Origin of the sequence: Streptomyces sp. HD (assembly GCF_028369295.1) — a bacterium.
Classification (GTDB): domain Bacteria; phylum Actinomycetota; class Actinomycetes; order Streptomycetales; family Streptomycetaceae; genus Streptomyces.
On record NZ_JAQMYP010000050.1, the window covers coordinates 1 to 57,671 of the forward strand.

The window sequence follows — 57,671 nt, forward strand, 5'->3', positions numbered from 1 at the left end:
GGGGGGGGGGGGGGGGGGGGCCCCCCCCCCCCCCCCCCCCACAGCACTACCTCTCCAGGAAGCCGAACAGCGCTTCCCAGCGCCCCGCGATCTCGTCCGCCCCGTACCTGCGGATGCTCTCCCGCGCCGCGTCACCCATGCGGTCGCGCAGCCCCGCGTCGGACATCAACAGGTCCAGCTTGCGGGCGAGTTCGCCGGTGTTGCCGGGCCTGGCGAGCAGGCCGTCCTCGCCGTCCCGGATGATCTCGTGGACGCCGGGGGCGCAGTCGAAGGCGGTGCAGGGGACGCCCATGGCCATGGCCTCCATGAGCGCGAGCGGGAAGCCCTCGCCCCTGGAGGACAGCGCGAACACCGAGCCGCCCCGCAAGGCGCCCTGCACATCGCTGGTACGGCCCATCCACTGCACGGAGTCGTCGAGCCCCAGGGCGGTGCACTGCTTCCTGAGGAGCTCCTCGTCCTCCCCGGAGCCGTAGACCTTCAGCACCCAGCCGGGGTGGCGCGGAGCCACCTCCGCCCAGGTGTCGAGGAGCATGTCCACGCCCTTCTCGTCGCTGAGCCGGCCGATGCTGATGACGGCCTTCTCAGTGCGCGGCGAGGTCTCCTCCGGCAGCCAGGGCACGGCGTTCGGCATGAACGAGGCGTTGTTGAGGCCCGCGCCTATCCACAGGTCGGCGTCCTCGCGGGTGAGGACGAGCATCCGGTCGACGTCCGCGTAGTGCTTGAGGACACGCCTGAAGCGCGAGGACCGCTTCGAGGTCTCGAAGGACTCGTGGCTCATCCCGATGACGGTCAGCCCGCCGGTGTCGGCGAGGTTCACCCACTCCATCGCCCACACCTGGGTCACGATCACGACCCCGCCCGGGCGCGCGGCGCGGAACAGGTTCGTCAGTACGCCGGCCTTCTCCCGCATGCTCGCGTCCCGCGCCCGGCCGGGGGCCGGGGGCTGCCCGGCGTACAACCGGGTCGTCGGGTAGGGGAGTTCACCGAGGTCGTGCGGGTCCTCGGGGGTGGTGATGCCGATGACGTGGACGCGGTGGCCGCGCTCGGTGAAGAGCCGGGCCATCTGGTGGGACCAGCTGGTCACACCGCCCAGTTCGTCCACGCTGTTGGAGACGAGGAAGACGTCCCGTCCCGTCGTGCCTTCGGCCACTATGCCTTCCTCCAGTCGGTGAAGAACTCATCGACGATGCGCTGCGCGGCCGTGCCCTCGTCGTACTCGCCGAAGTCGGCCACGAACCGCTCCCGCGCCGACGCGTACTTGACGGTCTGCTCCTCCAGCGACTGCTCCCGCAGCACGGAGTGCAGTTCGTCCTCGGTGCGCACGACCGGGCCCGGTGCGCGTTCCAGCAGGTCGAAGTAGGTGCCGCGGCCCTCGTGCACGTACTCCTCGTAGTCGTACGGGAAGAACAGCATCGGCCGGTCCAGCAGGGCGTAGTCGAACATCACCGACGAGTAGTCCGTGACCAGCGCGTCGGCGAGCGCGAGGAGCGGCGTCACGTCGTGGTGGTCGGACACGTCGATGACACGGCCCCGTACGGACGGCGGCAGCACCACGTGGTTGAGGTAGTGCGCGCGGACGAGGAGGACGTACTCGTCGCCGAACTCCTCCGCGAAGCGGTCCACGTCGAAGGGCAGCGCGAAACGGCGCCCGCCCTGCTGCCGGAAGGTGGGCGCATACAGCAGCACCTTCTTGTCGGCCGGGATGCCCAGCTCGGTGGCGAGCGGCGGGCGTTCGGCTGCTTCCCGGGCCGCCACCAGCTCGTCGTTGCGCGGGTAGCCCACCCGCAGCAGCGTCTTCTCGCGCAGCCGGAAGGCCTTGGCGAGGGTGTGGACGTCGTGCTCCGAGCGGATCAGGAAGTGGTCGAAACGGTCCAGGGTGCGCTGTTGTTCCGCCTGCTCGGGGCGGGACTTGAGCTTCCAGCCGGCCTCGTCGAAGCCCATCCGCTTGAGCGCGGAGCCGTGCCAGGTCTGGATGTAGGTCGTCCCGGGGCGCTTGGTCAGCTTCAGCGGGTAGCTCTGGTTGTCGATCCAGAACTCGGCGCGGGCCAGCGCCTTCAGGTAGGGCAGCGACCAGCGGCGCACCAGCTTGGCGTCGGCGGGGAAGCCCTGCGGACGGCCCGTGTACGACCACACCGCCTCGAAGTCGAGACCCTGGCGGCGCATCTCCTCGTAGATCGCCCGGGGGCTGTCGCTGTACTGCCGGCCCAGATGGCTCTCGAAGACCACCAGCCGCTTCTGCACCGGCATCCGCAGATAGACGTCGTGGTAGACGCGCAGCTTGGTCTCGCCGGAGGTGGCCCGCTTGCGCAGTGCCTTCGCCTTGCGGTAGCCGGCCTTGGCGAGCCGGCCGGGAGTGCCCTGCAGTCCGCGCAGGACGAGGTCGTTCGCCTTCTTGCCGGGGACGAGCCGGAACGCCAGATGGCCGCGGGCGGAGATCTCCGGCTCGACCCGGTCGGCGACCAGCCGGGTCAGGCGCGGGCGCACCGGCACCTCGCCGGTCGCGAGGCCGGGCCGGGTGGCGGTGAGGCGCGTCGTCGTGCGCTCCCCGTCGACGTCCAGGTGGAGCCGTACGTCCCAGACGGCGTCCACGATGCCGAGCGGGCGCAGCCCCTTCGACAGATTCGCCGAGGCCGCCCAGGACACATACGGGCCCTCGTGCCGCACCGTCGCCACCGGGAAGCGGAACGTCTGCAGGCGCAGCCCCTTGCGGCGGGCGGAGAACTCCAGCTCGGCGGTGAGCCGGGCGCCGGGCGCGATCACACCGAGCGGGTTGGTGATCCGGCCCGCGAGCCGGACGACACCGCCCTGTCCCTCCTGCCGGTACTCCGTGAGCTCGTTGCGCGGGAACAGCTTCCCGACCGGCCGGGTGTGGTAGCCGAGCTCGGTGACGTCCAGGATCCGGCGCGCGAAGGGGTCCTCGTCGATGTGCTCGGCACACCAGTAGACCCGCCCGTCACGCTCGGTGAGCGGGGCGGAGACCTTGTCACGGTTGGTGAGCGTGTCCACGGCCGGCAGCAGGTTGTCCCAGTCGCTCTCGCGCAGCAGATACGCGCAGACCGCGTGGATCGGCTCGACCTCGTCGTACGCGGCCGGGTCGACCGACGCCAGATAGGTGCGGGCGAGGGCGGCGAACTCCTGGCGGTAGGCGGCGTCCCGGAAGGGCAGGTCGCGCAGGTGCAGCACCAGGTCGTGCTTGAGAAACTTGACGTCCTTGCGGAACTTCAGCTCCGCCATGTCCTTCTCGGCGAGCAGCGCGTCGACCCGGCGGTGTATCTCCATCCGGTGCGCGAAGTTCGCGATCTCGGCCCGGCGGTTGCTGATCGACTTGGCACCGGCCTTCTCGACCACGTTCCAGTCGTAGACCCGGTTCGGTATCAGCGTGATGCGGCGGGCCGCCGTGTACGCCTGCGCGGAGAAGAGCAGGTCCTCGTAGTGGATGCCGACCGGGAACTCCAAGCCGCCGTCGACCAGCAACTCCCGCCGGTAGCACTTGTTGGTCGACAGGGTGTCGAAGACCAGCAGGTCAGGCAGCTCGGCTATCGACTCCAGGGTGCGGGTACGGGCGTACAGCCACGGGTACCACTTGACCTCCTTGCGGTGCCGCGAGTCCACGTGGACGCGCACGGTGAGGCCGGAGACCAGGTCGGCGCCGGTGGTCTCGGCCGCCTCCAGGAAGTTGCGGCAGGCGTCGCGCTGCAGGACGTCGTCGCTGTCGAGGAAGAGGACGTACTCGCCGCGGGTCTGCTGGATGCCGTGGTTGCGGGGCGCGCCGCAGCCGCCGCTGTTCTCGGCCAGCTGGTACGCCCGCACCCGGCCCGGGTGCTCGGCGGCGAGCCGGCGGGCCACCTCGTACGAGCCGTCCGTGCTGTGGTCGTCGACGATCACGACCTCGACGCTGCGCAGTGACTGCTCCAGCACCGATTGCACGGCCGTGGGCAGCCTGGCCTCGTCGTTGTAGACGATCACGACGACGGACATGGCGGGTCGCTGATCCCCGTCCACATTCACCCCATTCATCACTACTTACACCCCCTGAAGACGATCACGCCGCCGAGGGTCCACTGAGGTAGATGCCCGGGAGGGCGGCGGGGTTGCTTCCGTGGACCTGGTGGCACCGGATGTGTACGGAGGGCGAGGGGCCCGTCACTGTCCCACCTCTTGTCTGACGGTGTGTCAGGCAAGACCATGTAGTCCACGTCACTCGACACGCCGGACCGCCAGTGAAGGGGGCGCCATGCCCGCCCTGCCGCCGGAAGGGCGACGACTCGCCTACGGCATCCAGCTTCCCGTCCAGTCCCAGAGCACGATCTACGCCGAACCCTGGGAGGCCACCGCCGGCCCCGACGACCTGCTGGCCGTCGCCCGCGCCGCCGACCGGGCCGGCTTCGCCTACGTCGCCTGCTGCGACCACGTCGCCATCCCGCGCCGCCTGGCCTCCGCGATGAGCACGATCTGGTACGACCCCGTGGCCACGCTCGCCTTCCTCGCGGCGGCCACCGAGCGGGTACGCCTGCTCAGCCATGTCGCGGTGGTCGGACTACGGCATCCCCTGCTGACCGCCAAGCAGTACGCCACCCTCGATCACCTCAGTGGCGGCCGGCTGATCCTCGGGGTCGGGGCCGGGCACGTGCGGGAGGAGTTCGAGGCGCTGGGGGTCGACTTCGAGCGGCGCGGGCCCGTGCTGGACGAGTCGATCGACGCGCTGCGGGCCGCCCTCGGCCCCGAGGAGTTCCCCGAGCACCACGGCAAGCTCTACGACTTCGAGGGCCTCGGCCAGCTCCCGCGGCCCGCCCAGCAGCACGTCCCGCTCTGGGTCGGCGGCTCGTCCCCGGCCGCCGTGCGCAGGGCCGCACTCAGGGGCGACGGCTGGCTGCCGCAGGGCGATCCACGCGACCGGCTGCCCGAGCAGATCGCGCGGATACGGCGGCTGAGGGAGGACGCGGCGGTCGAGGGGGCGTTCACGGTCGGTGCCATCACCGAGCCCCTCTACATCGGGACACCCGCCTGGGAAGTCGGCCGCCGCACCCTCACCGGCCGGCCGGAGGAGCTGGCGGAGTCGCTACGGGCGTACCGCGCGATGGGGGTGGACCAGATCCAGGTGCGGTTCAGGAACCGGGGGAGGGCCGAGCTGGTCGATCAGATCGAGGTGTTCGGGGCGGAGGTGGGGCCGCTGCTGTAGGGGCGGCCCCACCCGGGGCGGCTCAGTAGGAGCCGTTGGCCTGCCAGAACGCCCAGGCTTCGCAGGGGCTGCCATAGCGGTCGTTCATGTAGTTCAGGCCCCACTTGATCTGCGTGGCCGGATTGGTCTGCCAGTCGGCTCCGGCGGACGCCATCTTGGAGCCGGGGTATGCCTGTACGAGACCGTAGGCACCGGAACTCGGGTTGACCGCCTTGTAGTTCCAGCCGGACTCGTGGTCCACGATGTTGCTGAAGCACTGGAACTGATCGCTGGACATCATCTGCCGCGCGATGGCCTTGGCGTCGGCGGCGGTGTACGAGGACTGCGGCGCGAGGCTGATCGGGGCCGAGCCCGTCGACGAGCGGGCCGCCTTCTGCTGTGCCTCCTGGCGCTCCTTGGCCTCCTGCAGGGCCTTCTGCTGGTCCGCTTTCTGCTGAGCCGCCTTCTGCTTCGCGATCGCGTCCTGTGCGGCCTGCTTGCGGGCCGTCTGCTCCGCGGTTCTTCGCGCGCTGTTGTCCGCGGCGATGGCCTGGGTGTCGGCCTGCTGGGTCAGGGAGGCCGTCTGTATCTGGGCCTGCTGTCCCATGGGCAGGTCCGCGAGGAGGGTCGAGTCGCTCGCCGTCGTCTCGGTGTCGTCCGCCGACTGGTGGGTGCTGCTCTGGGCGACTCCCGTGACGGCGCCGACCGTGGTGACTGCGGTGGCCGAGGCCACCGCGAATCCCCGCACTAAGTTCCCGCTCACACGTTTTCCTTTCACCTTCGCCGGATCAAGAGGGTTGAGCGTCGCAAGATTAGAACGGTTGAGCGGCCTCATTGGCTGCATCGGCTTCGGCTCTTTTATCTGACGGAGCGTCAGGTATGGCGCTACGATGCGGAGTCCACCGTGTCCACCGTGTAAGGGGGCCGTAATGGGCAAGCTCGACGGACGGGTCGTCATCGTCACCGGGGCGGCGCGCGGGCAAGGGGAGCAGGAGGCGCGCCTCTTCGCCGCGGAGGGGGCGCGCGTGATGGTCGCCGACGTGCTCGACGAACAGGGTGAGGCCCTCGCCGAGGAGATCGGCGCGCGATACGTCCATCTCGATGTCGGCCGGGAGGGCGACTGGCAGGCCGCCGTCGCCGCCGCGCGGGAGGCGTACGGCCAGGTCGACGGGCTCGTCAACAACGCCGGCATCCTGCGCTTCAACTCCCTCGTCGACACGCCCCTCGCCGAGTTCATGCAGGTCGTGCAGGTCAACCAGGTCGGCTGCTTCCTCGGCATCAAGACGGTGGCGCCGGAGATGGCCGACGGCGGCACGATCGTCAACACGGCCTCGTACACCGCGGTGACCGGCATGGCGGCCGTGGGAACGTACGCCGCCACCAAGCACGCCATCCTCGGCCTCACCCGGGTCGCGGCCCTGGAGCTGGCGCCCCGTGGGATACGGGTCAACGCCATGTGTCCCGGCGCCATCGACACCGCGATGTCCAACCCCTCGCTGCTGGATCCCGATGCGGATGCCGAGGAGACCTCGCGGGCGCTGGACGGGCTCTACCGCAAGCTCGTGCCGCTCGGGCGGATCGGGCGGCCGGAGGAGGTGGCGCGGCTCGCGCTGTTCCTGTCCTCGGACGACTCCTCGTACATCACCGGGCAGCCGTTCGTGATCGACGGGGGCTGGCTGGCGGGAGTCAGCGTCATCTGACTGACCATCAGGTATTGACCCTCCATGCCGGTGGTGCCACAGTCATCGAAACTGACGGTGTGTCAGAAATCTTCGGGACCGGGGACGGTGAACCTCCTTGGAATTCGGGCTCTTTGTACAGGGATACGTGGGCAAGCGCGCCGAGACCGACCCGCTCGCCGAACACAAGGCGCTGATGGAGGAGACCGAGTACGTCATCCAGGCAGACGCCTCGGGCTTCAAGTACGCGTGGGCGTCCGAGCATCACTTCCTGGAGGAGTACTCGCACCTCTCCGCCAACGACGTCTTCCTGGGCTACCTGGCCCACGCGACCGAGCGGATCCATCTGGGCTCCGGGATCTTCAACCCCCTCGCCCAGGTCAACCACCCGGTCAAGGTCGCCGAGAAGGTGGCCATGCTCGACCATCTCTCCGAGGGGCGCTTCGAGTTCGGCAGCGGACGCGGCGCCGGGTCGCACGAGATCCTCGGGTTCCTCCCGGGGATCACCGACATGAACTACACCAAGGAGATCTGGGAAGAGACGATCGCCGAGTTCCCGAAGATGTGGCTCCAGGACGAGTACGTCGGGTTCCAGGGCAAGCACTGGCAGCTGCCCCCGCGGAAGGTCCTGCCGAAGCCGTACGGGAGGTCGCATCCGGCGATGTGGTACGCGGCCGGGTCGCCGGCGTCGTACGCCATGGCGGCGAAGAAGGGGCTCGGGGTGCTGGGCTTCAGTGTGCAGAAGGTCGCCGACATGGAGTGGGTGCTGGAGCAGTACAAGACGGCGGTCGTGGACGCGGAGCCGGTGGGGGACTTCGTCAACGACAACGTGATGGTGACGACGACGGCGATCTGTGCGCCGACGCACGCGGAGGCGATAGAGATCGCCGTCAGCGGTGGTCTGCACTACCTGCCCTCGCTGGTCTTCCGCTACCACGACACCTTCCCCCGCCCCGAGGGCTTCCCCGTCTGGCCCGAGACGCTGCCCGAGTACACCCCTGAGTTCGTCGAACTCCTCATCGAGGAAGAGCTGTTGATCTGCGGGGATCCGGACGAGGTGTTCCGGCAGTGCAAGCGGTGGGAGCAGGCCGGGGCGGATCAGTTGAGTTTCGGGCTGCCGGTGGGGGTGCCGAAGGAGGAGACGCTGCAGACGATTCGGCTGATCGGGGAGCACGTGATTCCGAAGATCGATACGGATCCTGTGCATCGGACCACGCGGTTCCGGAGGGGTGCCTGATCGTCGTTGGCGGCTGCGGGTTCGTGGGGGCCGGTCGCGCACACGCGGCGGAGCCGCAAATCGACACAGCCCCGCGCCCCTGAGGGCATCCAGCTCACCGGCATTCAAGGAGGCAAGGCCCATGCTCGATCACGTCATCACGGGTGCGACCGTCGTCGACGGAACGGGTGCCCCCGCGTACACCGCGGATGTGGGAATACGAGACGGTCGTATCACAGCCATCGGGAACGTCACCGAATCGGCCAGGACCACCGAGGACGCCACCGGACTCGTCCTCGCCCCGGGGTTCGTGGATCCCCATACCCACTACGACGCCCAGCTGTTCTGGGATCCGTACGCGACCCCCTCCCTCAACCATGGTGTCACCACCGTCGCGGCCGGCAACTGTGGGTTCACGCTCGCGCCACTCAACCCTTCCCGGCCCGAGGACGCCGACTACACGCGGCGGATGATGTCCAAGGTCGAGGGGATGTCGTTGGTGTCGCTCGAAGAGGGGGCGCCGTGGAGCTGGAGTTCCTTCGGGGAGTATCTCGATGCCCTTGAGGGGCGGGTCGCCGTCAACGCCGGGTTCATGGTGGGGCACTGTGCGCTGCGGCGGTACGTGATGGGGGCGGAGGCCGTCGGGGGGCAGCCCAGCGAGGCTCAGCTCGCCGAGATGGTGCGGCTGTTGCATGACGCCATGGCGGCCGGGGCCTGGGGGTTCTCCACCACCCAGTCGTCCACGCACTCCGACGGGGACGGGAAGCCGGTGGCGTCCCGGCATGCGCAGGCGCCGGAGCTGCTCGCGCTGTCCAAGGCGGTCGGGGAGCACGAGGGAACGCAGATCGAGGCGATCGTCGCGGGGTGTCTGGATCAGTTCAGTGACGCCGAGATCGAGTTGCTGGCGGAGATGAGCGCCGCCGCCGGGCGGCCCCTGAACTGGAACGTGCTGACCATCGACTCGGCGGTTCCCGAGCGGGTGCCCAGGCAGCTGCTGGCCAGTGAGCGGGCGCGCAAGGCGGGCGGCCGGGTCGTGGCGCTGACCATGCCGATCCTCACGCCGATGAACATGTCGCTGGGTACCTTCTGCGCGCTCAACCTCATCCCCGGATGGGGGCCGGTCCTCTCGCTGCCCGTGCCGGAGCGGATCGCGAAGCTGCGGGAACCCGACGTACGGGCCGAGATGCTGCGGCAGGCCGCGTCCAAGGAGGCCGGTGTCTTCCGGCGGCTGACGAACTTCGGGCGGTACGTCATCGGGGACACCTACAGCGAGGCGAACCGTGGGCTGAGCGGGCGGGTGGTCGAGGACATCGCGGCGGAACGGGGCCTGGAACCCTTCCAGTGCCTGGTCGAGATCTGTGCCAACGACGATCTCCGTACGGTCCTGTGGCCCATGCCCACCGACAACGACCCGGCCTCCTGGAGCATGCGCGCCGAGGCATGGCAGCACGAGGACGTCATGCTGGGCGGCTCGGACGCGGGGGCCCATCTGGACCGGATGTGCGGGGCGCCGTACACCACCCGGTTCCTCGGGGACTGTCTGCGCGGGCGGAGGCTGGCCTCGCTGGAGCAGGCCGTCAAGATGCTGACGGACGACCCGGCCCGGCTCTTCGGGCTGCGTGAGCGCGGCCGGATCCAGGAGGGCTTCCATGCCGACCTGGTGCTCTTCGACCCGGAGCGGATCGACGCCGGTACGGCCACCCTGGTGCACGACCTGCCGGGCGACAGCCCTCGGCTGGACTCCAGGGCGATCGGGGTACGGGCGGTCTGGGTCAACGGAGTCGAGGCGATCCGGGACGACGTGGTGACCGGGGCCGTACCGGGGCGGGTGCTGCGGTCGGGGCGGGACACCAGGACGGTGGCCACGAGGTGAGCGTGCGAGGCCCTGAGGGGCCTGATCGGCAGCGGTTGTTCGTCGGGGGCTCGTGGGTGGAGCCGGACGGCGGGTACTACGCCGTCGTCGACCCGGCGAACGAGGAGACCGTCGGGTGGGCTCCGGAGGCCTCGCGGGATCAGGTGCACGCGGCCTGCGCCGCGGCCCGCGAGGCCTTCGGGCCGTGGTCGCGCACGGCGCCGGAGGAGCGGGCGGCGCTGCTGGCGCGTACGGCGGAGATCATCGGCGAGCGTTTCGTGCCGTACGCCGAACTGGCCCAGGCCGAGACCGGGGCGACCACGGGGACGGCCCGGGGCATGCAGGTGGGCGTCGGGGCGGCTCGTTTCCGGCGGTACGCGCGCGTGGAGCCCGCCGAGTGGGCGATCCCGCCGCAGATCAACGAGGCCGGGCCGATGGGGAAGGCGGGTGTGATGGGCGCGCTGGCCGTCCGCCAGCCGGTCGGGGTCGTCACCTGCATCACTTCGTACAACAACCCGTGGGCCAACCCGGCGGGCAAGATCGCCCCCGCGCTGGCCATGGGCAACACCGTGGTCGTGAAACCGGCGCCGCAGGACCCGCTGTCCGTCTACCGGATGGCGGAGGCGCTGGAGGCGGCGGGCGTGCCGGCCGGGGTGGTCAACGTCGTCTCGGGCCGGGCGGCGGAGGTCGGCGAGACGGCAGTCTCCTCCCCCGACGTCGACATGGTGAGCTTCACCGGCTCCACGGCCGTCGGGCAGCGCATCGCCGAGGTGTGCGGGCGGGACATGAAGCGCCAGCTGATGGAGCTCGGCGGGAAGGGCGCGGCGGTCGTCCTCGACGACGCGGACATCGGGTCGGCGGTGGCCGGGATCGGGACGACGTTCTCCTTCTACAGCGGGCAGATCTGCACGGCGCCGACGCGGGTGCTGGCCCAGCGGGGCGTGTACGGGCGGCTGGTCGAGCAACTGGCGGCGTACGCGGGCCGGTTGCGGGTCGGAGATCCGCGCGAGGCGTCCACCGTCGTCGGGCCGGTCATCTCGGCGGAGCACCGGGACCGGGTGGAGTCGTACGTGGAGACGGGCCGCAAGGAAGGCGCGGTGGTGGTGGCGGGCGGTGAACGGCCGCCGTACGAGAAGGGCTTCTACGTCGTCCCCACCCTCCTCGCGGACTGCACCAACGACATGCGGGTCGCCCGGGAGGAGATCTTCGGACCGGTCGTCTCCGTCATCCCCTTCGACGAGGAGGAAGAGGGCATCGCCCTCGCCAACGACACCGACTACGGCCTGATCGACTACGTCTGGTCCGGCGACGTCGCCCGCGCCTTCCGGATCGCGCGGCGGCTGCGGGCGGGCGGAGTCGGGGTCAACACCGTCGGGCGCAACATGGAGGCGCCGTTCGGGGGGTTCAAGAAGAGCGGGGTGGGGCGGGACGTGGGGTCGTACGCCCTGCATGCGTACAGCGAGGTGCAGGCGATCGTGTGGCCGGGGTGAGGGCGTTCGGGAACATCCCGGGCGTCGTTGTACCTCCGTGAAGTCCTCCCGGACCCGGGAGGGCGGCACGACGTGAGAGGGACGGCTGGACGATGAGCACGAAGGGCCCCGGTCCGCAGGAGATCCGTGGCAGGTCGGTCGTGGTGGACGGCGCCAGGATGGCCTACTGGGAATCGGGGCCGTCCGACGGTGAGCCGGTACTGCTCCTGCACGGCTATCCCGCGAGTCACCGCTGCTGGCGTCACCAGTTCCCGGCGCTGGCGCGAGAGCACCGGGTGATCGCACCGGACCTCCTGGGCTGGGGTCGCTCCGAGCGGCCCGTGCACCTGCGCTTCGACTACGACACCGAGACGGCGCGCATCGGCCGGCTCCTGGACGCGCTGGCCATCGACTCCGTCAACCTCTTCGGCCACGACTACGGCGGCTTTCTCTCGCTGGGTTTCGCCCAGACCCACCCCGACCGCGTCCGCCGACTGGCGATCCTCAACAGCCGCGCCCAGTCCTCCTTCGTGCCCCGCTGGTACCTCGCCTTCGGCCTGTGCACCCTGGCCGCGCGGACCCCCGTGCTCCGGGCGCTGATGGCACGGCTGCCCCTCGTCGCCCTGCACCGCCGGTCGTTCGCCCCGCTGGTTCGCCACGGCCATGTCGACGCCGAACTCCTGGACACCTACATCGGCTGGATGGACACGGGGGAGGGGCGCCACTGGCTGGTCCGCTTCTTCAGCGACTACCGCGTCACCGCCCGCCCCGAACTGCGTCGGCGGCTCGGCGAGATCTCCTGCCCGACCGCGGTCGTCTGGGGCCGGGCGGACGCCTATCTGCGCCCCGCGATCGCCGCCGAACTCGCCGAACGGATCCCGCCCGCCGAACTGACGATGCTCGACGACGCCGGGCACTGGGTGATGGACGAGCGCCCGACGGAAGTCACCGCCGCGCTTGAGCGGCTGCTTGCTCGGGAGCCATGAGGTCGGGTCGCCACCGGGAGGCGTGAGGTCGGGTCGCCGACCGTCCATGCCCCCGCTTCCCGGCGCTCAGCTGACAGCCGTGGGCCGTGGGCCGTGGGTCGTGGCCGTGGCCGTGAGCCGTGAGCCGTGAGCCGTAGGCCGAGCTGTGAGCCGTGAGCTCAGCTGTCCAGGTCCACCCGCACCGTGAGCAGATTCGTCCCGAGCGCTTTGACGCCGGCGCTGTTGAGGCGGGGCAGACCGCGCAACCGTGCCACCGGGTCGTCGTCGGGCAGCAGGTGGGCCGTGCCGGTGTGCCACCGCCCCTTGATCCGTACCCGCACCCGCGGATCGGCCTTGATGTTGCGGACGTACTGCGACTTGTCGCCGAACTCCGAGACCAGCCAGAAGGCGTCACCGACCCGGCGGCCGCCCACGGGTGTCTGGCGGGGCTGTCCGGAGACGCGGCCCGTGGTCTCCAGGACCGTCTGGAGGGGAAGGCGGCGCAGCACCGGATTGCCGATGTGGCGCTGGAAGCCGGTGGTGGCTCGGAACCTGAGCTCGGCGAGGCGGGACATGCCGGTGGATCTCCTGTCTCCTGCGGAGTGTCGGGGCGCGACGGTCGAACTGTTGCTTCAATGGTCCCCGACGCGGCAGGACGAGAGCGGGTGGCTGCGGATGCGGGTCGTGACCTGGAACCTCTGGTGGCGGTTCGGGCCCTGGGAGGCCCGGCAGAAGGCCATCCTGGCCGAGCTGCGCGACCTGCGCCCCGATGTGGTGGGCCTGCAGGAAGTGTGGGCGGCCGGCGGTGAGAACCAGGCCGAGTGGCTGGCCGCCGAGCTCGGCATGCACTGGACCTGGGCCCCCTCGCCCGCCCCCGAGCGCTGGCGCCGGCGCATCGGCGACTCCTCGGCCGACATCGGGAACGCCGTACTGAGCCGCTGGCCGGTTGTCGCCCAGCGCACCTTGCGCCTCCCCGCACCCCCCGACGTGGACGACGGCCGCCTCGCCCTCTTCGCCCGCCTGGCCACCCCCTCCTACGACATCGCCTTCTTCACCACCCACCTCACCTCCGCCCTGCACGCCTCGGCCGTACGCTGCCGCCAGGTCACCGCACTCGCCGAGTTCATCGCCGAGAACCGGGGCGACACCCCCTTCCCGACGGTCGTCACCGGCGACTTCAACGCCTGGCCCGACTCCGACGAGATCCGTCTCTTCGGCGGCTACCGCACCGCCCCGGTCGTGCCCGGCCAGGTCTTCTTCGACGCCTGGCAGTACGCCGACCCGTCCGCCCCCTCGGTCACCTGGGACCGCGAGAACCCGTACGTCGCGGCCGGGCTGGAGCCGAGCGTCCGCATCGACTACATCCACGTGGGACCGCCCGGCACGGGCGGCCTGGGCCACGTACGCGCCGTACACCGCGCGGGCGACGGCCCGGTCGACGGCACCTGGCCGTCGGATCATGCGGCGGTGGTGGCCGAGCTGGGGGACGGGGCGGTGCGGTGACGGCCGGGCCGGGCGGGGATGCGCCTCGCCCCCACCTCTTCACCGTGGCCGCCCACCAGGGAACCACCACGCTCGGCTCCCGTGAGGCCGTGACGGCCGTAGCCGGTCTGGAGACGTTCGTGGACTCGGCGATGTAGGTGTCGCCCGCGCGGGCCGGGCTCACAAGAACTGCGCGTACTCGTCCAACGCCCCCAGAACCTCCGCCTCTCCCGCCGGCGGCAACTGCACCACGACCTCCTCGATCCCCAACTCCGCGTAGTGCGCGAGCTTGCCGGGGTTGGGGTACACGGCGTACGGCACGACCTGGAGGGACTGTGGGTCGCGCCCGGCGTCGGCCCAGACGGCCCGCAGCCGGGGAAGGCTTTCGGACAGCCCGCGTCCACCGATCGGCAGCCACCCGTCGGCGTACTCACTGATGTGCGCGAACAGCTTCGGCCCGGCGGCCCCGCCGATGAGCGTACGAGGGCCGTTGACCCTCGGCCCACGTGGCTTCTGTACGGGCTTGGGGTAGGCGAAACTGGGCCGGACCGACCCGAACTCCCCTTTGTACGCGGTCGGTTCCTCCGCCCACAGGGCCCGCATCAGGGCCATCCGGTCCCGGACGAGCTCGCGCCGTGTGCGCCACTCGACGCCGTGATCGGCGGCCTCCTCCACGTTCCAGCCGAAGCCGAGCCCGAGGGTGAAGCGCCCGCCGGACAGGTGGTCCAGGGTCGCGATCTGCTTGGCCAGGTCGATCGGGTCGTGCTGGGCGACCAGGGTGATGCCGGTGCCGAGCCCCAGCCGTTCGGTGACGGCGGCGGCCTGGCCGAGGGCGATGAAGGGATCGAGGGTACGGCCGTACTCGGGTGGCAGCTCGCCACCGGCCGGGTACGGCGTGGTCCGCTCGACGGGGATGTGGGTGTGCTCGGGCAGATACAGCCCGGCGAACCCGCGCTGCTCCAGCTCACGGGCGAGCCGGATCGGGGTGATGGTCTCGTCAGTGAGGAAGATCGTGACGGAGATGCGCATGTCTGCATCTGTACCGCCTGGACGTCACGATGTCGATACCGACCGGTCGGCACAGATTGCTCGCGGAGGGTCGCCGGGACGTACGACAGCTGCCGATTGGCTGCCGATTCCCTTCCCTTGCCCGGAAGTTCACGGCTCAATACCAGAGTTGCACGCACCACCACTGCACCACCCACGCCATGTCACTCACGACGCCCCGGGGAGCAGCAGCATGTGCGAGGACAATCACGCGAGCCACGCGGACGACGCCGCCCACGCGGACGACGCCGCCCACGCGGACCATGCCGGCCACGCGGGCCTGGGCAGACGCGCACTGTTCGTGACGGGAGCCGCCGCCGCGCTTACGTTGGGAAGCGTGACCTTCGCTCAAGGCGCCGACGACACCCAGGACGCGGAGACCCGCACGGTGCGGGGCACGCTGCCGCCCGGGTCCCCCGACTTCGTGTATCTGCCGGTCGAAGTACCGTCCGGCGTACGGGAGATCAAGGTCTCCTACTCCTACGAGAAGCCGTCCGTCCCGGCCGGCACCCCGGGCAACGCCCTCGACATCGGCATCTTCGACCAGCACGGCACCGAGCTCGGCGGCCGTGGCTTCAGGGGCTGGTCGGGCGGGGCGCGCACGGAGTTCTTCATCCGGGCGGACGAGGCGACGCCGGGGTACCTCCCGGGCCCGGTCCGGGAGGGCACCTGGCACATCGCGCTCGGCCCCTACACGGTGGCGCCGCAGGGACTGCCGTACGAGATCACGATCACGCTGACGTACGGCGAGCCCTGCGAGGCCGTGGAGCCGACGTACCCGCCGGAGCGGGCGAAGGGGCGGGGCCGCGCCTGGTACCGCGGCGACTGCCACCTCCATTCCTGGTTCTCCGACGGCCGCCGCACCCCCGCCGAGATCGCGGCCCTCGCCCGCGAGGCCGGCCTGGACTTCATCAACAGCTCCGAGCACAACACGCACTCGGCGCACGCGCACTGGGCCGACGTGGCCGGCGACGACCTGCTGGTGATGCTGGGTGAGGAGATCACGACCCGCAACGGCCACGTCGTGGCCCTCGGTATCGAGCCGGGGACGTTCATCGACTGGCGCTACCGCGCCCGCGACAACCGCTTCGGCAGGTTCGCCCGCCAGATCCGCCGCGCCGGCGGCCTCGTCGTGCCCGCCCACCCGCACGCCACCTGCGTCGGCTGCAACTGGAAGTTCGGCTTCAACGAGGCGGACGCGGTCGAGGTCTGGAACGGCCCGTGGACGCCGGACGACGAGATGGCCCTCGCCGACTGGGACAGCATGCTGGTCGCGTCGGTGCGCGAGAACGGCCGCGACTGGATCCCGGCGATGGGCAACAGCGACGCCCACCGCAGCCCCGACCCGGTCGGCTCCCCCCAGACGGTGGTCCTCGCCGACGCCCTCACCCGCGAGGCCATCCAGGAGGGCATCCGGGCGGGCCGCTCCTACATCGCCGAGTCCAAGAACGTCTCCCTCACCTTCACGGCATCGGGCGCCCGCGGCGAACAGGCGGGCATCGGCGAACGCCTGAAGGTCGACCGCGACACCCCGGTGACGGTCCGCCTGGAGGCATCGGGTGCCCCCCGCTGCACGGTCCGCTTCGTGACGGACCAGGGCGTCCTACTGACGAGCGCACCCCTGCCGGTGTCCGGTTCCGGCGTCGTGGAGTGGCACACGACGCCCGCGTACGCGGCTTACGTACGGGCGGAGTTGCGGCACGAGACGGCGGTGGGGCCGCTGCCGGGGGCGTTGGCGGCGTTCACGAACCCGATCTTCCTGGGGCGTTCGTAGCACGGGCGTACCGGATGACGCCCCCTCTGGGTTCGCTGAACGACTCCTGCCGGCCGGACCTCAAAACCGTGACCCGGCCGGCTCGGCCAATTCGCCCCGGCCCCGGTGGCGCCCGTCCGTCGGTGAGCGGCGTGCCGGCGCGTCAGTCGGGCAGCGCGGCGAGCCAGTCGGTCAGGAGCCGGTTGACCTCGGCCGGGCGTTCCTGCTGGATCCAGTGGCCGCAGCCGTCGAGAAGGTGGGAGGAGACCAGGCCCGGCAGTGTGACCGGGTACGCCTTGATCGCGTCGGCCAGCCACGTCGTGGACGCGTCCAGGGTGCCGCCGATGAACAGGGACGGCTGGGCGATGGGTGCGGCGTCGAAGGGGGCGAGGTCCTCCCAGTCGCGGTCCATGTTCCGGTAGCGGTTGAGCGCTCCGGTCAGACCGGTCCGTTCGAACTCCCCGGCGTAGACGTCGAGGTCCCGCTCGCCGAGCCAGCCGGGCAGCCGGCCGACGGGGAACCGGTCACGCAAGGTGCCGGCCCGGCCGACGAAGTGCGGGTCGGGAGCGCCGGGTTCGGGCATGGTGTCGGCGGACAGGGCCGCGTAGAAGCCCGCGAGCCAGCCACGTACATCGGGTTCGATCTCGGCCTCGGCACGGCCCGGCTCCTGGAAGTAGGAGACGTAGAACTCCTCGCCTCCGCCGGACTCCCTCTCTCCGCTGCCGGACCCTTCCCCGCCCATCCGAGCGAGGACGTCGCCGGGGCGCGGTCCGCCCCGCGGCGTGTAGGGCACGCTCAGCAGGCCCACGGCCCGGAAGATCTCCGGCCTGAGCAGGGCGGAGTTCGCGGCGATGGCGGCGCCCCAGTCGTGGCCGACGACCACCGCGGTCTCCTCGCCGAGTGCGTGCACCACCGCGACGTTGTCCTCCACCAGGTCGAGCATCCGGTACGCGTCCGTCGCGGCCGGCCTGGAGGAGCGTCCGTAGCCGCGGACGTCGATGGCGACCGCGCGGTATCCGGCCGCCGCGAGTACCGGCAGCTGGTGGCGCCAGGAGTACCAGGATTCCGGGAAGCCGTGTACGAGCAGCACCAGCGGCCCGGTTCCCTGCTCGACGAGATGGATCCGGCCCCCGGGCGAGGGGACCAGCCGATGTGTGATCTCCGCGACGTGCTGCACCATGCACCCTCCTCCAGGAACCCTGCTCCACTGCTTCCGTGGGCTCAACACCGATCATGCGGAACCCCCTGCCGAGAACACGACTTCGTTTGCCGATCCGGCAAGCCCTCGGAACGGGCAGGCGTCAACCACAGCGCTCCAGCACAGTTCGCCTGAATCGGGCGGTGCCCAATTGCACTGATCAGCTCGCTCGTATGCTCGAAGGATGACGACTTCCGCGACCTCCGGAACCGGCTCGACACCTGGCCCCACCGAGCGCCCCACCCAGCGCCCCGGCGCCACCGGCCCGACCGAGAACTCCCTGCGTCGCGCCCTCAAACGCGCCCGGGACGGCGTCGCGCTCGACGTCTCCGAGGCGGCCGTACTGCTCCAGGCCCGCGGCGAGGCACTCGACGACCTCGCCGCGTCCGCCGGCCGGGTGCGGGACGCCGGCCTCGAAGCCGCCGGCCGGCCCGGCGTCATCACGTACTCGAAGAGCGTGTTCATCCCCCTCACCCGGCTGTGCCGGGACAAGTGCCACTACTGCACCTTCGTCACCGTGCCCGGCAAGCTGCGCCGCGCCGGGCACGGGATGTTCATGTCCCCGGACGAGGTCCTCGACATCGCCCGCAAGGGCGCGGCCCTCGGCTGCAAGGAAGCCCTCATCACCCTCGGCGACAAGCCGGAGGACCGGTGGCCCGAGGCGCGGGAGTGGCTCGACGCGCACGGCTACGACGACACCATCGCCTACGTCCGCGCCATCTCCATCCGCATCCTGGAGGAGACCGGCCTGCTGCCCCACCTCAACCCGGGCGTCATGACCTGGACCGACTTCCAGCGCCTCAAGCCCGTGGCCCCGTCGATGGGCATGATGCTGGAGACGACCGCGACCCGCCTGTGGTCCGAGCCCGGCGGCCCGCACCACGGCTCCCCGGACAAGGAACCCGCCGTCCGCCTGCGCGTTCTGGAGGACGCGGGCCGGTCCTCCGTCCCCTTCACGTCCGGGATCCTGATCGGGATCGGTGAGACGTACGAGGAGCGGGCCGAGTCCCTCTTCGCGCTCCGCCGCGTCTCACGGTCGTACCACAGCATCCAGGAACTGATCATCCAGAACTTCCGCGCCAAGCCGGACACCGCGATGCGCGGCATGCCGGACGCGGAACTCGACGAACTCGTCGCCACGGTCGCCGTCGCCCGGCACATCCTCGGGCCCGCCGCCAACATCCAGGCCCCGCCGAATCTGGTCGACAGCGAGTACGAGCGGCTGATCACGGCCGGCATCGACGACTGGGGCGGTGTCTCCCCGCTGACCATCGACCACGTGAACCCCGAGCGCCCCTGGCCGCAGATCGAGGAGCTCACCGAGCGTTCGGCGGCGGCCGGGTTCGAGCTGCGTGAACGCCTCTGTGTCTACCCGGAGTTCGTCCAGCGCGGCGAGCCCTGGCTGGACCCGCGGCTGCGCCCGCACGTGGGGGCGCTCGCCAACCCGGAGACGGGGCTGGCGCGCCCAGGAGCCCTTCCGGAAGGGCTTCCCTGGCAGGAGCCGGAAGAGGCGTTCGTCTCCTCCGGCCGCACCGACCTGCACACCACCATCGACACCGAGGGCCGTACGTCCGACCGCCGCGACGACTTCGACGAGGTGTACGGCGACTGGGGCGCCCTGCGCGAGGCCGCCGTCCCCGGCATGGCGCCGGAGCGCATCGACACGGACGTCCGCCAGGCCCTGCGGGTCGCCGCCGACGACCCGACCCGGCTGACCGACGACGAGGCGCTGGCGCTGCTGCACGCGGACGGCCCGGCGCTGGACGCGCTCACCCGCGTCGCCGACGATGTCCGTAAATCGGCGGTCGGCGACGACGTGACGTACATCGTCACCCGCAACATCAACTTCACCAACGTCTGCTACACGGGCTGCCGCTTCTGCGCCTTCGCGCAGCGCCGCACGGACGCCGACGCCTACACCCTCTCCCTGGACCAGGTCGCCGACCGCGCCCAGCAGGCCTGGGACGTGGGCGCGGTGGAGGTCTGCATGCAGGGCGGCATCCACCCGGATCTGCCGGGAACGGCGTACTTCGACATCGCGCGGGCGGTGAAGGCCCGCGTCCCCGGCATGCACGTCCACGCCTTCTCACCCATGGAGGTGGTGAACGGCGCCACCCGCACCGGCCTGTCCATCCGCGAATGGCTCACGGCGGCGAAGGAGGCGGGCCTGGACTCCATCCCCGGCACCGCCGCCGAGATCCTCGACGACGAGGTCCGCTGGGTCCTGACCAAGGGCAAGCTGCCGGCGGCGACGTGGATCGAGGTGATCACGACGGCCCACGAACTCGGCATCCGCTCCTCGTCGACGATGATGTACGGCCACGTCGACCAGCCCCGCCACTGGCTCGGCCACCTGCGCACCCTGGCCGGCATCCAGCAGCGCACCGGCGGCTTCACGGAGTTCGTCACCCTTCCGTTCATCCACACCAACGCGCCCGTGTACCTGGCGGGCATCGCCCGCCCCGGCCCGACGACCCGCGACAACAGGGCGGTGACGGCGATGGCCCGGCTGCTCCTCCACCCGCACATCCCCAACATCCAGACCAGCTGGGTGAAGCTGGGCGCGGAGGGCGCGGCGGAGATGCTCCGCTCGGGGGCGAACGACCTGGGCGGCACCCTGATGGAGGAGACGATCTCGCGGATGGCGGGTTCGTCGTACGGCTCCTACAAGTCGGTGCGCGACCTGGTGGCCGTCGCCGAGGCGGCCGGACGCCCGGCGAAGCCCCGCACGACCCTGTACGGGGAGGTGTCGGAGGAACGGCAGCGGGCGGCGACGGCGTCGGACGGGCATCTGCCGGAGCTGTTGCCGGTGCTGGACCGAGTGCCGGACCGAGTGCCGGACTGAGCAGGACCGCTCCACGGGGGTCGGTACGATGATCCGACCCCCGATGGAGGGGTTCCATGGCGTTCCGTAGCCATCCATGGCGTTCCATGGCTGTCCATGGCGTTCCGTAGATCTCGTAGCCGAGGAGATGCGTGCCCGTGCCTGCTCCCAAGGTCTGGGTGACCGGTCTGACGGTGGGAGCGATAGCCGCCGTCACCGTTCTCGCCGTGCAGGCCGACAAGGGGCCGCACCCGACGGCCGCGGCGGCCCGGCCGAGCGCGTCGGCGTCACCGGGCGCGAGCCCCGCCCCGTCGAAGTCCGCGTCGCCCGCCACCGTGCCGGACGGCTCGGGCACGGGACGCCGGATCGTGTACTCCCTCGGGCAGAAGCGGGTGTGGCTGGTCGACGCGAGCGACGCGGCGCGCCGTACCTTCGCCGTCTGGCCGGGCACCGTGGCCCCGGACCTCGGCAGCTACACGGTGTCCTCGCGCAACGAATCGACCACCGGCTCGGACGGCGTCGAGATCGAGAACATCGTCTACTTCGCCGCGAAGTCCGGCATCTCCATCGCCTTCTCCAACGCCGTCGACGGCTCCTCGCCCCCGCCCGCCGCGGGCAAGCAGACCGGCGGGGTCCGGATGCGCGCGGCCGACGGGGCGGCGCTGTGGACGTTCGGGGAGAGCGGCACGAAGGTCGTCGTCGTCAAGTAGCCGTCCCTCTCAGGGCGGACGGGCTGCCGCCGTCGGCTGCATCCTTTTGTGTACGGCAGGTTCGGCACTGCTCACGACGATCCGGGCCGTCGCCGCCGGGACGATGAACGCATGACGCACACGGACGCGCGAGCCCCGCAGACACTGGAGTCCACCTCGCCCACGGGACGCCGGCTCCCCCTCCTCGACGTACTGCGCGGGGCGGCCATCCTGGGCACGCTCATGACCAACGTATGGCTCTTCACCGGCCCGGGCGCCGAGTGGGGAGCCCTGCAGTCCACTTCGAGCGAGCTGTCGTCCGGGTCGCTCGGGGACGTCGTCCAGGGCGCGTTCAGCGTGCTGGCGAACGGCAAGTTCCTGTCGCTGCTGACGATCCTGTTCGGGGTCGGGCTGGCCATCCAGTACGCCTCGGCGGCGCGCCGCGGGCAGCCGTGGCCGGGACGCTACCGGTGGCGGGCGCTGTTCCTGTTCGGCGAGGGCACCGTCCACTTCGTCCTGGTCTTCGCCTGGGACGTACTGATGGGGTACGCGGTCACCGCACTCCTCGTCGCCTGGCTGCTGACCCGCTCGGAACGGGCACAGCGGCGGGTGATGTGGTGGGCGGCCGGCCTGCATCTGACCTTCATCGGCCTGCTGACCGTCGCGACAGCCGGCACCGGTGACGGCAGCGACGGCGGCGGCACCGTCTCCCGCGAGGTCGTGGACCTGTACGCGCACGGCAGCTACCTGGACCAGATCACGTTCCGCCTGGAGAACGCGATCGCGCTGCGCATGGAGCCCGTGCTCACCTTCTTCCTCCTGGTCTTTCTCTTCCTGCTGGGCGTCCGGCTGTTCCGGGCGGGCACGTTCGGTACGGACGAGAAGGCCCGCCGGATCCGGTCCCGTCTGCTGGCGTGGGGCCTGGGCCTCGGCCTGCCGCTCAACGTCGCGGCGGCACTGGGCGGCCCGGACCTCTTCCTCCTGGCCCGCTACGGCACCGCCCCGCTGCTGGCCCTCGGGTACATCGGGCTGATCGGTGCCGTGGTGGACCGGGTGCGGAGGCCGGGCCCGCTGCTGACCGGCCTGACCTCCGTGGGCCGGACCGCCCTGTCCGGCTACGTCCTCCAGAACGTGCTGTGCGTGCTGGTGTCGTACGGCATAGGACTGGGCCTCGCCGAGCGGCTCGGCGACACCGGCCCCTGGTGGGTCGTGGGTCTCTGGGTCACGGTCTGCGCGGTGCTGATGGTGGGCTCCACGCTGTGGCTGCGGCGGTTCTCGGCAGGGCCCCTGGAATCGGTCCAGAAGTGGGCCCTGCGTCACTGAGACACGTCAGACGGCGTCGGTCTGCTGCCGCCCCTGCCCGAACGGCAGATGGTTGACGACCAGCACGAGCCCGCTGAACAGGAACACCCGCGTCGCCGCGTCCAGCCCGTTCCAGTCCCCGGACTGCCACATGGAGAACCACTCACCGCCGATCGCGATGAACCCGGCGCCGAACAGCAGCATGAGCATCAGCAGACCGTACGTCGAGAAGCGACGGGCACGGGCGTCGTCGCGGCGGAACCAGAGCCAGGTGCCGTATATGAGGACGAGGGCCGCGACCGTCTCCCAGGCGATGATCGCGACGTACGCCGCGTCCTGAAGTCCCTTGCTGGTGACGGCTCTCCACATCAGGTCGTCGTCCTTGAACGTCGTGTCCATCGCCAGGACATGCCGCACGAACTGCTGGTTCGTACCGAAGTCGGTGATGTTCCCGAAGGCGACGAGAGCGATGTAGAGGGCGGCGGTCGCGGTGAGGAGAGTGGCGGCGAGATGGAGTGCGCTGCGTGGGGGTGTGGTTGGCATGGTGGTCATCTTCCCTGGCGGAGGGGGCCGTTCCATAGCCATTGAGCCAGAATGAACGGCATAGGAGAGCCGATCGAGAGGACCCTCGGTGGCGGAGCCGAAGCTGTCGGTGCAGGAACTGCTCGCGCGGCGCAAGCGTGCCCGCTTCGTCGGCCGTGGCGACGAGCGCGCCGCCTTCCGGGCGAACCTCGACGTTCCACCCGAGGACGAGCGGCATCGGTTCCTGTTCCACGTGCACGGGAACGCGGGTGTCGGGAAGTCCTACCTCGTCCGGGAACTGGAGCACATCGCCCGGGAGAGCGGGGCGTTGACGGCGTACGTCGACGAGAACGCGGGGAGCGTGCCGGAGGCGATGGAAGTGATCTGTCGCCAATTCGCCGCCCGGGGACAGCGGTTCAAGAGGCTGGAGCGGCTGCTCGTCAGATTCCGGGAGTGCCGGCACGAGGCCGAGGCGACCTTGATGGCAGCGCTGGAGCCGGAGCCGGAGGGCCCGTCCGCGGGCAGCACGGCGGTGGCGCGGGCCGGCCTGGTCGGGCTGGGCATGGTGCCGGGCGTCGGGGCCTTCGCCGCAGCGCTGGATGCCGGTCAACTCGCCCGGGGAGCCGACCGGTTACGGGCCGGGCTCAGCGCGCGCTTCGGCAGTCACGAGGACGTGCAGCTGGTACTCGCCCCTGAGAGCGTGCTCACTCCGGTGCTGCTGGACGAGTTGTCGGAGGCCGCGTCCGCCAAGCCCTGGACGGTCCTCTTCTTCGACGGGTACGAACGGACCGGCGCGGTTCTCGACGACTGGCTGTACGACGTGATGACCACCGACCGGTACGGCCCGCTGCCGGCCACCGTCGTCGTGGTGACGGCCGGGCAGCTCCCCCTCGACGCCGCCCGCTGGAGCGCCCTCGCCGACTTCATGAGGGATGTGCACCTGGGCCCGTTCACGGAGGCGGAGACGCGGGGCCTGCTGGCGGAGAAGGGGGTGCTGACCGAGCCGGTCGTCGAAGAGGTGCTGCGGCTCACCGGCGGCCTCCCGGTGCTGGTGTCGCTGCTCGCGGAGAACGCACCCGCCGACCCGGCGGAACTGGGGGATCCGAGCGCGACGGCCGTGGAGTGGTTCCTGAAGCGGGTGCCGGACCGGGCGCGGCAGGCGATCGCGCTGGCCTGCGCACTGCCCCGGCGGCTGAACGCGGACGTGTTCCGGGCGGTCGTGGACTGCGCCGAGGAGGAGTCGGACGCGCTGTACGGGTGGCTGCGCGGCATGCCGTTCGTCGGAGAGCGAGGCGGCCGGATCCAGTACCACGACGTCGTACGGGCACCGATGCTGCGTCTGCAGCGGAGCGAGTCGCCGCAGACCTGGGCGGAACGGCAGCTGCGGCTGGCGTCGGCGTACCGGGACTGGCGGACCGGGGCCGAGGCGGGACGGGACGCCGAGGAGCTGTGGGCCGACGAGACATGGCGGGAGCTGCGGCTGTCGGAGTCCTATCACCTGCTGTGCGCGGGAGAGCGGCGGGCACTGTCCGCCGTGCTGGCAGAGTTCGCCGACGCCTGCGACCAGGGCGAGTCCGTCGCCGGGCGCTGGGCGAGAGTCCTGGTGGACGCGGGGCAGGACGCCGATGCCGAGCCCGTGGCCCAGTGGGGGCGGAAATTGTCGGGAGCGCTGGCGGACGGCGGTACGGCGTCCGCCCTCGGGTTGCTGCTGCGCTGGGCGGGGTACGACAGAGGGCCTTCCGCCGGGGTGCAGGGGACCGGGATCGGCGGAGGCGCGGTCGGCCGGGGAAGTGGGGCGGCCGGTCGGGGAGCTCTCGCAAGCGGCAGGGGTGGGGTGGTGTCGGGGAACCGGCGGCCGGCGGGCGGGGCGGCGGGGAGAGGCAGGGGCGGCTCGGGCGGCCCTGCGGAGATCGGTGAGTCGGGCGGCGGCGCGACGAGCCCGGCGGGCGGGACATCACCCGGTGCCCCGGGCGGCCGGGTGCCGCAGCGCGCCGACGCGTCCCCGAACCGGCATACCGAGCACGGCTGGAGCGTCGCGCTGGCCCCCGAGGCGGTGGCGCGGGTCGCCCGGGGACGCGCACTGGCCCGGGGCATGCGGGGCGAGCATCGGGCGGCGGTCGCGGATCTGAACCTGGCCCTGCGGCTGACCCCGGACGACGCCCGGATCCTGGCCGTGCGGGGCGAGTACCACCGCGTCCTGCGCGACCGCGCCTCGGCGCTGCGGGACCTGGACCGGGCCGTGGAGCTGGACCCGGCGCACCGGTTCGCCCGGGCCTCCAGGGGCGCCGTCCACATCGCCCGCGGCGACTTCGACACCGCCCTCGCGGACCTCGACCGGGCGCTCGAACTCGACCCGGACTACGGATGGGCTCTCATCCGCCGGGCCCGGGTGTGGCGCGAACTCGGCGAGCAGGACCTGCGGCTGGCCGACCTCGACCGTGCGCTGGCCCTGCACCCCGACTGGGCCTGGGCCCGCTGCGAGCGCGGCGACGCCCTCCGTGGCGCGGGCCGTGACGAGGACGCCCTGGCCGACTACGACAGCGCCCTCGCCCTCGACCCCCGCTACGCCTCCGCCCACGCCAGCCGCGGCGCCTGTCTGGCCAACCTCGGCCGCCACGACGAGGCCCTCGCCGACCTGGACCGGGCCCTGGACCTCAACCCCGGCTACCCCTGGGCGCTCCGGCAGCGGGCCGCCGTCCACCGCCGGCTCGGCGACACCGCCCGCGCCGCCGCCGACGAGGAGCGGGCCGACCGGCTGTCCAGCGTGAACTCCTCGTGAAGGACGCTCATAGCTGACCACTTCCGCCCACTTCACCCACATCTCGCATACCGATCCGCTCCCTGAACCGATCGTCCCCGGTCGATTACAGTGGCGAACTGTCGTGCGGTCGGACGGGGTCACGGGGAGGTCTTGGTGAGTGCGACAGCCGGCGCCGTCTGGGGCCGTACCGAACAGCAGGACTTCCGTAGCCGGGTGCGTGGCACGCTGCTCGGCGTGGCCGTCGGGGACGCCCTCGGGGCGCCCGTCGACGCGCTCGGGCTGGAGGAGATCCAGGAGCAGTACGGCGCCGAGGGCCTCGCCGATCTCGGGTTCGGGTACGGCCGACGCGGTGCCGTGAGCCACCTCACGCAGCTGACCCTGTTCTCGGTCGACGGCCTGATAAGAGCCCAGGTGAGGCGGGACACCGGCGCCTGGCATCCGCCGACCGACCTGCACCGGGCGTATCTGCGCTGGGCCGCCACCCAGCGGGACTGGGGACCCGACGAGCGTCGCAAGGACGATGGCTGGCTGGCCCGCGAGGAGTGGCTGTACGCCCGCCGGGACCCGACGCGCGCCCTTCTGCTCGGCCTCGGTGACGACACCATGGGCACGCTGGAGTCGCCCAAGAACGCCGCCGAGCTCGGACCGGAGGCGGTCGCCCGTTCCGCGCCCTTCGGACTGCTCGTCGGCTGGGAGCCGCAGCTCGTCATCCAACTCGCCGTGGAGTGCGCGACGCAGACCCACGGCCACCCCGTCGCCTACCTGTCGGCGGGTGCGTATGCGGTGATCGTGCACGGGCTCGCCTGCGGGGAGAGCCTCGACGGCGCCGTACAGCGGGCCCTGGCACTGCTCGCCCTGCGGCCCGGGCACGAGCCCGTGTCCGACGCGTTGCAGCATGCGCTGGGCGCCGTACGGCAGGGCATGCCCAGCCCGGCCCGGGTGGAGGAACTCGCGGCCGACGGCTCGGCGGACGGACTGCTCGCGGCCTCCGTGTACTGCGCCCTGGTCGGCGAGGACGTCCGGCACGGGCTCTGCCTCGCCGTGAACCACGACGGCCCCTCCGCCGCCGCGGCTGCCCTCACCGGCGGCCTGCTCGGCGCCCTGCACGGCGAGACGGCCCTCCCCCCGGCCTGGCTGGCCGAACTGGAAGGCCGCCCCACCATCCTCGAACTGGCCGACGACTTCGCCATGGAAATGACCCAGGGCCCCGCACTGCACGGACCGGCCGGCTCGGCACCGGGTTGGCTGGCCCGGTACCCGCGCGCCTGAGCACCCGCTCCCTGACACCCGCTCCCTGCCACAGCGCTCCCTGGCACCCGCTCCCTGCCACGGCGCTCCCTGACACCCGTTCCCTGACACGGCGCTCCCTGCCACACCGGTCGTGCGCCACGCCGGTCGCGCGCGCAACGGGCAGCGACAAGGGCGGCCACCCCGTCCCCGAGCGGCCGCCCTTCCCGTCCCTTCCTGTGCGCCGGACCTCAGTCCTTCGCGCGCACCACGTCCTCCACCGCCCCCGCGCCCGCATCCGGCGTCGGTACCGCGGCCGCGGCCGCCCCGTCCCCGTCCGTATTGATGCGCTCCACGATCGCGAGACGTTCCGGGGTGTCCTCCGGCTTGAGGAAGCCGATGAGGATGTACAGGACCAGGGAGACCGCGAGCGGGATGGAGACCTGGTACTGGAGCGGTACGCCGCCCTCGATCTGCCAGCTGATCGGGTAGTTGACCAGCCAGAACGCGAGCAGGCCCATCGACCAGCTGGTGAGTGCTGCCGTGGGGCCGGAGCGACGGAACGGGCGGAGCAGGCCCAGCATCATCGGGATCGCCATCGGGCCCATCAGACCGGCGACCCACCTGATCACGACGGTGATGATGTCCTTGAACGTGGGGGAGTTGACCTGCGTCGCCGCCGCCATGGACAGGCCGAGGAAGACGACGGTGGTGATCCGGGCGACCTTCAGCCCCTGCCCCTCGCTCCAGGTCCGCGCCCGGCGCCAGATCACCGGCGCGCAGTCCCGGGTGAACACGGCCGCGATGGCGTTGGCGTCGGAGGAGCACATGGCCATGGTGTGCGAGAAGAAGCCGACGATGACCAGGCCCAACAGGCCGTGCGGGAGCAGCTGTTCGGTCATCAGGCCGTACGAGTCCGATCCGTCCGTCTTCTGCGACTCGACCAGCAGGGGCGACATCCACATCGGGAAGAACAGCACCACCGGCCAGACCAGCCACAGCAGGGCCGACAGCCGTGCCGAGCGCTCGGCCTCGTACGGAGTGGCCGTGGCCATGTAGCGCTGGGCCTGGTTGAGCATGCCGCCGTTGTACTCGAAGAGCTTGATGAAGAGGAAGGCGAGCAGGAAGACCGTGCCGTACGGGCCGACCAGCGGCTCGCCGTGGCCCTGCAGCTCCGGCTCGTCCCAGGCGCCGAAGAAGCCGATGCCCTTGTCGTTGAGCTTCAGGATCACCGCGATGAACATCGCGACGCCGGCCAGCAACTGGATGACGAACTGGCCGAGTTCGGTGAGCGCGTCCGCCCACAGCCCGCCGATGGTGCAGTAGACGGCGGTGATGCCGCCGGTGATGAGGATGCCCTGGTTGAGCGACACCCCGGTGAAGACGGACAGCAGGGTCGCGATCGCCGCCCACTTCGCGCCCACGTCCACGATCTTCAGCAGCATGCCGGACCAGGCCAGCGCCTGCTGGGTCTTCAGGTCGTAACGGCTCTTCAGGTACTCCAGCGGAGAGGCCACATGCAGCCGTGAACGCAGCCGGTTGATCCGCGGCGCGAACAGCTTCGAGCCGATGGCGATGCCGAGCGCGATGGGGAAGGACCAGGTGACGAAGGACGTGACGCCGTAGGTGTAGGCGATGCCCGCGTATCCGGTGAACATCACCGCGCTGTATCCGGACATGTGATGCGAGATCCCGGACAGCCACCACGGCATCTTGCCGCCCGCGGTGAAGAAGTCGCTGACGTTGTCCACCCGCTTGTGCGACCAGACGCCGATCGCCACCATCACGCCGAAGTAGCCGACGAGCACGGCCCAGTCGAGACCGTTCATGTGCGTCCTCCCAGGGTTCAGCCCGGGGCTAATCGTGGGCGCTGTCGCGTGAACACGACAAGTGACTGTAAGGTCAAAGGGAGGTAAAAGTATTCGCCATGATGGCCTGCGTTCATCTATATGAACATCATCGCATCAGCTCCCCGGCGTTGACCAGCAGTGACTGCCCGGTGATCGCCCGCGCCAGGTCCGACGCGAGGAACACGGCCGCGTTGGCCACATCCCCGTCCGTGGCCAGCTCCGGCAGCGCCATCCGCTCGGTCAGCCGCTTGAGTACGTCCGCCTCGGGCGCGCCCTCCGTCTGTGCCGTGAACTGGACGAACGCCTGCACCGGCGGCCCCCACATCCAGCCCGGCAGCACGGTGTTGACCCGGATGCGGTGCGGGCCGAGCTCACGGGCCAGTGAGTACATCGCGCTGGTGAGGGCGCCCTTGGAGGCGGCGTAGGCGGCCTGCCGCACCTGTGACGGAGCGGCCACGGCGGACTGCGTACCGATGAACACCACCGAGCCGCCGCCCTTCTTCAGTGCCGGCAGGCAGGCCCGCGTCATCCGCAACGAGCCCAGCAGATTGACGTCGATCACCGACTGCCAGGTGGCGAAGTCGGCGTCCTCAAGCCCGCCGAAGTAGGAGTCCCAGGCGGCGACATGGACCACCCCGTCGATCCCCCCGAACCGCTCCCGCGCCAGCGCGGCCAGCGCCTCGCACTGCCCCTCGTCGGTGATGTCGGTCGCCCGGTACGCCGAGTGCGCCCCGTCGGGATCGATCTCCCCGGCGCTCTTCACCAGGTTCGCCTCGGTCCGCGCCCCCAGCACCGCGTTCCCGCCGCCCCGCACGACGGCCGCCGCGACCTGGTGTCCCAACCCGGCGCCGACTCCCGAGACGACGACGGTCTTGCCGTTGAGCAGTGACATCAAGGCCTCCCGGCTATGGCGCATTATCTGACGGGGCGTCAGAGTATGGGCGTCCGAGGCAGGAAGGAAGGCCGGAAGGGAAGGAAACGGCATGAGCGAGGACACCGGCAGCGAGGGCCCCCGCGGCAACGGCTCCCGCCGCGAGAACACCCGCAGCGAGACATACGCCGAACTGGCCGCCGTCGGCCCGTACGGAGTCCCCCCGGGCCACGCCCTGATCACCATGGTCGAGCCGCATCCGGGGCACGAGTACGCCTACAACCGCTGGTACGAGGACGACCACTACTACGCGGGCGCGATGGCGATGCCCTGGATGTACGCGGGGCGGCGCTGGGTGGCGACCCGGGATCTCCAACTCCTGCGCTACCCCGAGAAGTCGGCGATAGCCCAGCCGGTCACCGCCGGCTGCTACATCTCGACGTACTGGGTCACCGCCGGCCGCTACGCCGACCACATGCGCTGGACGGTCGCCATCAACAAGCGCCTCAACCGCGACGCCCGCGTCTACCAGGACCGCACCCATGTCTTCACGGCGTTCCAGGACCATGAGGCGACGGTGTACCGCGACGGCGCGGCGGGCCCCCGCGACTTCCACGCCCTGGACCACCCCTACGCGGGCCTGGTCGTGCAGGTCGTCGACGCCGAATCACCGCAGCAGCGCGCCGAGTTGCTGGAGTGGCTGCGCGCCCGCCATCTCCCGAAGCGCCTCGCGGGTTCACCGGCCGCGATGGTGACGGTCTTCCGGCCCACGCCCCTCCCCCTGGACCGCATGTCGTACGTCAAGCAGGTCGAGGGCACGGACACCCGCCTGACGCTTCTGTGGTTCCTGGAGGAGGACCCGAGGCAGTGCTGGGAGGAACACTTCACCGACCTGGACACGGCGGTGGGGGAGTCGGGGCTGGGGAGGGTGGAGCTGGTGGCGCCGTTCGTGCCCACGGTGCCGGGAACGGACCGGTACGTGGCCGAACTGCGCTGAAGTGGACCGGCGTTGCGCCGGGCTGGCCGGATGCCGTGCCGACGCGGCCGGACGCGGGCATGGCCGAGCCCCCTCGGCAAGGACGGCGGGCTGGTCGAGAGGGCTCCGGCTGTGGTGCTTGTGCAGTTGTCGATCGTCGGGTCGGTCGAAGGGTGAGGATCAGACAGACCGCCCCTTACGCCTTCACGGACGCAACGAACGTGTTCCACGCCTCAGCGGGGAACGCCAGGACCGGGCCCGCGGGAACCTTGGAGTCCCGCACCGCCATGGCCGCCGTGACCGGTGACTTGACCTCGACGCAGGCGCCGTTTCCTGTGGAGTACGAGGACTTGGTCCACGTGTCCGTGGAACCCTGACGAATTGCCATGTTTGCTCCGAATTGCCAGATGTTGAATGGTGTCACCGTCCCGCGCGTCCGGACCGGAACTCCAGGCCGGGGCCTGCGGGACGATTCACGCCAACCTTGTTGCTCGGTGGCGTGATCGACGCTACTCGCCAACATCGGCTTACGAAGCGACTATTCACTCGGGTGGGTGCATATTCCAGTGGACTCTTCCATCCCGCCCTGGCGAAGGTGTACCGTGCCGCATCCTTCCGGTCGGGACAGGCTGCTCAGCGGGCGTACTCCTTCGCGATGTCCGCGATGAACTGGCGTGACTGGTCCACGTTCAGGGCCTGCGCCCGCAGGTGCTCGTACATCACGCTGTACTTCTGGACGTCGTTCGCCTTCTCCAGGTACAGATCGCTGGTGACGCCCTCGATGTAGACGACGCTGGAGTCGGCCGCGTCCGGGAACTCCAGGATCGCGTACTGCCCGTTCAGGCCCGGATGCGAGCCCATCTCGAAGGGGATCACCTGCACGGTGACGTGCGGCAGCTGGGACTGCTCGACGAGCTGTTCCAACTGGTCACGCATCAGGGAGCGGTTGCCGACGACCCGGCGCAGGGCGGCCTCGTCCATGACGGTCCACAGGCGCAGCGGGTTCTCCTGGGTGGAGATTCGTTCCTGTCGCCGCATCCGTACCTGGACCCGCTTCTCGATCTCGGCCGACGCCGTCTCCGGCAGCGCCCCGGCGATCAGGGCCTCCGCGTACTGCTTGGTCTGCAGCAGGCCCGGGACGACCTGGGGGTCGTACACGCGCAGACTCGCCGCGTCCGTCTCCAGTCCGATGTAGACGCTGTAAGGGATGTCGCCGAACGAGTGCCACCACCCCTGCTGCCGCGAGTCCTTGGCCATCTGCATCAGTGAATCCACGATCCGGTGGTCCTCCACCTCGTAGACCCCGCACAGATCGCGGACGTCGCGCTGGCTGATACTGCGCCGTCCGTTCTCCAACCGGCTGATCTTCGACTGCGACACCAGCAGCCGTTCGGCCACCTCTTCGGCCGTCATGCCCTTGAGTTCGCGGAGCCGGCGCAGCTCCTGGCCCAGCCGGCGTCGCCGGACGGTGGGATTGACATTGGACGCCACGGGACGTGCACCTCCGGCTGCCTGCCTGCGATTGCCACTTTGCGTATCTGCTGTTGAGCAGACTGCCACCAAGGTGCTTACTACCGCTGGGAAACGGTGGATATGCGCTGGATACGCGCCAGTTCGGAGAGAACGCCGGGACATGCGGCCGCGCGGGGCGGCGGAACCGGTGTTCCGTCCGTGTGTCACGGACATGCGGTTCCGTCGCCCCGCGCGGACCAGCGGCTCCCGAACCGGGTCTTGGGGACTGCGGTGCGGCGCTCGGTGTGCGTGTGAGCGTGTCGTACGTGGTGCCTGCTGTTGTGCGAACGGCTCCGGTGGTGCGGTCGTGGGACTGCGGCTCAGTGGGCCACGACACGCGCCATGGATCCGCGGTGCGGCTGCACCGGAACGCCACGGGCGGGTTCCGCTGCGGCCCTGCCTCCGGGAGCGGCCTGACGGCCGGCCGCCGGGGCGGGGCTGCGGCGCGGCTGGGCCGCCGCACCGTTCTGGACGTCCATCACGGCGTGCGCGACGAGACCGCCCATGGGGTCGTGCCTGATCAGATCCCGCAACCGGGACCGAGAGGATCGCCCCTCGTTCCCCGGATACAGGTGTTTGCCGAGGCCGACCGCGTGTGCCAGGGCGGCGAGCGCCGCGGTCCGCGGGTCCGGCGGTACGCCGGTGCGGATCGCGGAATCCAGCCGGGCCCTGATCTCCCGGCTGATGTCGGTGTCCGTCGCCTGGTAGCGAGTCGTCGGCAGCACTCCGCACATCTGTCCTGGTACGGCGGCAACCATGCCGCACCTCTCCAGATGCGAGAGATAGGTCTGGCGCAGCCCCAGCCGGGGCCCGCCGATCCAATGGACGGCACGCACGGGAGCGCCACGCCTTCGCAGCAACTCCAACGCGCAGTCCAGTGTCGGATCTCCAGTCGGCCGTGGGGCTACCACGGCGATACGATCCCCGTCTGGGGCTATCCGTCCGGCCAGCGCCAGCTCCACTAGCTGTGCTCCGGCCAGACCAAGGTCGAGCGACTGCGGCTGTGCGGTGGTGCCCGTGGCCGGGTCCAACGCCAGCAGCAGAAGCTCCTCCGGAATAGTTCTGCGGCTCCTGCCCATCCATGCCTCCCCGCGTGGATGAAAGACAGGGTGACCCCTCTCACATTGGTCTGTCGAGAGTGCGTGACCGGTTCGTGAGGGAACCGGTAGGTATGTCGTTCTCGTCTACCGCACCAGCAGAGGGTCGCGCACAGGACACTGGTACATGGTTCGGACAGCGGCACGGGGGTCGTACGGGCGCCGTGTCCGGGCGACGGCTCACGGTTCGGCAGACGCACGCAGGGCGTGCGGGGCACATGGAGGAGGCATCGGTGGCGGGCGAGTCCCCCGACAGGTCGAAGAAGCGCGAGTCGTCGGCAGAACCGACGTCGGGGAGCGCGGGTCCGGTTCCCGAACGTCCCGAATCCACCGCCCCGACCGAGAAGCGTGACCCCAGGTTGGCCATGGCCCGCGAGGACGCCTCACCGCAGGCTTCGGCCACCACGCAGCGCGGTGGCGTGGACACGGCGACACGAGTGCTGTCGCGACGCGAGCTGGAGGCCGTACGGGCGGAACTGGCGAAGGCGGAGGCCGAGACGGGGGGCGACGCCGGGCCAGAGGCTGACACCGAGCCCGAAACGGAGGCCGGGGCCGAGACGGGCGACGCCGGGGCCGAGACGGGCGACGCCGGTCGCGATGGAGCCGAGGCCCAAGACGAGGGTCGCGATGAGGCCGAGGCCGGAGACGCCGCGGTGGCGGAGACCGAGGGCGACGGCAAGGCCGAGAGCAGCAGCAAGGCCGAGAGCAGCAGCAAGACCGAGAGCGACAGCGAGGGTGACGGGTCTGCTGCGCAGGGTGATGACCGGCTGAGGGCTGCTGTGGCGGCCTGGGTGGCTTCCTCGGACACGGAGGACGAGCCTGCCGAGGGTTCGGATGCCGATGCCGATGCCGACGCCGACTCCCGCGCCGACGCCGACGCGAGCAACGACGCCGACGCGAGCAACGGGGCCGACGGGGCCGAGGGCGCCGAGGGCGCCGAGGGCGCCGACTCCGGCGTCGAGGAGGAGGCTGACGTCCGGACGAAGCCCGAAGCCGAGGCCGACACGAAGGCGTCCGGCGAGGCTGACGACGCCGAGAACGACTCGGACGAGCCCGCGGGCCGCTCGAAGACGTCCCCCGAGGCGGACGCGGCTCAGGAGGCCGACAAGGGCGAGGACGAGGGCGCAGACACCGCCACCGCAGCCGCCCCCGCCGACGCGCCCCCGGCGGACGCCGAAACCGAGCCTGCTGACGACGCCCAACCCGAATCCGAGCCGGCCACGGAGACCGAGCCGGCCACGGAGACCGAGCCGGCCACGGAGACCGAACCGGCCACGGAGACCGAACCGGCCACGGCCACCGAATCCGAACTGGGCACATCCCCCGCAGGCGGAGCCGAAGCGGCCGAGGGAGACGGCAAGGGCAAGGGCGAAAACACCGCCTCCGCCACCGACGACGCACCCGCAGCCGCCGACGGCGAGGACTCCCCTCAGGGGGCACCCGCGCTCGACGACGAGAGTGCTACGGGTGGTGCGGGTGGGAGCGAGAAGGCCGATGGCGGAGCCGGGGCCGTGGATCAGCCGACCGCCGTGTTCAAGGCCGTACGCCCGCCCAAGCCCCACGTTGACCAGCCCACCACCATGCTGAAGGCCCCCAAGCCCGAGGCGCCCGCCGAACGCACCAGCAAGTTCGTCGCCCTCAAGCCGGACATGAGGCAGGACACCCCGGCCGCCCCGAAGGCCCCCGCTCCCACCCCGGCCCCCGACGAAACCGCCGCCGTCCCCCAGGTCGGCCCCGAGCGCACCGCGCAGCAGCCGCTGCCCCCCAAGCCCCCGCTCGACCTGCTGGCCGAGCTGACGAACACCCCGCCGCCCCCGGACACCGCGGTTCGGACGGTCGTCCGGCGTATCAAGATCTGGACCCCCCTGGTCCTCCTGCTCGCGGTCGTCTTCGCGATCGCACAGGCCGTACGCCCGCTGCCCGCCCCCACCCTCGCGCTCACCGCCGAGGAGTCGTACGCCTTCGAAGGCAACAAGGCCGCCCTCCCCTGGCCCAGCCAGGGCCAGGGCTGGATGGACGTCAACGACATCGGCACGATGGGCAACTTCGGCAAGCAGACGCCCGTCGCCATCGGCTCCGTCGCCAAGGCCATGACCGCGTACATCGTCCTCAAGGACCACGAGCTGAAGTCGGGCGACGACGGCGAGAAGATCACGATCGACGCCCTGACGGAGAAGGAGGGCGGCTACTTCAAGGACGGCGAGTCGACCCTCGCCACCGTCAAGGAGGGTGACGTGATCACCCTGCACGACGCGATCGCCGCCATCATGATCCCGTCCGCGAACAACATCGCCCGCCTGCTGGCCCGCTGGGACGCCGGGACGGAGAAGGCCTTCATCGAGAAGATGAACGCCACCGCCAAGGAACTCGGCATGACCAACACCACGTACACCGACGCCTCGGGCCTGAAGGAGAGCACCGTCTCCACCGCCGAGGACCAGGTGAAGCTGGGCCACGAGCTGGTCAAGATCCCGGCGCTGATGGAGATCACCTCCATGGGCCAGTGGTTCGACCCCTCCGGGAAGAAGCACTACAACTACAACTATCTGGTCCCGTACAACGGAGCCATCGGCATCAAGACGGGCACGACCAGCGCCGCCGGCGGCAATCTCCTCTTCGCCGCCCGCAAGGAGGTCGGCGGCGAGACCGTCACCCTCGTCGGCGCCGTCCTCGGCCAGCACAAGGCGCCGATCATCAAGACCGTCAACGACGTCAGCAGGGTCGTGATGCTGGCCGCCCAGGACGAGATGACCTCGGCGAAGATCCTCAAGAAGGGCGACGTCGTCGGGTACGTCGACGACGGCCTCGGCGGTCACACCCCGGTCGTCCTCACCAAGGACGTCACCGCTGTCGGCTGGGCGGGCTTCAAGGTGAAGCTGTCCTTCGACGCCGACGACGTCCCGCACACCGCCAAGGCCGGCGCCAAGGTGGGCACGCTCACCGTCGGTGACGGCACCAGCGGCGCGGTCAAGGTCCCGGTGGCCCTGCAGAAGGACCTCACGGAACCCGGCTTCGCGCAGAAGCTGACCCGTGTCGGCTGACCCGCAGCACGCACCCGCCGACGGCGCTCGACGGCGCTCGTCGGCGGGCCGCGTGCTAGCGTCACGAAACGGGCAGGTCGTCGCTCACAAGGCGCGACCGGAGAACCTTCAAGGTCTGGGCCGACAACACGCGGGAAACGGGACGCGGCCAGAACAGAAGACGGGACACACGGGGAGTGCCTCACAAGTGGCCACTGCGGAGCCGACACGCGCCGACGACGCCGATCCGGGACCGGGAGCCGGTCCGCGAATACGCGTGCCCGCGCCGCGCCAGGGCGACGGTCCGAGCCGTCCGCAGGACGGACCGCCGTCACGGCTGACCGCCGCCGTCCACGCCCTGCGTGAGCGTCTGCTGCGTCACCCGGTGCTGTCGATCACGACACTCGCCGGGCTTCTCCACGTCATCTGGTTCTTCACGTTCGCAAGCAGCGGCGGCGACCTCGCCGCCCAGGACGCCTGGGCCGAGTTCGTCGGCCGGCACCCCGACTCGGCGTACAACCTCGCCTGGTACGGCGGGATGCACCCGGTGTCGTACAGCGTGGTGTCGCCGTATCTGATGTCGGTCCTCGGTGTCCGTACGACGATGATGATCGCGGGGACCATCTCCGCGGGTCTGCTGACGCTGGTGCTGCTGCGCAGCCGATCGGTGCGCAACCCGCTGTGGGCCTCGCTCGCCGGGGTCTTCGGTCTGATCGCCAACGCGATCTCCGGGCGGGTGACCTTCGCCCTGGGCACGATGTTCGCGCTGGGCGCGGTCGCCGTCGTGTTCTGCTGGCCCCACCGCTGGCGCTACAAGCGCTGGGCGAAGGCACTGTGCGCGGCCCCGCTGGCCGCGCTCGCCACCATGGCGTCGCCGGTGGCCGGTCTGTTCGTGGGCTTCGTCGCGGTCGCGCTGTTCCTGCAGAAGCGACGGCCGGGCGCATGGGCGCTGGGACTGGCGCCGACGGCCGTCGTGGCCGTGTCCGCGTGGCTGTTCCCCTTCTCCGGCACCCAGCCGATGGTGATCGGCTCGGTGCTCCTGCCGCTGGTGTTCGCGGTCGTGACCTTCGTGGTCGTCCCGCAGGAGTGGAAGACGGTCCGGCTGGTGGCCGCGGTCTACGGCCTGGCCGTCATCCTGGTCTGGGTGGTCAGCTCGCAGATCGGCTCCAACATCACGCGCCTGGCGATGCTGTTCGCCGGAGTGGTCCTGGTCACCGCGTTGCCGTTCACGGTGCCGCGCTCGCGCAAGTGGTACACGACCGTGCTGGCCCTGGTCACCTTCGTCGGCTGGATCGGCTTCAAGACGGGCGACGACATCATCCACGCCGCCCCGGAGGCGTCCTGGGCACGTGAGCTGGCGCCGCTGGTCAACGAGCTCCAGGAGGTCGGCGCCGAGAAGGGCCGGGTGGAGGTCGTGCCCGCCCGCTCCCACCGTGAGGCCTCCGCCCTCGCCCCGTACTTCAATCTGGCCCGCGGCTGGAACCGCCAGCTCGACCTGGAGCGCAACCCGCTCTTCTACGACGACACGCTCAACTCCGCGAACTACCGCGAGTGGCTCCAGCGCTGGGCCGTGCACTTCGTCGTGCTGCCCAAGGACGAGCCGGACCCCACGGCCGCCGAGCGCGAGCGGCAGCTGCTGCGGCGCGGCCTGCCGTACCTCAAGCAGGTGTGGGGCGACGCCAACTGGCAGCTGTTCGAGGTGACCGCCCCGGCGCCGTTCGCCGAGCCGAACGCCGTCGTGGACCGGGCCGAGCAGGGCGAGATGACGATGCGGGTGAGCAAGCCGGGCCGCGTCCTCATCCGCATCCCCTACTCGCCGTGGCTGAGCATCGTCGACGCCGAGGGTACGAAGCTCGACCCGCCGCAGGAGACGAAGGCGTCCAAGCACCGCCCCGAGGGCCGGCCGAAGTCGTACGACAACGTGAACGGCTGCCTGATGGAGACAGACGAGGACGCGTTCGGCGACAAGTGGACGGTGCTGCTGGCCCCGAAGGCCGGGACCTACCGCCTGGCGGCACCGTACGACGTGCCGCGCGGGACGCCCTGCCCGGAGGAACTGCGCCGGGGGTGAGCCCCGGCGCAGGTCCCGGTCCCGGTCAGCGCACCGGGAGCGCCACGTCGCACACCGGGTCCTCGGCGCCCGCCGCGTCCCAGTCCGCGAAGTAGACCTCCCGGCACGGGCCCGCCTGCCACAGCCCCTGCTTCGGGATCCACCGCTCCACCGCCTCGAAGGCGGCGATGATCTGCGGATGGGCCACCTGGGCCTTGGTGATCCGGGTGTACGCGAGCCGCAGAGCCGGCTCCACGCGCACCTTCGTCTCCCACGTACGGCCGTGCTGCTCGACCCAGGCCCGGGCCGCCGCCTCGTCGGCCACCGGCACACAGGACTCCGCCGGGCCGTCGCTCTCCATCGACACGTCGGAGTGGTACACGACGAAGGGGGCCGCGGTGATGCCGCCGCACTCCTTCGCCGCTTCCTCCAGGCGTCCCAGCGACGCCCCGATCCAGGCCGGCAGCTCACCCGCCAGCACATGCCGGGTCTCGGTGATCAGCACCTGCGCGGGCACCTCAACCGTCTCGACCTCGAACTTCCCGTACATCTCGGAGCTCCTCCCCGACAGTCGTCCACGGAGGTACTCGGCGAGCGTCCGCTGCCCCGCCACCCGCGCCTCGACGTCCGCCCAGTACGCGGTGAGCCGATCGGCGGCCGTGGCCCCGTCGGGGGCCTCGACGACCTCGCCGATCCGCGCGAGCGGCATGTCCAGCTGGCGCAGGAGAGCCACCAGGCGGGCGCGTTCGATCTGGTCGGCGCGGTAGTAGCGGTAGCCGCTGACCTCGTCGACGTGGGCGGGGAGCAGCAGTCCGAGGCGGTCGTACAGCCGGAGCGCCTTGGCCGACAGCCGGGCCCGCGCGGCGAACGCGCCGATGGTGAGCAGTTCGTCGTCCACGCCTCATCCTCCGTCACCGGGCGGCTCCTCCGCCCGGTGCGAAGAACGGTCGGCCCTGCCCCAGGGGCAAGGTCAACGCCCGGCTACGCCAGCTGGGCCTCGACGGCCGCGACGAGCTCCGCCGCCTCCGGCTCGGTCTGCGGCGAGAAGCGGGCGGCGACCTTGCCGTCCCGGCCGATCAGGAACTTCTCGAAGTTCCAGCGGATGTCGCCGCTGTGCCCCTCGGCGTCGGCGAACCCGACCAGGCGGTCGTACAGCGGGTGCCTGCCCTCGCCGTTCACCTCCACCTTCTCGGTCATCGGGAAGGTCACGCCGTACGTCGCCGAGCAGAACTCGGCGATCTCCTCGGCGCTGCCGGGCTCCTGGCCGAGGAACTGGTTGCAGGGCACGCCGAGCACGGTGAAGCCGCGGTCCGCGTACTGCTCGTGGAGCTTCTCCAGGCCCGTGTACTGCGGGGTCAGGCCGCACTTGGAGGCCACGTTCACGACGAGTACCGCCTTGCCCGCGTACTGGGTGAGGTCGGCGGGGGCGCCGGTGAGGGTGTTGATGTCGACGTCGAGGGGGGAATTTCCGTTGCTGTCTGCAGTCGTCATGAGGCGGATGCTAACTCCGGTGGGTCAAGCGGATGGAAAGCTGCGGGCCGGTGGGGGTCGATCGCGCAGTTCCCCGCGCCCCCAGGGCGTCGCAGCGACCAGCACCTCACCTGCGGCTGTTCTTGAATAGAGCACTGACCGGCCTGCCCTCCGCCGTTCCACCAGGCCTGCGTCCAAAAGGATCTTCAGGTGGCGGCCGATCGAACCGAGGCTCTGCCCGGTCACCGCGACCAGCTGGGTCGTACTCAGCGGTGAGTCGAGCAGGACGAGCACTGCGGCGCGGGCGCTTCCCAGCAGCGCGCCCAGGCTCGCGGGGACCGTCCGTGCCCCAGGGTCGGTCAGTGCGCCCGCGCATGGATAGACCACGGCGTACCGGTCGGGGTCGGCTTCCTCCCAGGACACCCAGCCGCCCTTCGGAGTGACGGGTACGAAGACGAGTTCGGCGCCGGAGATCTCGCGGGGCGGGTACTCGTGCAGGTTCACCTGGAGCCTGCTGTCGCCGAGCCAGCGGGTGCGGCCGGGGCGCAGGGAGTCCAGTACGGCCGCCCAGCCGCCCTGGCTCACCTGCGCGGTCCGTGCGACGACGTCGGCCTCCAGGACGCGTCGACGCCGGTCCCAGTCCGGGCGTACCGCCTCGGTCCAGACGTATTCGAGGAGTGCGGCGGCGCGTTCGGGCAGGTCGTCGCGGTCGAGTACGGCGGGGAGGGGCCCGGCGAGGGAGACGGTGAGGTGGGTGCGGGCCTCGCCGGGGTCGGCCGTGCGGACCCGCGCCACGGTCTCCTCGAAGGGCTCCCCGTCCTTCGGGGTCGGGGTGAGGAAGTCGGCGTTCCAGTGCATTCCGAGCCCGGCCCGCACCAGCCGTGCGGTGACCGGGTCGGCGGCCAGGCGGGCCCGGTAGCCGGGCAGCCGGGCGTCCAGCCAGGCGCGTTCGCCGGGGTGGGCGGCGACGGCCGAGTGCAGCAGCCTCAGCGCGGCGAAGGTCTCGGCGAACGGCGAGAGCACGAACCGGCTCGCGGCGAGGGTGTCGGCGTTGATCTGCCACCAGCCCATCGGCCACCCCACCTTTCGCATCCGCGCGAAACAATAACGGCCCCTCCACCGGGCGCCCGAGACTCCGCGCATGCGCAGCTACCGACACCTCTTCCGCACCCCGGAGTTCACGCCCCTCTTCCTCTCCTCCTCCGCGCACATCGCGGCCTCGACGGTGAGCGGACTGGCGCTCGCCACGCTGGTGTACCGGGCGACCGAGTCGCCGCTGCTGTCGGCGGTGAGCATGTTCGGGCCGTCGCTGGCCCAGGTGCTGGGCGCGACCTTCCTGCTGTCCGGCTCCGACCGGCTGCCGCCCCGGGCCGCGCTGGCCGGCACGTCCCTCGCGTTCGCCGCCTCCACGGCGCTGCTCGCACTGCCCGGACTGCCTCTCCCGGCGGTGTTCGCGGTCGTCCTGGTACAGGGGCTGGTCGCCTCACTGGGCGGGGGAGTGCGCTGGGGGCTGCTGACCGAGATCCTCGCCAAGGACGGCTATCTGCTGGGGCGTTCGGTCTTCAACATGATGAGCGGGATCATGCAGATCGCCGGGTACGGGATCGGCGGTGTCGTGGTGGCGGTGCTGTCCCCGCGGCTGTCGCTGCTGCTCGGGGCGGTGCTGTACGCCGTGGCGGCCGGTGGCGTCCGGCTGGGCCTGACCCGTCGCCCACCGCGCGTCTCGGGGCGGCCGTCGGTCTCGGGGACCTGGCGTACCAACGCCCTGCTGTGGTCCTCCCGCCCCCGCCGCCTTCTGTACCTCGCCCTGTGGATCCCCAACGGCTTCGTCGTCGGCTGTGAGTCCCTGTACGTGCCGTACGCGCCGCAGGCCGCGGGCACGCTGTTCGCCTGTGCGGCGCTGGGGATGTTCGCCGGGGACGTGACGGTGGGCCGACTGCTGTCGCCCGCCGTGCGGGTCCGGCTGGGGGTACCGCTGCTGTTGCTGCTGGCGACCCCGTACGCGCTGTTCCTCCTGCGCCCCTCGATTCCGCTTGCCGGAGTGGCGGTCGCCGTCGCCTCGGTCGGCTTCGGGGCGAGCCTTGTGCAGCAGGAGCGGCTGATGGCCGTGACGCCGGACGAACTGAGCGGCCACGCCCTGGGGTTGCACTCGGCCGGGATGCTCACCATGCAGGGGGTGGGCGCAGCGCTGGCGGGCGCGGTGGCCCAACTGACCTCGCCCGCGCAGGGGATGGCGGTCATGGCGGCGGCGTCGGTCGCGGTGACGCTGTCGCTGGCGACGGCCGGCCTGCAACGCCCGTCCCCCGAGGCCCCCGCATCCCCCACGCCTCCTGCGTCCCCCACGCCTCCCGAGCCCAAGAGGGGAGTTATTACCACCGACATCCCGGCCCGACCGTCGCCAGAATGAACGCGCGGGCGCTTGCGCCCACATGCCGTACCGGCCGCAGAGAGCCGTACGGGCCGCAGAGAGGAGCACGTCGTATGGACCGCATGCCGGACGAGATCAGGAGGTTCTCCGTCACGGCCGGAGCAGTCGGGCTGCGGCGGGCGACGGTCCTGTGCTGGTCGTCGGTCGCGGCCCTGGGCCGCTCCCTGGCGGTCTCCGGGGCGATCACCCTGGTGGGGCCCGGCCTCGGCATGGTGCCGCGTGCCATGGAGGGCGTGCGCGGGCTGGCCGCGCGTCGGCGTGAACTGGCGCTGCGCTGGGCGGGGGTGGAGATACCGGGCCCGCCCGGTCCGCTGCCGCCCGCACCCGAGGGCGCCTCCGGGGCGGTGGCCCGCTACCGGTGGATCATGAGCGATCCGCAGCTGCGGCGGGAGTACGTCTGGGTGCTGGCCGACCCGCTGGCCGGCGCGTTCCTCGCGTTCCTCCCCATCGCCCTGGTCCTCAGCGGGGTGTGGGGTGTCTTCCTCGGCTTCTTCGGCGTTCCGCTGTCCGTCGAGTGGGACGGGCTGTGGTACCAGTTCATCCCGATCAAGGGGCGGACCACCGCCGTACTCGCCGGGGTGCTCGGCGTTCTGCAACTGCCGCTGGCCCTGTGGTCGGCGCCGCGTGTCGTGCGCCGGCACGCCCTGTACACCCGGGCGATGCTCGCTCCGGGCGAGAGCGAGCTGATGGCGAGCCGGATCCGGCATCTGGCCGCCACCCGCTCCGACGCCGTCGACACACAGATGGCCGAGATCCGCCGTATCGAACGCGACCTGCACGACGGCGCCCAGGCCCGTCTGGTGGCGATGGGCATGACCCTGGACGCCGCCGAGACCCTGCTGGAGACCAACCCCGAGGCCGTGCGTGCCCTGCTGGCCGAGGCGCGCGAGTCCTCCGCCAAGGCGCTCCAGGAGCTGCGCGACCTGGTCCGCGGCATCCATCCGCCGGTCCTCGCCGACCGCGGACTGGCGGACGCGGTACGGGCGTTGGCGATGGTCTGCCCGGTCCGTACCGAGGTCGAGGTGGACCTGCCCGGCCGCCCGGAGATGCCGGTGGAGTCGGCCGCGTACTTCGCGGTCTCGGAGCTCCTCGCCAACGTCGCCAAGCACTCCGGCGCCGACCGGGCGTTGATCGACATCCATTACGCTCGCGGAATGCTGCGCATCGCCGTCACGGACGACGGCCACGGCGGCGCGGACGTCCTGCGCGGCAGCGGTCTGCGGGGCGTCGAGCGCCGGCTCGCCACGTTCGACGGGGTGCTGGCCGTGAACAGCCCCGTGAACGGACCGACGACGGTGACGATGGAGCTTCCGTGCGTATTGCCCTCGCCGAAGACCACTTCCTCCTGAGGGACGGGCTCATCCGGCTGCTCGGCGCCCACGGCCACGAGGTGGTGGCCGCCGTGGACAACGGTACGGAGCTGCTGGACGCGCTGATCGGTCAGCGGCCGGACGTCGCGGTCGTCGACGTCCGGCTGCCGCCGACCTTCACCGACGAGGGGCTGCGCGCGGCGCTGGCGGCCCGTGAGCGGCTGCCGGAGCTGCCGGTCCTGCTCCTCTCCCAGTACGTGGAGCCGCTCTACGCCCGCGAGTTGCTCGCCGGGGGCGGCCGGGGCGTCGGCTATCTGCTGAAGGACCGGGTCACCAACGGGGCCCAGTTCCTGGACTCCATCCGCCGGGTGGCCGCGGGCGGCACCGTGATGGACCCACAGGTGGTCGCCGGGCTCCTGGTCCGCAAGGAGCGCGACGAGGCCGTGGGCAGCCTGTCGGCCCGGGAGCGCGAGGTGCTGGAGTGGGTGGCGCAGGGGCGCTCCAACGCCGGTATCGCACAGGGGCTGTTCATCTCGGAGAAGGCGGTCGCCAAGCACATCGGCAACATCTTCGGCAAGCTGGGACTGCTTCCGGCGGACGCGGACAACCGGCGGGTGCTGGCGGTGCTCGCGTATCTGGACCAGTGACGTGGCGGTTCCGGTACGGCACGAGAGATGGCCAGAACGTCACGGTGCGTGAGGCGTATCCGCGCCAACTGCCCCTGGATCAACGGTAGTTCACCTAAGTTGAGTGCTGAATTGATCACCGGTAGCGATGCACACCGTCCCGCAGGAGGCCCCACCGTGTCCGACCCCCACACCCCCTTCACCGCCGACGACCGGACGCGGGCCCGGATCGACACCACGAAGCCGCACTCGGCGCGCTTCTGGAACTACTTCGTCGGCGGCAAGGACCACTACGAGGTGGACCGGAAGATCGGGGACGAGATCAAGGAGATCTTCCCCGGCCTGATCGACGTGGCCGTCACCAGCCGCCTCTTCTTGGGCCGTGCCGTACGCCATCTCGCCGGTGAGGTGGGCATACGGCAGTTCCTGGACATCGGCACCGGCCTGCCGACCGCCGACAACACCCACCAGGTGGCCCAGCGCGTGGCCCCGGACGCCCGGATCGCGTACGTCGACAACGACCCCGTCGTGCTGGCCCACGCGAGCGCCCTGCTCACGAGCACGCCCGAGGGCATGACGACGTACCTGGACGCCGACCTGTACGACCCCGACGCCGTCCTGGAGGCCGCCGCGGGCACGCTCGACCTGTCCGGCCCGGTCGCCCTGGTGATCCTCAACACGCTCGGCCATGTCGCCGACTACGACCAGGCCCGTGACCTGGTACGCCGCCTGCTGGACGGCCTCCCGCCCGGCAGCCACCTGGTGATCAGCGACGGTACGGCGACGAGTGAGGGCATGATCGCCGCGTCGGAGGCGTACAACGCGAGCGGCGCCGTGCCGTACCACGTCCGCAGCATCGGCGAGATCGCCGGGTTCTTCGACGGGCTCGACCTGGTGGACCCGGGCATCGTCGAGGTACCCGAGTGGCGCCCCGACGCCCTCGGCCCCTCGGATCCGGCCACGGCCGCCGTCGACGCCTACTGCGGGGTGGGCCGCAAGCCCTGAGTCACGGTGCGGGCCGGTTCACCGCCCTTGTTCCACGTACTCCTTGAACTGCTCCAGATCTCCGCGGACCAGCCGCTCGATCGCGTTCGCCTGGGCGAACCCCCTGGGCCCGCCGAAGGCCTCCCTGACCGTGCCGGGGTCGTACTCCAGCCGGGCCTGGACCCGGGTGTGCCCCTGGTCGATCGCCAGCAGCGAGAAGGACCCCGCGAGCGCGGGATCGCCCGTCGTACGCCACTCCAGCACACGCTCCCCGGTCCGGTCGGAGACCTCGGCCTCGAACTCCCGGGGCCGTCCGCCGGCCTCGACATCCAGTCGCGCCCGGCCGCCCGGCTCCGTACGCGCCCCGCGCACGCCGGCCAGGAAGCGCGGATAGTTCTCCACCTGGTGAAGGCCGTCCCAGGCCCGGTCGATCGGAACCCCGACATCCACGTGTTCTTCGAGGGTGCTCATGGCCCACCTCCACGTCCGGCTCACGAGACATGCCCTGCCACTTCCAGTGTGCGCCCCCACGTCACCGTCGCCGTGAGCCGACGCCCTCCTCCAGCTCGCCGATCCGCGCGAAGGCCGCCCGGGACGGCCGCCCGGCCCCGCCCCTCGGGCACACCCACACCGCCGTACCGTCGACGACCGCGGCCGCCAGCGGGTGCGTGTCCGGATGCTCCGGGCAGTGCGGCCAGACCGCCGGCTCGCCCTCGGACCACAGGGCCTCCACCGCCCACTCCTGCACCTGATCGGCCAGGTGCGCCAACCGTTCCGCGGGGGTGCCGCCCAGCGGCGGGACCAGGCCCTGACCGCTGCCGTCGGGGGCGTAGATCATGAGCCCGAGCTCCGCGTCCTCGTCCAGACGCGGCCGTACGGCGCACTGCGCGCGCAGGTCGTGCAGGACCGCGTCCAGGGCCTGGCCGAACTCCTCGTCCGCCACAGCAGGTCTCCGATCGTCCGTGTAGTGGCCAACTCCTCGGCCCTGCATCATCGTTGTATGTCCATCCTCAAGGAAACGGCGGAGCGGAACAGCACCGCGGCGGGGCCCGTGGTGACGGTGGACACCGATGCCATCCCGGTGCCGGACCGGTTCGGCTGGTGGGGCGACATGGTGGGCCAGGAGGTCATGTCCGTCACGATTCGCAGCACCCACGCGCCCCGCTTCAGGGGACTGGCGCAATCCGTGCGACTGCCGCACACCGAGGTGGGGACCTTCACCTACTCCCCGATGAAGGCCTGGCGCTCTCCGGCCCAGGTCCGCCGCGACAACCGGGAGGAGTACTTCCTGGTCCTGGTCGGCAGCGGCACCGCGATCCGGCTGGAGCAGGAGCGGGGCGTTGCCTGCCTGGACGCCGGGGGCATCGCACTGTTCTCCTCGTCGTACCCGCTGACCTGCGAGTTCACCGACCGGGGCGGGCCCTGCCGGACCACACAGGTACGGCTGCCGCGCACCGTCCTGCCCCTGGCAGGCGGGCGGGCCGACCGGCTGCTGGCCGAGCCGTTGTCCACCCGCTCCGGGTCCGGGGCGCTGCTGGTCCCGTATCTGACGGGACTGACCGAGGCCGTACGTCACTGCGGGCCCGCCGAACTGGCCCGGCTCGGTGCCGTCGGGGTGGACCTGGCCGCCTCCCTGCTCGCCGCGCACCTCGGCGACACGGACCGGCTGCCCGCCGAGACGCGGCAGGCCACCCTGCTGGCCCGCGTCAACGCCTTCATCGACCACCACCTGGCCGACCCGGAGTTACGGCCGCAGGCGATCGCCGCCCACCACCACATCTCCGTACGCACCCTGCACCAGCTCTTCCGAAGCGAACCCGAGTCCGTGGGCGCCACGATCCGACGCCGCCGCCTGGAACGCTGCCGAGCCGACCTCACCGCCCCCGGACCGCCCCGCCCGTCCATCGGGGCGATCGCCCTGCGGTGGGGCTTTCGGCACCCCGCCGACTTCAGTCGGGCCTTCCGTAACGCGTATGGCGTGCCGCCGAGCGAGGTACGGGCGGACGCGGTGAGTGCACTGGATGCGAAGAAGGACCGCACGCTCGGCTAACGACAGGAACGGCTCGCGTGGCGGACAGTGGGTTCACGGCACCCCGGTGTCTTCGGAAAAGGGGGATCCGAAGCACTGGGGTGCCGTTCTGCCGTTCTGCCGACCCCGGCTGAGTCGGTGTCAGCGCGTTCGCGGCGTGTTCGGCCACCAATGGCCGCACCGGCCCCGCGCGCCCTTTTCCCCGGGCCCCGGCGGCGCGCTCCTGAGTGCAGCAGACGGGCACATCCTCCATCGGGGCGTCGTCCATTAGGAGTTCCCGTTTGGCGCAGATGACGGAGGCCGGAGTGCGCGGTCCGCGAGTGCGGCGGATGCTGGTGCTCCGCGGGACGACGGGGTAAAGGAGAAATGCATGCAGAGCGTGCGGTTCAATTCAGCCCGTAATGAGGTGGCGAAGGTTTCCTATACGGCTCGCCGCCTTGTCGAACTGGGCTACGGAAGCACCAGAACACTGGGGCTGAGTGTGGAGGACGTGCCTCCGCGCGCCGGTGACCTGGTGCTCTGCCGGGTCACCGAAATCGGTCAGCACAGATTCCTCGGGCAGGTGCACGGAAAGCGAAACCGGCTGTTCGTGGGCGACCTGATCGTGGTCGCCTATGGCGCACGCTACGCCCCGGACCAATTCGAGTCGGAGGTGCCCGGCGACCTCGGACGCTGCGATCTGGTCGCCGGTGGCGGCATAGCCGGACGGGTGGTGTCCGCCCACTCAAGAATGAAAACCCCCACCCGGGTGGAGCCCGTGGGCCTGGTGACCGGCGAGCAGGGCGAAGTCATCAACCTCGCCCATCTGGCCCGGCCCGTGGTGCCGGTCCTCGCACCGCGCCCACGCACCATCGCCGTACTCGGCACCTCGATGAACGCGGGCAAGACGACCGTGGCCGCCGCCCTCATCCGCGGCCTCAGCCTGGCCGGCCGCCGGGTCGGCGCCGCGAAGGTGACCGGCACCGGTGCCCCCGGAGATCCGACGCTGATGGCCGACGCGGGCGCCTCGCGGGTCATCGACTTCACCGACCTGGGCTTCCCCACCACCTACCAGCTGCCGATGCCGCAGGTGGTCCGCGTTCTGCGCAGCGCGATCACGGATCTGACGAGCCACCAGGCGGACGCCATCGTGCTGGAGGTCGCGGACGGACTCCTCCAGCGGGAGACGGCGGCGCTGCTGCGGACACCGGAGTTCCGCGCCAGTGTGGACGGCATCGTGTTCGCCTCCGGTGACTCGATCAGCGCGGTGGCGGGCGTACGGCAGCTGCGCGAGGAGGGACTTCCCGTCGTGGCCCTGAGCGGGGTGCTGACGGCGTCCCCGCTGGCCACGGCCGAAGCGGTGACCGGCGTGGACATCCCGGTGTACCAGGCGGCCGCCATGGCCGACCCGGCCGTCGCCGTCCAGCTGCTCACCGGCACCGTCGCCGGCGTCGTAGGAGAGGGCAGCAGGCTGCCGGAGGACGCCGGTCAGCCGGCCGCCTGCGGAGGGCTGCCGCAGGAGCGCGGCCTGCCGGCCGCCTACAGCGGTCCGCTGACGGCCGAGACGGTGGCGTGACCGCGGCGGCACGGCGGCAGCGGGTCCGGATGCCGCACACGCTGGGCGGTGTGCGGCGCCGACTGATGCTGCTGCTGGTACTCGCGGGTTTCGGGCAGGCGGTCTGCGTGGTCGCCTTCGCCCTGCTGGTGCACGGCGCGGCCTACCGCGTCACGCACGGCGGGCAGACCGGGTCCGGCCACGACCGCAACGCCATCTACACGCACGTCGCCGGGTACGCGCCCACCACCCTGGCCGTCGGACTCATCACGTCGGCCTGCGCGACCGTGCTGCTCAAGGCGGCGGGCGAACCACTCGCGGAACGCCTCGCCCAGAGCTACGTACACAGCGTCAGAATGCGGCTCTTCGACCACGTCGCCGCCAGCGAGGCGGGGGGACCGGACCGGCGCACGGTCGGCGTGACCGTGCTCCGCTTCACCGGCGACGCCTCCGCGCTGCGGCTGTGGATCAGTAAGGGCGTGGCACCGATCCTGGTGGACGGGGTGTTCGTGGCGTGCGCGCTCGTCATCCTGACCGTCGCCGCGCCCGGCATGGGCGCGCTCTCGGTGGCGCTGGTCCTGCTCGCCGCGGCCGCCGTCGCGCTGTGCGGGCGGCGGCTGCGCGAACGCGTCCGCGAGACCAGACGGCACAACGGCCGACTCGCCGCCTTCGTCAACGAACGCGTCACCCACACCGCCGTCATGCAGTCCCTCGGCCGGGTCGCACAGGAGCGCCGGGTCATGCGGCGACGCAGTCGCGAATACGGCCGTGCCATGGTGCGCCAGGCCCGGCTCACCGGAGCGATGTCGGCGACGGCGGAGGCGTGCGGCATCGGGATCCTGCTGATCGTGGTCACCGTGGGCCTGGTGACGGGCACCACCTGGGAGGCCCTCGCCTCGCTGCTGACGGTGGCGGGCTTCCTGGGCGCGCCCCTGTCGTCGCTGGTCCGTGTGCAGGAGCACTGGCAGCAGTCGCGCGTCGCCCGCGGCCGCATCACCGAGATCCTCGCCGCGCCGGCCCCGCTGGGCCGGCCCCGCCGGGCCGAACCCCTCGCGAACGGGCCCGGGCGCCTGGAACTCGCGGGGCTGCGCGTGGACGGCGTACTGGAGGCGTCGGCCGTCGCACAGCCCGGCCAGCGAATAGTGCTGCAGGGACCTCCGGGCGCCGGAAAGTCCCTGCTGCTCCGCCTCATCGCCCGGCTCCAGGAGCCGGACGCCGGCGCCGTACTCCTCGACGGCCAGGATCTCGCCCGCCACGACCCCGAATCGGTGCGGCGCGCGATCCGGCTGACGAGCCCCGAACTGCCGTTGCTGCGCGGCAGCGTGGGCAAGAACCTGCGCCTCGGGGAACCTCCGGGGGCGGTCAAGAAGGGTGCCGAGGGGGCGGGTGCGAACGGGAGCGGAGACGGGACCGGGAGCGGGGACGACAGCGGGTGCGGCGACCACGTCGAGGCCTTGGCCGAGTTGCTGCCGCACGGTCTGCGCACCCGGCTCGGCGAGGGCGGGCACGGTCTGTCCATGGCGGTGCGCTACCAGGTGGCGATGGTCCGGGCGCTGCGCAGCGCACCCCGGGTGCTGCTGCTGGACGAGGCCAGGCTGGACGAGGCGCTCGGTTCCGACCTGGCGGAACGGCTGTTCGAGCGCTATCCGGGCACGGTCATCTACGTCACCGACGACCCCGCGCTCGCCGCCCGCGCGGATGCGCTCTGGCACATCGAAGGGGGCAGACTGACGGTCCGTGGACTGTATGCCCCGAGTCCGGTCGGGTCGGAGACCACGACGTGACAGCTTGCATCCGCAACTGGCATGCTCACGGTCGTCACAGTCGCGATCATTGTCGACATCGGGGGAACGGTGACCACAGGACCTGGAGGGTTCTCGGCACGAGTCGAGTCCATCGACGGCAGTTCGCATCTTCTGAACGAACTGGCCGGACTGCTGTACGCCGGGCGCATGGACGGGGAGAACGCCACCCAGTGCCGCGTACCGCGCGCGCATCCTCAAGTGGCCGAAGCGGTGGAGGACTTCGCGCTTTTCGCCGGGGACCAGTACGGCGACCTGGTGACGCTGCTGTCGGCCCTGTCGACCAAGCTGCGGTCGACCGGAAACGCCTATGTGCGGGCCGACACCGACGCACAGCGGGCGATGGACGACATCCTCGACAAGGGGCGTTACGTCGCCCCCGAGGAGCGGTGAGCGCCATGGCGTACCGCGCGGACGTCGAATTCCTCGACGCGTCGAACCCTCGGCTGATCGAACGGACCGCAGCCGAGTACGGCCGCCTCCACACCCTCCTGGCCTCCTGCGAAGACGACTTCCGCAAAGCCGGCAAGGTCGAATGGGAGAGCGAGCACCGGGAGCGCTACACCAAGCGGCTGAGGGAAGCACTCGACCTGGCGGAACACCTCTCGGCAGCCTTCGGCCGGGTACGCAGGGCGCTGGACGACTACGCCACGGCCGTCGAGCAGGCCAAGGGCCACTTCGAGAGCGGACAGACCACGGAAGGCCGCCTGGCCGAGGTGATGTCCCGCGAAGCCGACCCGATCACTCCCACGGCACGCGCCGCGGAACCCCTGCACCAGTGGGAAGACCTGCGGTCCACGACCGGCTTCCTCGACTGGGCGGCAGAGCTCACCGCCGACGTGGACGCGATCCGCGAAGAGGCCGAGCACTACTACGACGCCACCAAGAACCACTACGGCGACGCCCGGCGTGTGGAGTCCGCGGCCCGGGAGGACTGCGTCCACGAGATACGGGCGGCCCTGCGGTCCCTGCCGGACTTCCGCGGCGGAGCCGGCGACTACCCCGCCCTCCTGGTCGACGCGGTGGACGCGTTGCGCCAGGAGGTGAGTGATGCGAGCCACAACCCGATGACCCAGCTTTCCGGTACGGGCATGAAGGTCGACGCGATGACCGGGGTGCCGGGCGACACCCCGGTCTCACCGGCACTGCGGCGCATCCGGGACAGGCTCACGCATCTGCCTGCCGCGCAGGACCACTACCTGTACCTGCCGTCGAACGACGACGACGGCCGCCGAAAGTACATCGCGGGCAACAAGGCGCTGATCAACGACGCGGCGCGCAACTCCGGTCTTCCTCCGGAGATGTTGGCGGGCATCGCCTGGCAGGAGGTCGAAGGCGACCCTTCCTGGATCGACGACGCCGCCTACGGGGTCCGCCGTCACGTCCCCGGCCTGGGAGTGGCGGACCAGACCTCCATGGGCCCGATCGCGATCCAGGTACGCCGCTCCGCCGAAGTCCTCGGCTACGACCCGGAACACCTCACCGACGCACAGCGCGAAGAGGTGGTCAACGCTTCCAAGGACCCCGGCCAGAACATCTACATCGCCTCGGAGTACCTCGCCCAGCTGAAGGCCGAGAGTGAATTCGCCGACGTACCGCCGGAGCGGATGACCAGAGAGCAGATGCAGGAGCTGGCGGCGCGCTACAACGGCGGCCCCTACTACCGGAGCGACGACGCCCAGGCGTACGGCCGGCGGTTCGACGAGAACGTGGGGAACGCGAGGCGGGCACTCGAAGGATGACGGCGCCGCAGGCATCAGGGGCCTCAGGGGCCTCAGGGGCCTCAGGGGCCTCAGGGGCATCAAGGGTGACGGGGCTATCGGGGGCATCTCGGGTGAAGGGCGTCATGTGCGCGACCCTGCTGGTCATCGGCTACCTCGCGGCGGGAGCCGCCACCGGCATCGCCTACCTGGCGAACCCGCTCGGCCCCTGGGACCACCAGTCCTTCGACAACATCCGCCTGTTCGGAAAGCTGGGCTTCACCCTGGCCCTGCTCACCGCACCGGTCACGATCCTGGCCGTCGCCCGCCGCCGGCTACGGCCGTGGTGGGCTCTTCCGTGCGCGGTGATCACCCTGGCCGCCTGGGCACGCCTCACGGTGTTCTTCCCCGCACACTGAGGCGGTGCGTGGGGCGGTTCGGTCTTGAAGGAGGCCGAACCGCCCGTACCCTCGTGTTGTCTACGGCGTCACATAGCGGGCGCCAAACATTGGAGGCAATACTCTCGTGCTGATCGCTCAGCGTCCGTCCCTGACCGAAGAGGTCGTCGACGAGTTCCGCTCCCGGTTCGTGATCGAGCCGCTGGAGCCGGGCTTCGGCTACACCCTCGGCAACTCCCTGCGCCGTACGCTCCTCTCCTCGATCCCCGGCGCTGCTGTCACCAGCATCCGCGTCGACGGTGTCCTGCACGAGTTCACCACCGTGCCGGGCGTCAAGGAGGACGTCACCGACCTGATCCTCAACATCAAGCAGCTGGTCGTCTCCTCGGAGCACGACGAGCCGGTCGTGATGTACCTGCGCAAGCAGGGCCCGGGTCTGGTCACCGCCGCCGACATCGCGCCCCCGGCCGGTGTCGAGGTACACAACCCCGACCTGGTCCTCGCCACGCTCAACGGCAAGGGCAAGCTGGAGATGGAGCTCACGGTCGAGCGCGGCCGTGGTTACGTCTCCGCCGTGCAGAACAAGCAGGTGGGCCAGGAGATCGGCCGTATCCCGGTCGACTCCATCTACAGCCCTGTGCTGAAGGTCACGTACAAGGTCGAGGCGACCCGTGTCGAGCAGCGCACCGACTTCGACAAGCTGATCGTCGACGTCGAGACCAAGCAGGCGATGCGTCCGCGTGACGCCATGGCGTCGGCCGGCAAGACCCTGGTCGAGCTGTTCGGTCTCGCCCGCGAGCTGAACATCGACGCCGAGGGCATCGACATGGGCCCGTCCCCCACGGACGCCGCCCTCGCCGCCGACCTGGCGCTGCCGATCGAGGAGCTGGAACTCACCGTCCGCTCCTACAACTGCCTCAAGCGCGAGGGCGTCCACTCGGTGGGCGAGCTCCTGGCGCGTTCCGAGGCGGACCTCCTCGACATCCGCAACTTCGGTGCGAAGTCGATCGACGAGGTCAAGGCGAAGCTGGCCGGTCTGGGCCTCGGCCTCAAGGACAGCCCGCCCGGATTCGACCCGACGGCCGCCGCGTTCGACGCCGACGACAACGCGGACGCGGGCTTCGTGGAGACCGAGCAGTACTGAACCCCGCGCCGGGTCGCGGGGGAGCCGGGACGGCAGGGCGGCCGGCGATGCCCACCGTCCAACCGCCCCCGGCTCCTTCCCCGGCTCCGGCTCCGCCAAGGCTCACCGGCGGAGACACAGAACCCGGGGCATGAAACAGCCCCCCTCGGAGATCACTCCGAGGGGGGCTGCGCACTACGTCTGCCGGGACCCGGGGGAGCTACCGGCCGAGGACGACGGTGTTGTTGCAGCCCAGAGTGGAGCCGATTCTGGTGGTCTGCGATCCGGGCGAGCCCGCGCTGTTGGACTGGGTGGTTCCCTGGCCGTTCTGGAACCCGTACTGACCCTGTACGTCGACGTTCTGTTCGGTCGTCGTGCACGTGGTGCTCTGGCTGATGAGGAGGGTCTTGGTCTCTTTGCCCTTGACCGCCTTGCTGTGCTGCTTGTGCCCGTGTCCCTGCCCGTGCTTGTGTCCGTGCCCGTCGGCGTAGGCTGCGCCGGTGCTGAGGAAGCCGATGGCGCTGAGGAGGACGGCCACGACGGCGGTCTTGCGAGGCTTGCGCATGTCTTCTCCGAGCGTTGAAGCGGACTACGCGTACGCGATCCGCCACGTCATAAGGTGACGAGAGGTTAATGTGCAAATGCCCGAGATATGCTCGTCGGCACGCCGGATCGTCTGACCGGCGGGCAGGGCTGTCGGCCCCATGGCCGGCCCAAGTCCCTTGTGTGGCCAAGGCGTCACGAAGTCGAACCCGGGAATAGGCGTTCCGCGCAGAACCACCCGTGTGGCCGCGCGACGAACGCGAGGAGGCCCAGGCTCTTCGCCACTGCCCCAGGGCGCCGACGAAACTCCCGTGCGGCTTGGACGAGTTCGTTCCGCAGGGGCACCTTCCTGGCAAGGCGTCAATTGCTCACACCCGGCGTGGCGGTGGCGCTGCCTGATCACGCGGCCCGACGGGGCATACTCAGGCCTGACCCCGAAGTTCAGCTCCTGGTCCGTGCGCGGCAGCTTCCGGGTCCTGGTCGACCACCCCCGGACATGACGGCCGTGGGCGAGGCCGCGAACGGAGCGGAGGCCGTCGAACTCGCCCGCCGCGAACAGCCGGACGTCGTGCTGATGGACATACGCCTGCCCGACCTCGACGGCATTGAGGCGACCCGGCAGATCTGCTCCGGCTCCACCAGCACATGGAGACTCAGTACGGCTTCCATCGTCGGCGTAGGCGAACCCCACCCGTTCCGCACCGCCGGCCGGGACCCGGAACACGATCGTCATGACCCGTCATCCTTGCCTCACGGCATCCGCGACGGGAGCCGCGCCGCGTTCTCGGCCTTCGGCCCACACCGATGTCGTGAGCGTGGGCAGGACGGCGTCGGCGCGCTGCTTCAGCATCGCGTTGAGCTGTTCCTCCTTCTCGCGCAGGTACGTCATGTCGCCGGGCACGATGGGTAGTTCGCGGCCGCGCTCGTCGACGTCGGAGGGCAGGATCGCGGGGTAGCCGACGACGTGGACCTCTGCCTCGGGGCATGTCGTTTTGCGACTCGGCCGGGCTGAACGTGCTGACTCGGGTCTTTTGGCAGCGATTGCCGCACCCAGTCCCCCTGCCGCCCTCAAGGTTGAGGCTCGGTCAGAGCAGCGGCGACGGAGAGGCCGCGTAGGCCGAGCCCTGAGCGTGTGACCGCGTCGTCCCGAAGCGCCTTGGGTGAGTGTTGGGGCTCGGCCGCTCTACCTCTCACCTGCGGTGATGGCCGTTGGCGTTCACCTGTGTCCGACGCAGTTCGCCGGTCTTGTGCCACTCGGTGGACACGCGCATAAGAGGTAGGTTTGGATCAAGTTCGGCAGTGCTCTGCCGAGGACATGCATGCCGGGCTGGAGCACGGGGGAGTCTGACCAACTCGCCCGTCCAGCCGCGGCTCGCGGAACGGGGGAACCATGACCAGGTACCAGTGCGTGCCCGCTGCGGCGGGCGTGGTTGCCGGCGGCGCCGCGCTTCGATCAAAACGGATCGGATGACCAGGGAACCAAGCTGTCCCTGAAGCAACGGCTGGAACGGCGCAGTCGTCGCGGCCGCGACCGCACGAAGCGGCTGCCGCTGCCGCGGACCCAGCTACCACCGTGCCCGCAGTCGGGATTGCCGGCGCGAGTCCGGCGTATGCCGAGCCGACTGGGCGGCCGTCCGTGAAGGACCCCCAGCATGCCAAGAGCTCCATACATGTCGAGGAAACATGCACATAAGTCGAATACATAAGCTACTGATGTCAGCCGGTGCGCTCATCCTGGCAACTGCCACGCCCGCCATCGCGGACACCCCTCCCCCGACTGCCCCTTCCACCGGCCCTGCGTCCTCCATGCCGTCCGATCCCTCCGCACCCTCCACGTCGGCGACACCCACCCCCTCCGCACCCTCTACGCCCGCACCCTCCGCCGCCGACGATGCGGTCGAAGCCGACCAGTGGACGAGCGAAGCGGCCGAGGAGTTCTGGACACCCGAGCGGATGGCCGCGGCCACACCGGACTCGCCCCGCCCCGAGGCTCCCGCCGACTGGAAGCCCGCCGCACGCCGGTCGGCCGCGGCAGCCGCCAAGGACGGCCACTACTTCGGAGGCGTCCCCACCGTCGGCACCTTCTTCCACTACACAAGGGACCCCGCCACCGACAAACTGGAAGGGCGTTTCTGCTCGGCCAGTGTCATCGACAGCCCGCAGGGCAACGTCATCCTGACCGCCGCACACTGCTCGGGCGGCAGCAAGGGCATGTTCGTACCCCGCTACGACGGCGCGGCGACGAACCCCGCCCCCTACGGCCGGTTCCCGGTGCAGAAGTGGATCCGCGACTCCCGCTGGTACAGGGTGGGCGACAACCCCACCCGTGACGCCTACTCCGACCTGGACTACGCCTTCGCCCGGGTAGGCACCAACAGCAGCAACCTCAGCCTGCAGAAGGCTGTCGGCGCCGCCCTCAAGCTCGGCCAGGTGAACGGCGACTACAGCCAGACCGTGACCGTGGTGGGCTACCCGGGAAGCCACAACCCGAAGAACCGGCCGATCATCTGCCCCGGCGTCACGACCCGGCAGCTTCCCGGCTACCGGCAGATGCGCATGGAGTGCGGCGGTTTCTACGGAGGCACCTCCGGAAGCCCCTGGATCACCGGCCTGAACACCACAACCGGCAGCGGAACCGTGGTCGGCAACCTCGGCGGCTACTACGGCGGCGGCCTGGAGAACGACAGCGACCGCATCTCCTTCGCCGTCACCTACGACGAGCGTGCCCTGGAGATCTACGCCGCCGCGAAGAACGACACCGAACTGCGGAAGTACCCGCGCGGCTACAGCATGTACCCCACCGGCGGCGGCCTGTGGACCAAAGCCAAGAAGATGGCCTCCGGTGACTACAACGGCGACGGCAAGACCGACATGATCGTGGTCTGGGTGGACGGCGAGGTCACCCTCTACGCCGGCGACGGCAAGGGCGGCTTCTCCGGCGAGAAGGGGATCACGAAGTCCGACACCTGGAAGAACGCCAAGGTCATCGCCGGAGGCGACTTCAACGGCAGCGACTCCTCCGACCTCGTCGTGGTCTGGGTGGACGGCGAAGTCACCCTCTACACCGGCGACGGCAAAGGCGGATTCGCCAAGGAGACGCAGCTCCAGAAGCCCAACGGCACCTGGCGGAACGCCATCCAGATCACGGCCGGACGCTACAGCGACAACAAGTGGACCGACGACCTCATGGTCCGCTGGGGCGAC

Annotated in this window: 47 protein-coding genes and 1 pseudogene (1 of these 48 running past the window's edge); 30 read left to right on the forward strand and 18 right to left on the reverse strand. The window is 70.8% G+C overall.

Going from position 1 to position 57,671, the window contains the following annotated elements; translation table 11 throughout:
- Positions 1-46 precede the first annotated feature (46 nt).
- Together POF73_RS35810 and POF73_RS35815 are read right to left on the reverse strand one after the other, a co-directional pair.
- Positions 47-1,150, reverse strand: a complete 1,104-nt coding sequence (locus POF73_RS35810) for a glycosyltransferase (protein ID WP_272123309.1) — start codon at positions 1,148-1,150, stop codon at positions 47-49.
- The gene (locus POF73_RS35815) at positions 1,150-3,978 is read right to left on the reverse strand and encodes a bifunctional glycosyltransferase/CDP-glycerol:glycerophosphate glycerophosphotransferase (protein ID WP_272123311.1); all 2,829 of its coding nucleotides are present in this window, start codon (positions 3,976-3,978) and stop codon (positions 1,150-1,152) included. Before POF73_RS35815 ends, POF73_RS35810 begins: the two co-directional genes overlap by 1 nt.
- A gap of 256 nt (positions 3,979-4,234) precedes the next feature.
- On the opposite strand from POF73_RS35815, the gene POF73_RS35820 reads away from it, so the two are divergent.
- Entirely contained in the window at positions 4,235-5,179 is a 945-nt protein-coding gene (locus POF73_RS35820; protein ID WP_272123312.1) for a TIGR03619 family F420-dependent LLM class oxidoreductase, read from the forward strand.
- Between the two features lie 22 nt (positions 5,180-5,201).
- Here POF73_RS35820 and POF73_RS35825 read toward each other — a convergent pair whose 3' ends face one another.
- Entirely contained in the window at positions 5,202-5,921 is a 720-nt protein-coding gene (locus POF73_RS35825) for a transglycosylase SLT domain-containing protein (protein WP_272123313.1), read from the reverse strand.
- A 166-nt stretch (positions 5,922-6,087) separates the two neighbouring features.
- On the opposite strand from POF73_RS35825, the gene POF73_RS35830 reads away from it, so the two are divergent.
- From POF73_RS35830 to POF73_RS35850, 5 genes are all read left to right on the forward strand, one after another.
- Positions 6,088-6,858 (forward strand): SDR family NAD(P)-dependent oxidoreductase, encoded by a 771-nt coding sequence (locus POF73_RS35830; RefSeq protein WP_272123314.1) that lies wholly within the window; start codon positions 6,088-6,090, stop codon positions 6,856-6,858.
- A 97-nt stretch (positions 6,859-6,955) separates the two neighbouring features.
- Positions 6,956-8,074, forward strand: a complete 1,119-nt coding sequence (locus tag POF73_RS35835; protein WP_334313643.1) for an LLM class flavin-dependent oxidoreductase — start codon at positions 6,956-6,958, stop codon at positions 8,072-8,074.
- 121 nt (positions 8,075-8,195) lie between these two features.
- Positions 8,196-9,926 carry an N-acyl-D-amino-acid deacylase family protein gene (locus POF73_RS35840; RefSeq protein WP_272123317.1) on the forward strand — a complete coding sequence of 577 codons (1,731 nt, stop codon included), beginning with the start codon at positions 8,196-8,198 and terminating at the stop codon, positions 9,924-9,926.
- Between the two features lie 2 nt (positions 9,927-9,928).
- Positions 9,929-11,395, forward strand: a complete 1,467-nt coding sequence (locus POF73_RS35845; RefSeq protein ID WP_443049691.1) for an aldehyde dehydrogenase family protein — start codon at positions 9,929-9,931, stop codon at positions 11,393-11,395.
- Positions 11,396-11,487: 92 nt separating this feature from the next.
- Positions 11,488-12,360 carry an alpha/beta fold hydrolase gene (locus POF73_RS35850; protein WP_272123320.1) on the forward strand — a complete coding sequence of 291 codons (873 nt, stop codon included), beginning with the start codon at positions 11,488-11,490 and terminating at the stop codon, positions 12,358-12,360.
- A 158-nt stretch (positions 12,361-12,518) separates the two neighbouring features.
- Here POF73_RS35850 and POF73_RS35855 read toward each other — a convergent pair whose 3' ends face one another.
- A complete protein-coding gene (locus POF73_RS35855; RefSeq protein ID WP_272123322.1) occupies positions 12,519-12,914 on the reverse strand; it encodes a nitroreductase family deazaflavin-dependent oxidoreductase in 396 nt (131 codons plus the stop codon).
- A 100-nt stretch (positions 12,915-13,014) separates the two neighbouring features.
- Here POF73_RS35855 and POF73_RS35860 point away from each other — a divergent pair, with 100 nt between their 5' ends.
- Together POF73_RS35860 and POF73_RS35865 are read left to right on the forward strand one after the other, a co-directional pair.
- Positions 13,015-13,842: an endonuclease/exonuclease/phosphatase family protein gene (locus POF73_RS35860; RefSeq protein ID WP_272123388.1), complete on the forward strand. Its 828-nt coding sequence runs from the start codon at positions 13,015-13,017 to the stop codon at positions 13,840-13,842.
- Positions 13,839-13,979 carry a hypothetical protein gene (locus POF73_RS35865; RefSeq protein ID WP_272123324.1) on the forward strand — a complete coding sequence of 47 codons (141 nt, stop codon included), beginning with the start codon at positions 13,839-13,841 and terminating at the stop codon, positions 13,977-13,979. The genes POF73_RS35860 and POF73_RS35865 overlap by 4 nt, the downstream gene beginning before the upstream one ends.
- Positions 13,980-14,001: 22 nt before the next feature.
- Here the strand turns inward: POF73_RS35865 and POF73_RS35870 are convergent, their stop codons facing one another.
- Positions 14,002-14,850: an LLM class F420-dependent oxidoreductase gene (locus tag POF73_RS35870; protein WP_272123326.1), complete on the reverse strand. Its 849-nt coding sequence runs from the start codon at positions 14,848-14,850 to the stop codon at positions 14,002-14,004.
- Between the two features lie 211 nt (positions 14,851-15,061).
- Between POF73_RS35870 and POF73_RS35875 the strand changes: the two genes are divergently transcribed.
- Positions 15,062-16,642 carry a CehA/McbA family metallohydrolase gene (locus tag POF73_RS35875; protein WP_272123327.1) on the forward strand — a complete coding sequence of 527 codons (1,581 nt, stop codon included), beginning with the start codon at positions 15,062-15,064 and terminating at the stop codon, positions 16,640-16,642.
- Between the two features lie 142 nt (positions 16,643-16,784).
- Here the strand turns inward: POF73_RS35875 and POF73_RS35880 are convergent, their stop codons facing one another.
- A complete protein-coding gene (locus POF73_RS35880; protein WP_272123328.1) occupies positions 16,785-17,801 on the reverse strand; it encodes an alpha/beta fold hydrolase in 1,017 nt (338 codons plus the stop codon).
- Positions 17,802-18,003: 202 nt separating this feature from the next.
- Here POF73_RS35880 and POF73_RS35885 point away from each other — a divergent pair, with 202 nt between their 5' ends.
- From POF73_RS35885 to POF73_RS35895, 3 genes are all read left to right on the forward strand, one after another.
- Complete coding sequence (locus tag POF73_RS35885) at positions 18,004-20,664, forward strand: bifunctional FO biosynthesis protein CofGH (protein WP_272123329.1); 2,661 nt, start codon at positions 18,004-18,006, stop codon at positions 20,662-20,664.
- 137 nt (positions 20,665-20,801) lie between these two features.
- Positions 20,802-21,353 (forward strand): hypothetical protein, encoded by a 552-nt coding sequence (locus POF73_RS35890; RefSeq protein WP_272123330.1) that lies wholly within the window; start codon positions 20,802-20,804, stop codon positions 21,351-21,353.
- Between the two features lie 111 nt (positions 21,354-21,464).
- A complete protein-coding gene (locus POF73_RS35895; protein ID WP_272123331.1) occupies positions 21,465-22,655 on the forward strand; it encodes a DUF418 domain-containing protein in 1,191 nt (396 codons plus the stop codon).
- A 6-nt stretch (positions 22,656-22,661) separates the two neighbouring features.
- On the opposite strand, the gene POF73_RS35900 is transcribed toward POF73_RS35895, so the two are convergent.
- Positions 22,662-23,177 (reverse strand): DUF2165 domain-containing protein, encoded by a 516-nt coding sequence (locus tag POF73_RS35900; protein WP_272123332.1) that lies wholly within the window; start codon positions 23,175-23,177, stop codon positions 22,662-22,664.
- Positions 23,178-23,265: 88 nt separating this feature from the next.
- Here POF73_RS35900 and POF73_RS35905 point away from each other — a divergent pair, with 88 nt between their 5' ends.
- Together POF73_RS35905 and POF73_RS35910 are read left to right on the forward strand one after the other, a co-directional pair.
- The gene (locus tag POF73_RS35905) at positions 23,266-25,935 is read left to right on the forward strand and encodes a tetratricopeptide repeat protein (protein ID WP_272123333.1); all 2,670 of its coding nucleotides are present in this window, start codon (positions 23,266-23,268) and stop codon (positions 25,933-25,935) included.
- 135 nt (positions 25,936-26,070) lie between these two features.
- Positions 26,071-27,186: an ADP-ribosylglycohydrolase family protein gene (locus tag POF73_RS35910; protein ID WP_272123334.1), complete on the forward strand. Its 1,116-nt coding sequence runs from the start codon at positions 26,071-26,073 to the stop codon at positions 27,184-27,186.
- 209 nt (positions 27,187-27,395) lie between these two features.
- Here the strand turns inward: POF73_RS35910 and POF73_RS35915 are convergent, their stop codons facing one another.
- A complete protein-coding gene (locus POF73_RS35915; RefSeq protein WP_272123335.1) occupies positions 27,396-28,973 on the reverse strand; it encodes a sodium:solute symporter family protein in 1,578 nt (525 codons plus the stop codon).
- Positions 28,974-29,100: 127 nt separating this feature from the next.
- Positions 29,101-29,886 (reverse strand): SDR family oxidoreductase, encoded by a 786-nt coding sequence (locus POF73_RS35920; RefSeq protein WP_272123337.1) that lies wholly within the window; start codon positions 29,884-29,886, stop codon positions 29,101-29,103.
- Positions 29,887-29,977: 91 nt separating this feature from the next.
- Here POF73_RS35920 and POF73_RS35925 point away from each other — a divergent pair, with 91 nt between their 5' ends.
- The gene (locus POF73_RS35925) at positions 29,978-30,862 is read left to right on the forward strand and encodes a hypothetical protein (protein ID WP_272123338.1); all 885 of its coding nucleotides are present in this window, start codon (positions 29,978-29,980) and stop codon (positions 30,860-30,862) included.
- Positions 30,863-31,037: 175 nt separating this feature from the next.
- On the opposite strand, the gene POF73_RS35930 is transcribed toward POF73_RS35925, so the two are convergent.
- The 3 genes from POF73_RS35930 to POF73_RS35940 all read right to left on the reverse strand — a co-directional run bounded on the left by POF73_RS35930 (position 31,038) and on the right by POF73_RS35940 (position 33,432).
- Positions 31,038-31,229, reverse strand: a complete 192-nt coding sequence (locus POF73_RS35930; protein WP_272123340.1) for a DUF397 domain-containing protein — start codon at positions 31,227-31,229, stop codon at positions 31,038-31,040.
- Between the two features lie 245 nt (positions 31,230-31,474).
- Positions 31,475-32,332: a helix-turn-helix domain-containing protein gene (locus POF73_RS35935; protein ID WP_272123341.1), complete on the reverse strand. Its 858-nt coding sequence runs from the start codon at positions 32,330-32,332 to the stop codon at positions 31,475-31,477.
- A 341-nt stretch (positions 32,333-32,673) separates the two neighbouring features.
- Positions 32,674-33,432 (reverse strand): GOLPH3/VPS74 family protein, encoded by a 759-nt coding sequence (locus POF73_RS35940; RefSeq protein WP_272123343.1) that lies wholly within the window; start codon positions 33,430-33,432, stop codon positions 32,674-32,676.
- 251 nt (positions 33,433-33,683) lie between these two features.
- Here POF73_RS35940 and POF73_RS35945 point away from each other — a divergent pair, with 251 nt between their 5' ends.
- Together POF73_RS35945 and POF73_RS35950 are read left to right on the forward strand one after the other, a co-directional pair.
- Positions 33,684-36,491, forward strand: a complete 2,808-nt coding sequence (locus tag POF73_RS35945) for a D-alanyl-D-alanine carboxypeptidase (protein ID WP_272123344.1) — start codon at positions 33,684-33,686, stop codon at positions 36,489-36,491.
- A gap of 187 nt (positions 36,492-36,678) precedes the next feature.
- On the forward strand, positions 36,679-38,541 hold the full coding sequence (locus POF73_RS35950) for an MFS transporter (protein ID WP_272123346.1): 1,863 nt from the start codon (positions 36,679-36,681) through the stop codon (positions 38,539-38,541).
- Positions 38,542-38,566: 25 nt separating this feature from the next.
- On the opposite strand, the gene POF73_RS35955 is transcribed toward POF73_RS35950, so the two are convergent.
- From POF73_RS35955 to POF73_RS35965, 3 genes are all read right to left on the reverse strand, one after another.
- Positions 38,567-39,418 carry a MerR family transcriptional regulator gene (locus POF73_RS35955; protein ID WP_272123348.1) on the reverse strand — a complete coding sequence of 284 codons (852 nt, stop codon included), beginning with the start codon at positions 39,416-39,418 and terminating at the stop codon, positions 38,567-38,569.
- Between the two features lie 83 nt (positions 39,419-39,501).
- A complete protein-coding gene (locus tag POF73_RS35960) occupies positions 39,502-40,011 on the reverse strand; it encodes a glutathione peroxidase (protein ID WP_272123349.1) in 510 nt (169 codons plus the stop codon).
- 24 nt (positions 40,012-40,035) lie between these two features.
- Positions 40,036-41,061, reverse strand: a complete 1,026-nt coding sequence (locus tag POF73_RS35965; RefSeq protein WP_272123351.1) for a winged helix-turn-helix domain-containing protein — start codon at positions 41,059-41,061, stop codon at positions 40,036-40,038.
- Positions 41,062-41,131: 70 nt separating this feature from the next.
- Here POF73_RS35965 and POF73_RS35970 point away from each other — a divergent pair, with 70 nt between their 5' ends.
- The 4 genes from POF73_RS35970 to POF73_RS35985 all read left to right on the forward strand — a co-directional run bounded on the left by POF73_RS35970 (position 41,132) and on the right by POF73_RS35985 (position 45,359).
- Positions 41,132-42,397: an MFS transporter gene (locus tag POF73_RS35970; RefSeq protein WP_272123353.1), complete on the forward strand. Its 1,266-nt coding sequence runs from the start codon at positions 41,132-41,134 to the stop codon at positions 42,395-42,397.
- Positions 42,398-42,471: 74 nt separating this feature from the next.
- Positions 42,472-43,767: a sensor histidine kinase gene (locus POF73_RS35975; RefSeq protein WP_272123355.1), complete on the forward strand. Its 1,296-nt coding sequence runs from the start codon at positions 42,472-42,474 to the stop codon at positions 43,765-43,767.
- Positions 43,731-44,375: a response regulator transcription factor gene (locus POF73_RS35980; RefSeq protein ID WP_272123357.1), complete on the forward strand. Its 645-nt coding sequence runs from the start codon at positions 43,731-43,733 to the stop codon at positions 44,373-44,375. Before POF73_RS35975 ends, POF73_RS35980 begins: the two co-directional genes overlap by 37 nt.
- A 156-nt stretch (positions 44,376-44,531) precedes the next feature.
- Positions 44,532-45,359, forward strand: coding sequence for an SAM-dependent methyltransferase (locus tag POF73_RS35985; protein ID WP_272123359.1), 828 nt, complete (start codon positions 44,532-44,534; stop codon positions 45,357-45,359).
- Positions 45,360-45,377: 18 nt separating this feature from the next.
- Here POF73_RS35985 and POF73_RS35990 read toward each other — a convergent pair whose 3' ends face one another.
- Both POF73_RS35990 and POF73_RS35995 read right to left on the reverse strand, forming a co-directional pair.
- Positions 45,378-45,809: an SRPBCC family protein gene (locus POF73_RS35990; protein ID WP_272123361.1), complete on the reverse strand. Its 432-nt coding sequence runs from the start codon at positions 45,807-45,809 to the stop codon at positions 45,378-45,380.
- A gap of 61 nt (positions 45,810-45,870) precedes the next feature.
- A complete protein-coding gene (locus tag POF73_RS35995; RefSeq protein ID WP_272123362.1) occupies positions 45,871-46,281 on the reverse strand; it encodes a hypothetical protein in 411 nt (136 codons plus the stop codon).
- Positions 46,282-46,338: 57 nt separating this feature from the next.
- Here POF73_RS35995 and POF73_RS36000 point away from each other — a divergent pair, with 57 nt between their 5' ends.
- The 7 genes from POF73_RS36000 (at position 46,339) to POF73_RS36030 (ending at position 53,945) form a co-directional block, all read left to right on the forward strand.
- Positions 46,339-47,388 (forward strand): helix-turn-helix domain-containing protein, encoded by a 1,050-nt coding sequence (locus tag POF73_RS36000; protein WP_272123363.1) that lies wholly within the window; start codon positions 46,339-46,341, stop codon positions 47,386-47,388.
- A gap of 460 nt (positions 47,389-47,848) precedes the next feature.
- Entirely contained in the window at positions 47,849-48,922 is a 1,074-nt protein-coding gene (locus tag POF73_RS36005) for a DUF1611 domain-containing protein (RefSeq protein WP_272123365.1), read from the forward strand.
- Entirely contained in the window at positions 48,919-50,685 is a 1,767-nt protein-coding gene (locus tag POF73_RS36010; RefSeq protein ID WP_272123366.1) for an ABC transporter ATP-binding protein, read from the forward strand. Before POF73_RS36005 ends, POF73_RS36010 begins: the two co-directional genes overlap by 4 nt.
- 69 nt (positions 50,686-50,754) lie before the next feature.
- Positions 50,755-51,096 (forward strand): hypothetical protein, encoded by a 342-nt coding sequence (locus tag POF73_RS36015; RefSeq protein WP_272123367.1) that lies wholly within the window; start codon positions 50,755-50,757, stop codon positions 51,094-51,096.
- 5 nt (positions 51,097-51,101) lie between these two features.
- Positions 51,102-52,445, forward strand: coding sequence for a hypothetical protein (locus POF73_RS36020; RefSeq protein WP_272123368.1), 1,344 nt, complete (start codon positions 51,102-51,104; stop codon positions 52,443-52,445).
- Positions 52,446-52,549: 104 nt separating this feature from the next.
- Positions 52,550-52,822 carry a hypothetical protein gene (locus POF73_RS36025; RefSeq protein WP_272123370.1) on the forward strand — a complete coding sequence of 91 codons (273 nt, stop codon included), beginning with the start codon at positions 52,550-52,552 and terminating at the stop codon, positions 52,820-52,822.
- 106 nt (positions 52,823-52,928) lie between these two features.
- Positions 52,929-53,945 carry a DNA-directed RNA polymerase subunit alpha gene (locus POF73_RS36030; protein WP_272123371.1) on the forward strand — a complete coding sequence of 339 codons (1,017 nt, stop codon included), beginning with the start codon at positions 52,929-52,931 and terminating at the stop codon, positions 53,943-53,945.
- A 199-nt stretch (positions 53,946-54,144) separates the two neighbouring features.
- Here the strand turns inward: POF73_RS36030 and POF73_RS36035 are convergent, their stop codons facing one another.
- Positions 54,145-54,489, reverse strand: coding sequence for a hypothetical protein (locus POF73_RS36035; protein WP_272123372.1), 345 nt, complete (start codon positions 54,487-54,489; stop codon positions 54,145-54,147).
- Between the two features lie 433 nt (positions 54,490-54,922).
- Here POF73_RS36035 and POF73_RS36040 point away from each other — a divergent pair.
- Both POF73_RS36040 and POF73_RS36045 read left to right on the forward strand, forming a co-directional pair.
- Positions 54,923-55,113, forward strand: a pseudogene (locus POF73_RS36040) (response regulator); the annotation flags it as partial.
- 1,160 nt (positions 55,114-56,273) lie between these two features.
- Positions 56,274-57,671 carry the 5' portion of an FG-GAP-like repeat-containing protein gene (locus POF73_RS36045; protein ID WP_272123373.1) on the forward strand. 390 nt of this gene lie beyond the right edge of the window, so 1,398 of the gene's 1,788 nt are visible here — the first part of the coding sequence; it begins with the start codon at positions 56,274-56,276; the stop codon falls past the right edge of the window.

Bases quoted from the DNA above. Each gene is read 5' to 3' on its own strand.
- POF73_RS35925 (WP_272123338.1), top strand. From the start codon at position 29,978: ATGAGCGAGGACACCGGCAGCGAGGGCCCCCGCGGCAACGGCTCCCGC.
- POF73_RS35960 (WP_272123349.1), bottom strand. From the start codon at position 40,011: ATGACGACTGCAGACAGCAACGGAAATTCCCCCCTCGACGTCGACATC.
- POF73_RS35815 (WP_272123311.1), bottom strand. From the start codon at position 3,978: ATGTCCGTCGTCGTGATCGTCTACAACGACGAGGCCAGGCTGCCCACG.
- POF73_RS35920 (WP_272123337.1), bottom strand. From the start codon at position 29,886: ATGTCACTGCTCAACGGCAAGACCGTCGTCGTCTCGGGAGTCGGCGCC.
- POF73_RS35990 (WP_272123361.1), bottom strand. From the start codon at position 45,809: ATGAGCACCCTCGAAGAACACGTGGATGTCGGGGTTCCGATCGACCGG.
- POF73_RS35885 (WP_272123329.1), top strand. From the start codon at position 18,004: ATGACGACTTCCGCGACCTCCGGAACCGGCTCGACACCTGGCCCCACC.
- POF73_RS35975 (WP_272123355.1), top strand. From the start codon at position 42,472: ATGGACCGCATGCCGGACGAGATCAGGAGGTTCTCCGTCACGGCCGGA.
- POF73_RS35915 (WP_272123335.1), bottom strand. From the start codon at position 28,973: ATGAACGGTCTCGACTGGGCCGTGCTCGTCGGCTACTTCGGCGTGATG.
- POF73_RS35940 (WP_272123343.1), bottom strand. From the start codon at position 33,432: ATGGGCAGGAGCCGCAGAACTATTCCGGAGGAGCTTCTGCTGCTGGCG.
- POF73_RS35900 (WP_272123332.1), bottom strand. From the start codon at position 23,177: ATGCCAACCACACCCCCACGCAGCGCACTCCATCTCGCCGCCACTCTC.
- POF73_RS35860 (WP_272123388.1), top strand. From the start codon at position 13,015: ATGCGGGTCGTGACCTGGAACCTCTGGTGGCGGTTCGGGCCCTGGGAG.
- POF73_RS35820 (WP_272123312.1), top strand. From the start codon at position 4,235: ATGCCCGCCCTGCCGCCGGAAGGGCGACGACTCGCCTACGGCATCCAG.
- POF73_RS35880 (WP_272123328.1), bottom strand. From the start codon at position 17,801: ATGGTGCAGCACGTCGCGGAGATCACACATCGGCTGGTCCCCTCGCCC.
- POF73_RS35870 (WP_272123326.1), bottom strand. From the start codon at position 14,850: ATGCGCATCTCCGTCACGATCTTCCTCACTGACGAGACCATCACCCCG.
- POF73_RS35965 (WP_272123351.1), bottom strand. From the start codon at position 41,061: ATGGGCTGGTGGCAGATCAACGCCGACACCCTCGCCGCGAGCCGGTTC.
- POF73_RS35855 (WP_272123322.1), bottom strand. From the start codon at position 12,914: ATGTCCCGCCTCGCCGAGCTCAGGTTCCGAGCCACCACCGGCTTCCAG.
- POF73_RS35875 (WP_272123327.1), top strand. From the start codon at position 15,062: ATGTGCGAGGACAATCACGCGAGCCACGCGGACGACGCCGCCCACGCG.
- POF73_RS35895 (WP_272123331.1), top strand. From the start codon at position 21,465: ATGACGCACACGGACGCGCGAGCCCCGCAGACACTGGAGTCCACCTCG.
- POF73_RS35930 (WP_272123340.1), bottom strand. From the start codon at position 31,229: ATGGCAATTCGTCAGGGTTCCACGGACACGTGGACCAAGTCCTCGTAC.
- POF73_RS35970 (WP_272123353.1), top strand. From the start codon at position 41,132: ATGCGCAGCTACCGACACCTCTTCCGCACCCCGGAGTTCACGCCCCTC.
- POF73_RS36020 (WP_272123368.1), top strand. From the start codon at position 51,102: ATGGCGTACCGCGCGGACGTCGAATTCCTCGACGCGTCGAACCCTCGG.
- POF73_RS35840 (WP_272123317.1), top strand. From the start codon at position 8,196: ATGCTCGATCACGTCATCACGGGTGCGACCGTCGTCGACGGAACGGGT.
- POF73_RS36035 (WP_272123372.1), bottom strand. From the start codon at position 54,489: ATGCGCAAGCCTCGCAAGACCGCCGTCGTGGCCGTCCTCCTCAGCGCC.
- POF73_RS35830 (WP_272123314.1), top strand. From the start codon at position 6,088: ATGGGCAAGCTCGACGGACGGGTCGTCATCGTCACCGGGGCGGCGCGC.
- POF73_RS35850 (WP_272123320.1), top strand. From the start codon at position 11,488: ATGAGCACGAAGGGCCCCGGTCCGCAGGAGATCCGTGGCAGGTCGGTC.
- POF73_RS36000 (WP_272123363.1), top strand. From the start codon at position 46,339: ATGTCCATCCTCAAGGAAACGGCGGAGCGGAACAGCACCGCGGCGGGG.
- POF73_RS36025 (WP_272123370.1), top strand. From the start codon at position 52,550: ATGTGCGCGACCCTGCTGGTCATCGGCTACCTCGCGGCGGGAGCCGCC.